This is a genomic window from Pseudomonas sp. SWRI99, assembly GCF_014270125.1.
GTDB lineage: Bacteria > Pseudomonadota > Gammaproteobacteria > Pseudomonadales > Pseudomonadaceae > Aquipseudomonas > Aquipseudomonas hamedanensis.
The window spans coordinates 1-57221 of the sequence record NZ_JABWQR010000006.1 but is presented as its reverse complement, the minus strand read 5'-3'; the positions used below and the strand labels follow the sequence as shown (position 1 = coordinate 57221).

General features: G+C 60.2%; 53 protein-coding genes (1 of these 53 running past the window's edge). 18 read left to right on the top strand and 35 right to left on the bottom strand.

Annotation, left to right across the window (positions count from 1 at the left end; genetic code table 11):
* From mupP to HU743_RS06695, 3 genes are all read left to right on the top strand, one after another.
* Nucleotides 1-379 carry the 3' portion of an N-acetylmuramic acid 6-phosphate phosphatase MupP gene (gene mupP / locus HU743_RS06705; RefSeq protein ID WP_186647724.1) on the top strand. It extends 293 nt beyond the left edge of the window, so only the last 379 of its 672 coding nucleotides appear in the window; the start codon falls outside the window, past its left edge; its stop codon occupies nucleotides 377-379.
* A gap of 176 nt (nucleotides 380-555) precedes the next feature.
* Nucleotides 556-1296: a YciK family oxidoreductase gene (locus HU743_RS06700; protein WP_186647723.1), complete on the top strand. Its 741-nt coding sequence runs from the start codon at nucleotides 556-558 to the stop codon at nucleotides 1294-1296.
* A 361-nt stretch (nucleotides 1297-1657) separates the two neighbouring features.
* On the top strand, nucleotides 1658-2584 hold the full coding sequence (locus HU743_RS06695) for a GGDEF domain-containing protein (RefSeq protein WP_186547032.1): 927 nt from the start codon (nucleotides 1658-1660) through the stop codon (nucleotides 2582-2584).
* A gap of 137 nt (nucleotides 2585-2721) precedes the next feature.
* Here HU743_RS06695 and HU743_RS06690 read toward each other — a convergent pair whose 3' ends face one another.
* The 7 genes from HU743_RS06690 to HU743_RS06660 form a co-directional block, all read right to left on the bottom strand.
* A complete protein-coding gene (locus tag HU743_RS06690; RefSeq protein ID WP_186647722.1) occupies nucleotides 2722-3516 on the bottom strand; it encodes an iron-containing redox enzyme family protein in 795 nt (264 codons plus the stop codon).
* Between the two features lie 46 nt (nucleotides 3517-3562).
* Complete coding sequence (locus HU743_RS06685) at nucleotides 3563-6022, bottom strand: EAL domain-containing protein (RefSeq protein ID WP_186647721.1); 2460 nt, start codon at nucleotides 6020-6022, stop codon at nucleotides 3563-3565.
* Between the two features lie 137 nt (nucleotides 6023-6159).
* Nucleotides 6160-7977, bottom strand: coding sequence for an ATP-binding cassette domain-containing protein (locus HU743_RS06680; RefSeq protein ID WP_186647719.1), 1818 nt, complete (start codon nucleotides 7975-7977; stop codon nucleotides 6160-6162).
* Nucleotides 7970-8572, bottom strand: coding sequence for a DsbA family protein (locus HU743_RS06675; protein ID WP_186647897.1), 603 nt, complete (start codon nucleotides 8570-8572; stop codon nucleotides 7970-7972). The genes HU743_RS06680 and HU743_RS06675 overlap by 8 nt, the downstream gene beginning before the upstream one ends.
* 35 nt (nucleotides 8573-8607) lie before the next feature.
* Nucleotides 8608-9549 (bottom strand): rhodanese-related sulfurtransferase, encoded by a 942-nt coding sequence (locus HU743_RS06670; protein ID WP_186621624.1) that lies wholly within the window; start codon nucleotides 9547-9549, stop codon nucleotides 8608-8610.
* A gap of 176 nt (nucleotides 9550-9725) precedes the next feature.
* Nucleotides 9726-10025 carry a BolA family protein gene (locus HU743_RS06665; RefSeq protein ID WP_186647717.1) on the bottom strand — a complete coding sequence of 100 codons (300 nt, stop codon included), beginning with the start codon at nucleotides 10023-10025 and terminating at the stop codon, nucleotides 9726-9728.
* A 12-nt stretch (nucleotides 10026-10037) separates the two neighbouring features.
* Entirely contained in the window at nucleotides 10038-10553 is a 516-nt protein-coding gene (locus HU743_RS06660; RefSeq protein WP_186547026.1) for a DUF2059 domain-containing protein, read from the bottom strand.
* A gap of 192 nt (nucleotides 10554-10745) precedes the next feature.
* Between HU743_RS06660 and HU743_RS06655 the strand changes: the two genes are divergently transcribed.
* Nucleotides 10746-12140, top strand: coding sequence for a class II fumarate hydratase (locus HU743_RS06655; RefSeq protein ID WP_186547025.1), 1395 nt, complete (start codon nucleotides 10746-10748; stop codon nucleotides 12138-12140).
* 104 nt (nucleotides 12141-12244) lie between these two features.
* On the opposite strand, the gene HU743_RS06650 is transcribed toward HU743_RS06655, so the two are convergent.
* Complete coding sequence (locus HU743_RS06650) at nucleotides 12245-13204, bottom strand: DMT family transporter (RefSeq protein ID WP_186547024.1); 960 nt, start codon at nucleotides 13202-13204, stop codon at nucleotides 12245-12247.
* A gap of 209 nt (nucleotides 13205-13413) precedes the next feature.
* Here HU743_RS06650 and HU743_RS06645 point away from each other — a divergent pair, with 209 nt between their 5' ends.
* Nucleotides 13414-13605: a DUF6316 family protein gene (locus tag HU743_RS06645; RefSeq protein WP_186647715.1), complete on the top strand. Its 192-nt coding sequence runs from the start codon at nucleotides 13414-13416 to the stop codon at nucleotides 13603-13605.
* A gap of 130 nt (nucleotides 13606-13735) precedes the next feature.
* On the opposite strand, the gene HU743_RS06640 is transcribed toward HU743_RS06645, so the two are convergent.
* Both HU743_RS06640 and pap read right to left on the bottom strand, forming a co-directional pair.
* Nucleotides 13736-14920, bottom strand: a complete 1185-nt coding sequence (locus HU743_RS06640; RefSeq protein WP_186647713.1) for a thiolase family protein — start codon at nucleotides 14918-14920, stop codon at nucleotides 13736-13738.
* 105 nt (nucleotides 14921-15025) lie between these two features.
* Nucleotides 15026-16540, bottom strand: a complete 1515-nt coding sequence (gene pap, locus HU743_RS06635; protein ID WP_186547021.1) for a polyphosphate:AMP phosphotransferase — start codon at nucleotides 16538-16540, stop codon at nucleotides 15026-15028.
* A 276-nt stretch (nucleotides 16541-16816) separates the two neighbouring features.
* On the opposite strand from pap, the gene mnmC reads away from it, so the two are divergent.
* Complete coding sequence (mnmC, locus tag HU743_RS06630; protein WP_186647711.1) at nucleotides 16817-18796, top strand: bifunctional tRNA (5-methylaminomethyl-2-thiouridine)(34)-methyltransferase MnmD/FAD-dependent 5-carboxymethylaminomethyl-2-thiouridine(34) oxidoreductase MnmC; 1980 nt, start codon at nucleotides 16817-16819, stop codon at nucleotides 18794-18796.
* Nucleotides 18797-18800: 4 nt separating this feature from the next.
* Here the strand turns inward: mnmC and HU743_RS06625 are convergent, their stop codons facing one another.
* Complete coding sequence (locus HU743_RS06625; protein WP_186647709.1) at nucleotides 18801-23618, bottom strand: NEL-type E3 ubiquitin ligase domain-containing protein; 4818 nt, start codon at nucleotides 23616-23618, stop codon at nucleotides 18801-18803.
* Between the two features lie 325 nt (nucleotides 23619-23943).
* Between HU743_RS06625 and HU743_RS06620 the strand changes: the two genes are divergently transcribed.
* The 4 genes from HU743_RS06620 (at nucleotide 23944) to HU743_RS06605 (ending at nucleotide 29205) form a co-directional block, all read left to right on the top strand.
* The gene (locus tag HU743_RS06620; RefSeq protein WP_186647707.1) at nucleotides 23944-25716 is read left to right on the top strand and encodes an N-acetylglutaminylglutamine amidotransferase; all 1773 of its coding nucleotides are present in this window, start codon (nucleotides 23944-23946) and stop codon (nucleotides 25714-25716) included.
* Between the two features lie 3 nt (nucleotides 25717-25719).
* On the top strand, nucleotides 25720-27468 hold the full coding sequence (gene ngg / locus HU743_RS06615) for an N-acetylglutaminylglutamine synthetase (RefSeq protein ID WP_186647705.1): 1749 nt from the start codon (nucleotides 25720-25722) through the stop codon (nucleotides 27466-27468).
* Between the two features lie 161 nt (nucleotides 27469-27629).
* Nucleotides 27630-28820, top strand: coding sequence for an osmoprotectant NAGGN system M42 family peptidase (locus tag HU743_RS06610; protein WP_186647703.1), 1191 nt, complete (start codon nucleotides 27630-27632; stop codon nucleotides 28818-28820).
* A 157-nt stretch (nucleotides 28821-28977) separates the two neighbouring features.
* Complete coding sequence (locus HU743_RS06605) at nucleotides 28978-29205, top strand: YheU family protein (protein WP_003192759.1); 228 nt, start codon at nucleotides 28978-28980, stop codon at nucleotides 29203-29205.
* Between the two features lie 5 nt (nucleotides 29206-29210).
* Here the strand turns inward: HU743_RS06605 and csrA are convergent, their stop codons facing one another.
* The 3 genes from csrA to HU743_RS06590 form a co-directional block, all read right to left on the bottom strand.
* Nucleotides 29211-29396 carry a carbon storage regulator CsrA gene (gene csrA / locus HU743_RS06600; RefSeq protein ID WP_186547016.1) on the bottom strand — a complete coding sequence of 62 codons (186 nt, stop codon included), beginning with the start codon at nucleotides 29394-29396 and terminating at the stop codon, nucleotides 29211-29213.
* 133 nt (nucleotides 29397-29529) lie between these two features.
* A complete protein-coding gene (locus HU743_RS06595; protein WP_186621640.1) occupies nucleotides 29530-29862 on the bottom strand; it encodes a YnfA family protein in 333 nt (110 codons plus the stop codon).
* A 63-nt stretch (nucleotides 29863-29925) separates the two neighbouring features.
* Nucleotides 29926-30741: an SDR family oxidoreductase gene (locus tag HU743_RS06590; RefSeq protein ID WP_186621641.1), complete on the bottom strand. Its 816-nt coding sequence runs from the start codon at nucleotides 30739-30741 to the stop codon at nucleotides 29926-29928.
* A 330-nt stretch (nucleotides 30742-31071) separates the two neighbouring features.
* Here HU743_RS06590 and HU743_RS06585 point away from each other — a divergent pair, with 330 nt between their 5' ends.
* Nucleotides 31072-31224, top strand: coding sequence for a DUF3309 family protein (locus HU743_RS06585; protein ID WP_003183939.1), 153 nt, complete (start codon nucleotides 31072-31074; stop codon nucleotides 31222-31224).
* 72 nt (nucleotides 31225-31296) lie between these two features.
* Here the strand turns inward: HU743_RS06585 and HU743_RS06580 are convergent, their stop codons facing one another.
* The 10 genes from HU743_RS06580 to HU743_RS06535 form a co-directional block, all read right to left on the bottom strand.
* Entirely contained in the window at nucleotides 31297-33390 is a 2094-nt protein-coding gene (locus tag HU743_RS06580) for an LTA synthase family protein (protein ID WP_186647701.1), read from the bottom strand.
* Nucleotides 33391-33703: 313 nt separating this feature from the next.
* Nucleotides 33704-34309, bottom strand: a complete 606-nt coding sequence (locus HU743_RS06575) for an START domain-containing protein (RefSeq protein WP_186647699.1) — start codon at nucleotides 34307-34309, stop codon at nucleotides 33704-33706.
* A gap of 41 nt (nucleotides 34310-34350) precedes the next feature.
* Nucleotides 34351-34605 carry a YkgJ family cysteine cluster protein gene (locus HU743_RS06570; RefSeq protein ID WP_186547011.1) on the bottom strand — a complete coding sequence of 85 codons (255 nt, stop codon included), beginning with the start codon at nucleotides 34603-34605 and terminating at the stop codon, nucleotides 34351-34353.
* 166 nt (nucleotides 34606-34771) lie between these two features.
* Complete coding sequence (locus tag HU743_RS06565; RefSeq protein ID WP_186633193.1) at nucleotides 34772-35242, bottom strand: translation initiation factor 2; 471 nt, start codon at nucleotides 35240-35242, stop codon at nucleotides 34772-34774.
* Between the two features lie 78 nt (nucleotides 35243-35320).
* Nucleotides 35321-36760: a PLP-dependent aminotransferase family protein gene (locus tag HU743_RS06560; RefSeq protein WP_024013893.1), complete on the bottom strand. Its 1440-nt coding sequence runs from the start codon at nucleotides 36758-36760 to the stop codon at nucleotides 35321-35323.
* A gap of 201 nt (nucleotides 36761-36961) precedes the next feature.
* Nucleotides 36962-37774: an OmpA family protein gene (locus tag HU743_RS06555; protein ID WP_186547009.1), complete on the bottom strand. Its 813-nt coding sequence runs from the start codon at nucleotides 37772-37774 to the stop codon at nucleotides 36962-36964.
* Nucleotides 37771-38133: a DUF4398 domain-containing protein gene (locus HU743_RS06550; RefSeq protein ID WP_186621645.1), complete on the bottom strand. Its 363-nt coding sequence runs from the start codon at nucleotides 38131-38133 to the stop codon at nucleotides 37771-37773. The genes HU743_RS06555 and HU743_RS06550 overlap by 4 nt, the downstream gene beginning before the upstream one ends.
* A 9-nt stretch (nucleotides 38134-38142) precedes the next feature.
* The gene (locus HU743_RS06545; protein WP_186647697.1) at nucleotides 38143-38964 is read right to left on the bottom strand and encodes a transporter substrate-binding domain-containing protein; all 822 of its coding nucleotides are present in this window, start codon (nucleotides 38962-38964) and stop codon (nucleotides 38143-38145) included.
* Nucleotides 38965-39044: 80 nt separating this feature from the next.
* A complete protein-coding gene (locus HU743_RS06540; protein WP_186647695.1) occupies nucleotides 39045-39974 on the bottom strand; it encodes an FAD-binding protein in 930 nt (309 codons plus the stop codon).
* Nucleotide 39975: 1 nt separating this feature from the next.
* The gene (locus HU743_RS06535; RefSeq protein ID WP_186647693.1) at nucleotides 39976-40725 is read right to left on the bottom strand and encodes an electron transfer flavoprotein subunit beta/FixA family protein; all 750 of its coding nucleotides are present in this window, start codon (nucleotides 40723-40725) and stop codon (nucleotides 39976-39978) included.
* A gap of 550 nt (nucleotides 40726-41275) precedes the next feature.
* On the opposite strand from HU743_RS06535, the gene HU743_RS06530 reads away from it, so the two are divergent.
* A complete protein-coding gene (locus HU743_RS06530) occupies nucleotides 41276-42940 on the top strand; it encodes an electron transfer flavoprotein-ubiquinone oxidoreductase (protein WP_186547005.1) in 1665 nt (554 codons plus the stop codon).
* Nucleotides 42941-43123: 183 nt separating this feature from the next.
* On the opposite strand, the gene HU743_RS06525 is transcribed toward HU743_RS06530, so the two are convergent.
* The gene (locus HU743_RS06525; RefSeq protein ID WP_186623901.1) at nucleotides 43124-44014 is read right to left on the bottom strand and encodes an AraC family transcriptional regulator; all 891 of its coding nucleotides are present in this window, start codon (nucleotides 44012-44014) and stop codon (nucleotides 43124-43126) included.
* Between the two features lie 191 nt (nucleotides 44015-44205).
* Between HU743_RS06525 and HU743_RS06520 the strand changes: the two genes are divergently transcribed.
* Complete coding sequence (locus HU743_RS06520; protein WP_186547003.1) at nucleotides 44206-45258, top strand: NAD(P)-dependent alcohol dehydrogenase; 1053 nt, start codon at nucleotides 44206-44208, stop codon at nucleotides 45256-45258.
* A gap of 11 nt (nucleotides 45259-45269) precedes the next feature.
* On the opposite strand, the gene HU743_RS06515 is transcribed toward HU743_RS06520, so the two are convergent.
* From HU743_RS06515 to HU743_RS06470, 10 genes are all read right to left on the bottom strand, one after another.
* A complete protein-coding gene (locus HU743_RS06515; protein WP_186547002.1) occupies nucleotides 45270-46073 on the bottom strand; it encodes an IclR family transcriptional regulator in 804 nt (267 codons plus the stop codon).
* A 60-nt stretch (nucleotides 46074-46133) separates the two neighbouring features.
* Nucleotides 46134-47444 carry an MFS transporter gene (locus HU743_RS06510; RefSeq protein ID WP_186647691.1) on the bottom strand — a complete coding sequence of 437 codons (1311 nt, stop codon included), beginning with the start codon at nucleotides 47442-47444 and terminating at the stop codon, nucleotides 46134-46136.
* A 194-nt stretch (nucleotides 47445-47638) separates the two neighbouring features.
* Nucleotides 47639-48787 carry a galactonate dehydratase gene (dgoD, locus tag HU743_RS06505; protein WP_007908327.1) on the bottom strand — a complete coding sequence of 383 codons (1149 nt, stop codon included), beginning with the start codon at nucleotides 48785-48787 and terminating at the stop codon, nucleotides 47639-47641.
* A gap of 46 nt (nucleotides 48788-48833) precedes the next feature.
* A complete protein-coding gene (locus HU743_RS06500) occupies nucleotides 48834-49454 on the bottom strand; it encodes a 2-dehydro-3-deoxy-6-phosphogalactonate aldolase (RefSeq protein WP_186647689.1) in 621 nt (206 codons plus the stop codon).
* A 19-nt stretch (nucleotides 49455-49473) separates the two neighbouring features.
* Nucleotides 49474-50463 carry a 2-dehydro-3-deoxygalactonokinase gene (locus tag HU743_RS06495; protein WP_186647687.1) on the bottom strand — a complete coding sequence of 330 codons (990 nt, stop codon included), beginning with the start codon at nucleotides 50461-50463 and terminating at the stop codon, nucleotides 49474-49476.
* A 282-nt stretch (nucleotides 50464-50745) separates the two neighbouring features.
* Nucleotides 50746-51240 carry a hypothetical protein gene (locus HU743_RS06490; protein WP_186647685.1) on the bottom strand — a complete coding sequence of 165 codons (495 nt, stop codon included), beginning with the start codon at nucleotides 51238-51240 and terminating at the stop codon, nucleotides 50746-50748.
* Between the two features lie 6 nt (nucleotides 51241-51246).
* Nucleotides 51247-51987 carry an alpha/beta hydrolase gene (locus HU743_RS06485; protein ID WP_186647683.1) on the bottom strand — a complete coding sequence of 247 codons (741 nt, stop codon included), beginning with the start codon at nucleotides 51985-51987 and terminating at the stop codon, nucleotides 51247-51249.
* 6 nt (nucleotides 51988-51993) lie between these two features.
* Entirely contained in the window at nucleotides 51994-52488 is a 495-nt protein-coding gene (locus HU743_RS06480; RefSeq protein WP_186647682.1) for a PAAR domain-containing protein, read from the bottom strand.
* On the bottom strand, nucleotides 52485-53147 hold the full coding sequence (locus tag HU743_RS06475; protein WP_186647681.1) for a hypothetical protein: 663 nt from the start codon (nucleotides 53145-53147) through the stop codon (nucleotides 52485-52487). Before HU743_RS06475 ends, HU743_RS06480 begins: the two co-directional genes overlap by 4 nt.
* 158 nt (nucleotides 53148-53305) lie before the next feature.
* Nucleotides 53306-53785, bottom strand: a complete 480-nt coding sequence (locus HU743_RS06470; protein ID WP_186647680.1) for a GNAT family N-acetyltransferase — start codon at nucleotides 53783-53785, stop codon at nucleotides 53306-53308.
* A gap of 205 nt (nucleotides 53786-53990) precedes the next feature.
* On the opposite strand from HU743_RS06470, the gene HU743_RS06465 reads away from it, so the two are divergent.
* The 5 genes from HU743_RS06465 (at nucleotide 53991) to HU743_RS06445 (ending at nucleotide 57134) form a co-directional block, all read left to right on the top strand.
* The gene (locus HU743_RS06465; protein WP_186647679.1) at nucleotides 53991-54644 is read left to right on the top strand and encodes an HD domain-containing protein; all 654 of its coding nucleotides are present in this window, start codon (nucleotides 53991-53993) and stop codon (nucleotides 54642-54644) included.
* Nucleotides 54645-54753: 109 nt separating this feature from the next.
* A complete protein-coding gene (locus HU743_RS06460) occupies nucleotides 54754-56007 on the top strand; it encodes an MFS transporter (protein ID WP_186633228.1) in 1254 nt (417 codons plus the stop codon).
* 24 nt (nucleotides 56008-56031) lie between these two features.
* Entirely contained in the window at nucleotides 56032-56373 is a 342-nt protein-coding gene (locus HU743_RS06455; protein ID WP_186623887.1) for a hypothetical protein, read from the top strand.
* A 44-nt stretch (nucleotides 56374-56417) separates the two neighbouring features.
* Nucleotides 56418-56672, top strand: coding sequence for a hypothetical protein (locus HU743_RS06450; RefSeq protein WP_186647678.1), 255 nt, complete (start codon nucleotides 56418-56420; stop codon nucleotides 56670-56672).
* A gap of 81 nt (nucleotides 56673-56753) precedes the next feature.
* On the top strand, nucleotides 56754-57134 hold the full coding sequence (locus HU743_RS06445; protein WP_186647677.1) for a Rho termination factor N-terminal domain-containing protein: 381 nt from the start codon (nucleotides 56754-56756) through the stop codon (nucleotides 57132-57134).
* The last annotated feature ends 87 nt before the right edge of the window (nucleotides 57135-57221 follow it).

Sequence of the window (57221 nt, the reverse complement as noted above, 5' to 3'; positions counted from 1 at the left end):
CATCGAAAGCGCCAACCTGATCTGGGGCGTGGTCACCAACAAACCGGTGCGCTTCGCCGAGCCGATCATGCAACGGCTGGGACTGGCCGAGCGCTCGGCGCTATTGATCTGCCCCGACCACGTGAAGAACAGCAAGCCGGATCCGGAGCCGCTGATCCTCGCGTGCAAGATGCTTGATCTGGATCCGTCGACCGTGCTGTTTATCGGCGATGATCTGCGTGATATCGAGTCGGGCCGCGACGCCGGGACCAAAACCGCGGCGGTGACCTATGGCTATATTCACCCGGACGACAACCCGCGGCATTGGGGCGCGGACGTGGTGGTGGATCATCCGCTGGAGTTGCGCAAAGTGTTGGATAGCGCGCTCTGCAGTTGCTGACCTGAATCAGATGCTGTGGCGAGGGAGCTTGCTCCCGCTCGGCTGCGCAGCAGTCGTGATACCGGATGGCCTGGTATCGCTGACTTTATACAGTGAGGGTCGCTGCGCGCCCAGCGGGAGCAAGCTCCCTTGCTACAGGTGAAGCAGGTCTTCACGAAATGGATTGTGAGGTTTTTATGTTTGATTATTCCGCTCGTCCTGAATTGCTCAAGGATCGGGTCATTCTGGTCACCGGCGCCGGGCGTGGCATCGGTGCGGCCGCGGCAAAAACCTACGCCGCCCACGGCGCGACCGTGTTGCTGCTGGGCAAGACCGAAGCCAATCTGACGCAGGTCTACGATGAGATCGAAGCGGCGGGCCATCCGCAACCGGCGGTGATTCCGTTCAATCTCGAGACCGCCCTGCCCCATCAGTACGATGAACTGGCGGCGATGATCGAAACCGAGTTCGGCCATCTCGACGGTCTGCTGCACAACGCCTCGATCATTGGTCCGCGCACGCCCATCGAGCAGTTGTCTGGCGAGAACTTCATGCGCGTCATGCAGGTCAACGTCAACGCCATGTTCATGCTGACCAGCACCTTGCTGCCGTTGCTCAAGCTTTCGCAGGACGCTTCAGTGGTGTTCACCTCAAGCAGCGTCGGACGCAAGGGCCGCGCTTATTGGGGCGCCTACGGCGTGTCGAAGTTTGCCACCGAAGGCTTGATGCAAACCCTGGCCGATGAAGTCGAGGGCGTGGCACCGGTGCGCTCCAACAGCATCAACCCCGGCGGGACTCGCACGAGCATGCGCGCCCAGGCCTATCCGGGGGAAAACCCGCTGAACAACCCGACGCCGGAAGAGATCATGCCGGTGTACCTGTACCTGATGGGGCCTGACAGTACCGGGGTAAACGGCCAGGCTTTCAACGCCCAGTAGTGCCACACGTCGCTTTTGTTGCCGCGGCAGATTCCTGTCGCGGCGAACATTTGCCGGATCCGCGCGTCACAAATCAGTCAATTTCCCACCACCTCTCTTGACACTTCGTTGCCAACTAACTGATTCGAAAGGTTTTAAATAAAAGCGAACCGAATGGCACGACTTTCGCTCTAACTTCCTTCAAAGCATGCCGTGTGAAGGCAGTCGGGCAAGGCCGATTTCGATAGCTGACTCATCGTGATCAGGCAGACTAAACTTACGCCAAACGTCCTATGGGACTGATGGATCAGTATGACGCGCAGCCCACAGCCGCTCTCACCCAGCCTGTAAGACAGATCTACTGCTTAGGGGCTCACGCCATATGAAACCACCCTCCCAGACCCATGCAATTGACTTTGACAGTGCCAAATTGCAGCGCCTGGGCTTTGGTCAGTTGCCCCCTCTGCTGGAGCGCCCGGCCAGTCTTGCGCAACTGCGCCAGCAAATGAGCCTGCAGCTACAAACCAGCCTTGAGCCGCAACGCATCCTTGGCCTGTTTTTCCGCGAAGCCCAACGCCTGGTACCGCTCGATGCCCTGAGTTATGTGCATCAGGCAAGCGACCTGCGCCTTGAGTTCGGCACGCGCGGTCACCACTCGCTCAGCTACAGCCTCAGTCACGAAGGTGAGCAGATGGGCGAACTGGTGTTTCGCCGCAACCAGCGCTTCAACGACAAGGAACAAGGCGACCTCGAATCCCTGCTGTCATCCCTTCTTTATCCGATGCGCAACGCCCTGCTTTATCGCGCCGCCACCCAGAGCGCCCTGCGCGACCCGCTGACCGGTGCCGGTAACCGGATTGCGATGGAGCAGACCTTGCAGCGCGAGATCGATATGTCGCGCCGCCATCAGCAACCGTTGTCGGTGCTGATGCTCGATATCGATCATTTCAAACGGGTCAATGACAGTCACGGCCATAGCGCGGGCGACGATGTGCTCAAGGCGATCGCCGCGACAATCAAGGCGCAACTGCGCAACGTCGACATGGTGTTCCGTTATGGGGGCGAAGAATTTCTGGTCCTGCTGTCGAACACCAGCCGGGAGGCGGCGGCGATGGTCGGCGAGCGTCTGCGCTACGCGACGCAGGCGGCGGAGTACTACGCGGATGGACAATTGATTGAACTGACGGTGAGCCTGGGCTGCTCCACCTTGCTGCCGGGCGAGTCGGCTGACAGCTTGCTGCGTCGCGCCGACAGTGCGCTGTATGTGGCGAAACGCGAAGGGCGTAACCGGTTGGCAATGGCGGGCTAACTCTACCCCAGACGGCGCACAACAATTGTAGGAGTAAGCCTGCTCGCGATTCGGCGTATCAGACAATAAATTTATCGACTGACACACCGCTATCGCGAGCAGGCTCACTCCTACATGGTTATCCATCGCTTTGAAGGTCAGCTCTCGACGACAGTTCTGCGCTCCCGATTGACCAGCAGACGCTCAGAGGTTTCGAGCTGCATGCACCGCTCCAGGAACAGGTACATGTAGTCATAGCTCTTGCAAATCGCCTGGCGCAACTCGGTCTGCAAGGCCTTGCTCGGGTTCATCCCGGCCAGGGTGCAGATGATTTCCAGCGCTTCCCACGGATGAGCATCGTCGTACTGGGCGTGCATCTTCAACCACTTCATCGCCCGCTTGCGCTCCTCTTCGGGGAACGCCGCCGCATAGACGCCGCTTGAGCAGACCAGCGCCGACCACTCGCCCGTCGCGCCCTCGATCGCATAGTTGGTCGCCGCGATGGCCACGATCAGCGAGTCGGCAGCGCTGGTGTGCCAGCACCAATGACTCAAGGCGTGCAGCTCCGGCGGCACCTGTTGCGCCTGGAGATCCTCCAGACTCACACCGTGCGCCCGGCTCCAGTTCAGCCAGTAATCGGCGTGATTGAGTTCGACACGAATGTTGCGCATCAGCCAGCGCCGGGCCATGTCTTCGCCCGGATGTCGGGCGAAGCGGGTCTTGGTCAGGTTCTGCGCCATGTACAGCGCAAACTGCTCGACCACCGGCCAGCCCCCGATCAGGTACTGACGCATGGTTTTAGCGCTGAGTTTGTTGTCACGCATGCGCACATAAAGTTCATGCTCGACAACCCGGCGTTTGCTCTCGCTGCAATCCTGGATCAACTGTTGTGCCCAGGCGGGATAACTGGCGGCTTCCATGAGCGGTCCGGCTCGGTTGAATGTGTCGATCACTGTTCGGCTCCTTTTGAGTTGTGATGGCAAGGATCGGCGAGAGACTTCAACGGAACGTACCAGGCGCTTTGAATAACAGCGGCTGCGGCCTGGCGGGGCGACTGCGCAAACTGTCACAGGTAAACAACTGCGGACGCTCGATGACATAACCCTGAGCGTAATCCACACCGATTTCAAGCAACGCCTGTTCGATCTGGACAGTTTCAACAAACTCGGCAATTGTCCGCTTCCCCATGACATGCCCGATGTGATTGATCACTTCGACCATAGCCCGGTTAATCGGGTCGTCCAGCATATCCTTGACGAAACTCCCGTCGATCTTCAGGAAGTCTACAGGCAAATGTTTCAAGTAAGCGAATGAAGACATTCCGGCACAAAAGTCATCCAGCGAGAAGTAACAACCTAAGCCTTTGAGTTCATTAATAAATCTAATTGCACTGCCTAAATTTGAAATAGCACTGGTTTCAGTAATTTCAAAACAAATCATTTCAGGCGGTATAGCGTAGTTAACAAACTGTTCGCGCAGAAAGTGCAAAAAGGCGTCATCTCCTATAGTAATGCCTGACAGATTAATCGCACACATTGCCAACGGTTCTTGATGTTCCTCGGCAATACATTGAGCAATAACCTTAAATACGTTTTGCACCACCCAACGGTCTAACTGGCTCATCAAGCCATAACGCTCGGCGGCGGGAATAAAACTGTCAGGCAAGATCATTCGCCCGGACTCATCATGCAGGCGCAAGAGAATTTCAATGTGCCCGCGCTCGCCGTCCTGTTGCTTGAGCGGCGCGATTTCCTGGGCGTACAGACAGAAGCGGTTCTCTTCCAGCGCCATGTGCAGGCGCTGCACCCAGGCCATTTCGCCAAAGCGCAGCGACAGTTCGGAATCGTCGGCATGATAGACCTGCACGCGGTTGCGGCCTTTTTCCTTGGCCATGTAGCACGCCATATCGGCCGCCCGCAGTGACGTTTCGAGCGTGGTCGGCGCCTGGGTGATGTGCACCAGGCCGATACTGACAGTGGTCAGGAAGGGCCGCCCTTTCCAGACAAAATGCAGATTCTGTGCTGTCTGGCGCAGGCTTTCGGCGATTTTTTCCGCAGCGTCCGGCGGACAGTTTTCCAGCAGAATGCCGAACTCATCGCCGCCCAGCCGCGCCAGGGTGTCGCCCTCGCGCAAGCCCGACTGCAACAGCGTACAGATGTGGCGCAACAGCTCATCGCCCGCCGCATGGCCGCAGGTGTCGTTGACCAGCTTGAATTGGTCCAGATCGAGGAACATCAACGCGTGCCGCCCCGCCTGGCGCGTAAGGTTGTGCAGCGCTTGCTCCAGGCGATACTCGAATTCCCGGCGGTTGGCCAACCCGGTCAGCGCATCGTGGGTGGCCTGCCAGGACAGGTTGGCAATGTACTGCCGCTCCTGGGTCATGTCGTGCAACACCAGCACCGTGCCGCTGACCTTGCCGGCGTTGCGGATCGGCGCGCCCACCAGCGTGACCGACACAGTGCTGCCATCCAGGCGCTGGATCAGCTTCGAATGTTCGCTGCCGCCGCTGAGCTGACCGCTGAGGATGTGTTCGATCAGCGTCAGGCCTTCGGTCTGGGCGTTGTCATCGAGCAGATTGAACAACGCGGCCAGTGGCAGACCCGCAGCCTGCTCGGCCTTCCAGTGCGTCATGGCTTCGGCAGCGGGGTTCATGTAATCGATCGCACCGCTGACGTCCGTGGTGATGACGCCATCGCCAATTGATTGCAACGTGATGTGCGCGCGATCCTTTTCCAGTTGCAGCGCTTGGGCAAACGCGTGCCGTTGCTTGAGCAACTTGTGCGTGCGCCACAGCGCCAGCACGATCAGCCCCAGCGCAGTGGCCAGGTTGATGAACAAGAGCAAACGCATGATGACCCGCGACCCTTCGCCCAGGGCATCGCTGAACGCCCTGGCGGCCGGCGTCACCGCGTCGTTGATGGAGAAGATCTGCACTTTCCAGCGCTGAACATCGCCGGAGGTCGCTTCATTGCGGGTGATGCGCTGATGCATTTCCTGCGCAACTTCATGCAATCGGTCGAGATAGGCGTCGCCAACGGTCCAGCGATCGATCGCGGTTTCGAGATAACTGAAATGACGGAAATTGAGGTATAGCCAGATCAGGCTGGAGACATCGTCGGGGTGATTGCCGCCCTTGAGAATGCCCTCGCGCGCGGCCGGCAGGTCCGGCGGCTGGCGGTCGAGCGCCAGACGCAACTGGTGCCCGCCTTGAGGCACGGCAATCGCCGTCAGGTACTTGTGGTAAATCGCCTCGTCCCGGCTATCGGCGTAGAGGTTCAGATAATAGATGGCATCTTTCTGGCCCTTGGACCACAGGCTTTCGCCGGCAACATAACCGCGAACGGCCGAGAGCACGTACAGACTCACGCCGCCCAATAACGCCTGAAACACCACGACAGCAATAAAAGGCCAGACGATGCCCAACAACCGTGGTGTTCCCAGAGTCTGCTTTTGCTTCATGAGATTCCTTGCATGAGCACTGCCCGCTCGCCTTCCGGACGAAATCGCTATGACGAGACTAGGTGGGGTTCTCGCGCAAGGCAAGGCGCGGCTTTACACCACGCGTAGAACGTCTGACAGGCCAGCAAGTGTTTCGATCAGTGCTGTTGCAAGTTGCCGTAGAGCTTGGCGTAAAGACCGCCGTCGGCAATCAGTTGGCGATGGTCGCCGTCCTCGGCGATCTGCCCGCCGTCAAACACCAGCACCCGGTCCGCCTGTTTCACCGCCGACAGGCGATGGGCAATGATCAGCGTGGTGCGGCCATTGAGAAACTTCGCCATCGCTTGGTGCAGGTTGTATTCGGTGGCGGCATCAAGAGCCGACGTGGCTTCGTCGAGAATCACCACCCGCGGTTCGGCGAGAATCATCCGCGCAATCGCCAGCCGTTGCCGCTGGCCACCGGACAAACGCACACCGGAACGCCCGACGATGCTGTCGAGGCCATCGGGCAACGCCCGGATAGTCGCGGCCATTTGCGCAATTTCCAGCGCCTGCCAGCAGGCTTCGTCAGTACGGGGCCGGCCCATGGTCAGGTTGGCGCGCACGCTGTCGTTGAACAGCGCCGGATGCTGCAGCACCACCGCGACATTCTCGCGGACCGTCTCCAGGCCGATCTCCTGCTGGGTCGAGCCGCCGAAACGGATGCTCCCGGCCAACGGTGTGTACAGCCCCAGGAGCAGTTGCACCAAGGTACTTTTGCCGCCGCCACTGGCGCCAACGATCGCGACTTTTTCACCGGGCGCAATGGACAGGTTCATCTGATCCAGCACCAATTCGTCGCCATAACCGAAACTCAGGCCCTGCACTTCGATGCCCACGGTGTCGCGTCCCTTGAACGGATCGACACCGCCCGGGTACTGCGGCTCGTCGGCGCGCGCCAGCAGCTCGTTGATCCGCGCCAGCGCCCCGCCCGCCGCGTAATAGGCGTATTGCAGATTGAGCAGTTGTTCCACCGGGCCGATCATGAACCACAGGTAACTGAACACCGCGAGCATCTGCCCGATCGACAGGTCGGAAAACAGCACGGTGAGCATTGCCGCAGCGCGGAAGATGTCGATGCCGAACTGGAACAGCAAGCCACTGGCACGATTGGAGGCGTCGGTTTTCCACTGCGAGTTGACTGCGTAGTTGCGCACCTCCTTTGCACGCAATCCGAGCCTGCCGAGGAAATACCCCTGACGGTTGCCGGCACGCACCTCCTGAATCGCATCGAGGGTTTCGCTCAGCGCCTGAGTGAAGCGCGAGGTGCTGTCGTTCTCAAGCTTCTTCAGGTGCTTGACGCGTTTGCCCAACTGCACCGTGGCGTAGATCACCAGCGGATTGAACAGCAGGATCAACAGCGCCAGCTTCCAGTGCATCCACATCAGAATGCTCGCGGTGCCGACCAGGGTCAGCATCGCCACCAGAAAACGACTGAGTGTTTCGCCCACAAACTTGTCCAGGGTATCCAGGTCGGTGACCAGATGCGTGGTCACCGTCCCGCTGCCCAGGCTTTCGTATTCACCGAGGGAGATGCGCTTGAGCCGCTCGATCAGACGCACGCGAATGCGATAGACGATGTCCTTGGCCAGTCGCGCGAACAGCCGTGATTGCAACACGCCAAAACACAGGGCGCCGCAACGCAAGGTCAGGGTCACCAACAGCATCAGGCCGATATAGCCCGCCGCCTGCTGCCACATATCAGGCAGGAAATGGTTCATGACTTTCAGCGCGGCATCGCCGTGGCCGAGCAAGACTTCGTCGACCAGCAATGGCAGCAGCAAAGGAATCGGCACGCTGCACAGCGTCGCCAGCACGGCCACGCCGTTGGCGATCCACAGGGATTTTTTGTGATGCAGCGCCAGCCGCCGGACTTCCGCCCAGCTCAGCCGGTCGATTTGCGTTACGCCTGGCGTGTCATCGGCCACATCAGACACAGGCCGCACGCTCCAGCCAGCGGCCGAGCAACGGCGACAGCTCGCTGAGCGGTTGATAGCCGTTGGTCAACAGCGCCAGTTGGCCGTTGCGCTCGGCCAGCAGGGTCGGAAACCCGGCGATGCCCAGATCCTGCACCCAGCTGAAATCGGCTTGAGTCGCCTTGTGCTGATCGGCGTGATCAAAATGCTCGGCAAACTCGATGCGCGGCACCCCGGCCTGTTCGGCCAGCTCAACCAGCACGCTGGCCTGGGTGACATCGCGGCCTTCAGCGTAAAACGCCTGCTGGATCAGCCCGACCAGTGTCCATGCGCAATCCGGTGCCAGACTGCGCGCGGTGACGATGGCGCGACAGGCCGGCTCAGTGTCGTAGACAAAACCGTCAGGCAACGCGCCATCGAACTTGAACGGCTGGCCGGTGGCCTCGGTGACCGCTTGCCAGTGCTCCAGAATGTAACGCCGCGTGGTCGGCTCCAGCGCCGAACCACTGCCGGTGCGCAAACCACCGACCACCAGATGCAGCTCGACCCCGGCGGCCTGCGCCTGCTCGACCAGTGCCTTGGCCACCGGAGCGAACCCCCAGCACCAGGAACACATCGGATCCATCACATAGAGCAGGCGCGCGGACATGGTTAAGCCTCGGTGGATGCTTGCTTATAGTTGTAGCCGATCGGGTGCGGCTGGTTGCGCGCCTTGGCCAGTTCGATCTGCTTTTGCCGATCGATGGCGCTGCGCCGGGTTTTCTCGCTGAGCTTGTCCCAGCAGTGCGGGCAGCTGATGCCGGCGACGTAATGTTCGGAGGCGCGATCTTCCACGCTGACCGGTGTGCGGCAGGCATGACATTGATCGTAGTCGCCTTCCGTCAAGTCGTGGCGCACGGTCACGCGGTTGTCGAAGACGAAGCAGTCGCCGCGCCACTTGGTCTCTTCCTGCGGCACTTCTTCCAGATACTTCAGGATGCCGCCCTTGAGGTGATAGACCTCTTCGAAACCTTCGCCGAGCATGTAGCTCGAAGCTTTCTCGCAACGAATGCCGCCGGTGCAGAACATCGCGACCTTCTTGTGCACGGCCGGGTCGAAGTGCTCTTTGATGTAGTCGGGAAATTCGCGAAAACTGGTGGTTTTCGGATCGATGGCGCCTTCGAAGGTGCCGATCGACACTTCGTAATCGTTGCGCGTGTCGATCAGCAGCACTTGCGGATCGCTGATCAGCGCATTCCAGTCTTGCGGCTCAACGTAGGTGCCGACCTTTTTGTTCGGGTCGACGCCTTCGACGCCCAGGGTGACGATTTCTTTCTTCAGCTTGACCTTGGTGCGATAGAACGGCTGCTCGTCGCAGTACGATTCCTTGTGGTCGATGTCGACCATGCGTGGATCGTTCTTCAGCCAGGCGAGCAGGCCGTCAATGCCTTCGCGGGTGCCGGAGACCGTGCCGTTGATGCCTTCTTCGGCGATCAGCAGAGTGCCTTTGATGCCGTTGTCGACCATCGCTTGCAGCAGTGGCTCGCGCAGGTTGACGTAATCTTCGAGGGTGACGAACTTGTACAGTGCCGCCACGACAATCGGTTGTGTCATGGGTATTTCTCCAGGTGGCTACCCTCGCAAAGGGTGAACCGGATTCAAAAAAAACGCGCCGGCTAAGCGGCGCGTCGGGATTCTAGCAAAAAAGCAGCTGCAAGCTTCAAGCTTCAAGCTGATCCGCTTTTAACTTGCAGCTTGCAGCTTGCAGCTTGCAGCTCGAAGCTCGAAGCTTACAGCTTGCTTCCTCCCGCACAGGTCGGCGACGCCGGGGCGGCGCCGGTCTCTGCCCATTCCCGCGGGGTGTAGGTGTGCAGCGCCAACGCATGGAACTCGCCCATCAGCTCGCCGAGCGTGCCGTAGACTTTCTGGTGGCGCTTGACCCGGTTCAGGCCTTCGAACTGCGCACTGACCACCACAGCCTTGAAGTGGGTCTGAAACCCGCGGCTGTGCATGTGGCTTTCGTCCAGCACTTGCAGATGCTCAGGCTGAAGCAGGGACAGCGTCGATTCGATGCGTTGTTGCATGGTCATCACGAACTCCGCTTACTTCTTCTTGGCCGGTGCAGCGGCAGGGGTCAGCTCTTTGGTCATGTCGTCGAGCAGTTTGTTGACCACCGGTACGGCGCTTTCCAGTTTGCCCTGGGTCATCTGCGCCGATTGCTGGGTCAGCTGCGGCATTTTTTCCAGGACTTTCTTGCCCAGTGGCGACTTGTAGAAAGCAACCAGATCCTTGAGCTCGGATTCGCTGAAGTTACTGGTGTAGAGCTTGACCATGTCCGGCTTCAGCTTGTTCCAGCCGATGGCCTGGTCCAGCGCGGCGTTGGCCTTGGCCTGATAGGTTTCCAGTACGGCTTTCTTGGCCTCAGGGGCTTTGGTCTGCTCGAAGCGCTGAGCGAACATTTGCTGCACTTGCATGTACACCGGAGTGCCCAGTTTGTCAGCGTGAGCCAGCGTCAGGAAAGCTTCGGCACTGGCGTTGTGGCTGGCGGTATCGGCAAGCACCTGGCCGCTGGCGCAAACCAGTGCAACCGCGGTACAGATGGCACGAAGACGAGTCATCGAGTTTCCTTTTAAGCAAAGCGAGGTCAAACCCCAAGGGCGACCATTCTGCGCCTAAAAAACGCTATGGCTCAACCCCCGACCCTTGCCGCGCTTGATTGGCCCGGTTTTGCGGTCAACAATCGAGCCGATGGAACCACCCGGGCCGAAGCCGGCCTAAACTGCGCCAACCGACCAACAGGAGTGAGCACGATGAGCCGTATCGAAACCGACAGCCTGGGCCAGATTGAAGTCCCGGACGACGCCTACTGGGGTGCTCAGACGCAACGCTCGCTGATCAACTTTGCCATCGGTCAGGAACGCATGCCGCTACCGGTGCTGCACGCCCTGGCGCTGATCAAGAAAGCCGCCGCACGGGTCAACGACCGCAACGGCGACCTGCCCGCCGACATCGCCCGCCTGATCGAACAGGCCGCCGATGAAGTTCTCGATGGTCAGCACGACGACCAGTTTCCGCTGGTGGTCTGGCAGACCGGCAGCGGCACCCAGAGCAACATGAACGTCAACGAAGTGATCGCCGGCCGTGCCAACGAACTGGCCGGCAATCCGCGCGGCGGCAAGACGCCAGTGCACCCGAACGATCACGTCAACCGCTCGCAAAGCTCCAACGACTGCTTCCCCACGGCCATGAGCATCGCCACCGTCAAAGCGGTGCACGAACAACTGCTGCCGGCGATTGCCGAGTTGTCCGGCGGCCTCGCCGAACTGGCGGCGCGGCACATGAAACTGGTTAAGACCGGCCGCACGCACATGATGGATGCCACCCCCATCACCTTCGGCCAGGAGTTGTCCGGGTTCATTGCGCAACTCGATTACGCCGAGCGTGCCATTCGCGCCGCTCTGCCCGCTGTCTGCGAGCTGGCTCAGGGCGGCACCGCCGTCGGCACCGGGCTGAACTCGCCGCACGGTTTTGGTGAGGCGATTGCCGCCGAGCTGGCCGCGCTGTCCGGCCTGCCGTTTGTCACCGCGCCGAACAAGTTCGCCGCGCTGGCCGGCCACGAGCCGCTGACTAACCTGTCCGGCGCGCTGAAAACCCTCGCCGTAGCCCTGATGAAAATCGCCAACGACCTGCGTCTGCTTGGCTCCGGCCCGCGTGCCGGTTTCGCCGAAGTGAAGTTGCCGGCCAATGAACCAGGCAGTTCGATCATGCCCGGCAAGGTCAATCCGACACAGTGCGAGGCGCTGTCGATGCTCGCCTGTCAGGTATTGGGCAATGACGTGACGATCGGCATCGCCGCCAGCCAGGGTCACTTGCAGTTGAACGTGTTCAAACCGGTGATCATTCACAACCTGCTGCAATCGATCCGCCTGCTGGGCGACGGCTGCAGCAACTTCCAGCAGCACTGCATTGCCGGGCTGGAACCGGATGCCGAGGTCATGGCCCAACACCTGGAACGCGGCTTGATGCTGGTGACAGCGCTGAACCCGCACATCGGTTATGACAAATCGGCGGAAATCGCCAAGAAGGCTTACAGCGAAGGGCTGACCTTGCGCGAGGCGGCGCTGCAACTGGGCTATCTGACCGATGAAGAGTTCGAGGCGTGGGTGCGGCCGGAGAACATGATCGAGGCTGGAGCCAAGGGCTGAGATTTTTAGCGTCTGTCAGTAAGTCATCGCGAGCAGGCTCACTCCTACAGGGGTACGCATTCCAATTGTAGGAGTGAGCCTGCTCGCGATGAAGCTGACGCGGTTTAACTGGCTGCCATTTTCAGACGCCGCGCCCTGAGCCCGGCCATCAACGAAGGCCCCAGCGCCACCAGCGCCGAGCCGAGCACCACCAGCACTGCCCCGCCATAGCCCAGCGCATTGATCTGCTCGGCATGCACGTATTCGGGCCAGACCCTCGCCGCAATCGCCACCGCAGCAAACGTCACCAGCGGCGTAATCGCCAGGGTCGCGCTGACCCGCGACGCCTCCCAGTGCGCCAGCGCTTCGGCGAATGCCCCGTAGGCGATCAGCGTATTCATGCAGCACGCCAGCAGCAGCCAGCCTTGCAGCGGACTCAGGTTCAGCGCTTCAAGCGGATGCACCCACGGCGTCAGCAACAACGCGCAGAACAGGTAGATCACCATCATCACTTGCAGCGAATTCCACACCGTCAGCAGTTGCTTCTGACCCAGCGCGTAAAAGGTCCATACCGTCGAAGCCAGCAGCACCAGCAAAACGCCTGCGGTGTAATCGGACAACGAGGTCAGCAATTCGGCCAGACGCTGATTGAAGAACAATCCGAAACCGATCAGCAGTACCGCCAGCCCGATGCCCTGGCCGATGCTGAAACGCTCCTTGAACACAAACAGGCTGGCGATCAGCAACATGATCGGCCCCATTTGCACCACCAGTTGCGCGGTGCCGGGGCTGAGCAGGTTGAGGCCCATCAGGTACAACACGTAATTGCCGACCAGGCCGAGCACCGCCATCAGCACCAGCCAGCCGCCCTTGGGCCCGAGTACCTTGCGGCTCGGCAGACGCTTCACCGACGCCAGGTAGATGAACAGACAGCCGCCGGACACCATCAGGCGAAACCAGGTCACCGTGACCGGATCCATCACCAGCAATACCTGTTTGAGCTTGATCGGCAAAATGCCCCACAAAAACGCGGTCAGCAGCGCCAGGAACAATCCGTACACCCAGCGCCCCGATGAAATGTGCATGCGAACCCCAAAAGCCTGCTGACAAGAGCAGTCATTCTAGGCGCGCCGCCGCGTGCAACACAGGGACAGTTGAGGACAGGCCGCGAATGAAACTGTGTGGGTCGCAGCAGTAAACCGGCGCGCCGCCGTTGATCGCCTCAACAGGCGCCCCAAGTGCTTCAGGCATAAGCTGATTGCAGACGTTTCAGCGCATTGCTCAGGAGACCGACATGTACGCCAAGCGCGCCGACGACAGCGCCCCCGCTCCCGCTACCCGTTTTCGCAGCGACCGCATCTGCAGGGTCAATGGCGAACTGTTTTTCAGCACCCGGGAAAACACCCTTGAGGGGCCGTTTGACGGCCAGGTGATCAAGAAGGAAATCCAGGCTTATATTGCGCGGATGCAGCGGCAGTCAACGTAGACCCGTGGCGAGGGAGCTTGCTCCCGCTGGGGCGCGAAGCGGCCCTTGCTTCAAGCTGTACCGGCAAATTCAGGTCTGCTTCGCAGCCCAGCGGGAGCAAGCTCCCTCGCCACAAGGATTGTGTTGGCTGTCAGCGCACCGCCTCAAATAACCCGCTCGCCCCCATCCCGCCACCCACGCACATGGTGACAATGCCGTAACGCAGATTACGCCGCTGCAGCTCGCGCACCAGATGCCCGACCTGGCGCGACCCGGTCATGCCAAACGGATGTCCGATCGAGATCGAACCGCCGTTGACGTTGTATTTGTCGTTATCGATCTCCAGCCGATCGCGGCTGTACAGGCACTGCGAAGCGAACGCCTCATTTAATTCCCACAGATCGATATCCGCCACCTGCAAGCCTTTGGCCTTGAGCAGTTTCGGCACCGAGAACACCGGGCCGATGCCCATCTCGTCCGGCTCGCAGCCGGCCACAGTGAAACCGCGGAAAAACGCTTTCGGCTTAAGCCCCAGCGCCAGCGCTTTTTCCAGGCTCATCACCAAGGTCATCGACGCCCCATCAGACAGTTGCGACGAGTTGCCCGCCGTCACCGAACCGTCTTCGGCAAACACCGGTTTTAGCGCCGCGAGGCTTTCGTAAGTGGTGTCGGGACGGTTGCAGTCGTCGCGATCCACGACGCCGTCGAGTACCTGCACCTGGCCGGTGTTTTTGTCCTCGACGCGATACTGCACCGCCATCGGCACGATCTCATCATCGAACAGCCCGGCCGCCTGCGCCTGAGCGGTGCGGATCTGGCTTTGCAGTGCATAGCGATCCTGCGCTTCACGACTGACGTCATAACGCCGTGCGACCACTTCGGCGGTCTGGCCCATGGTGTAGTAAATGCCCGGCGTCTGTTGCTTGAGCAGCGGGTTGATCAAGTTGTCGGTGTTGACGCTTTTCAGGGTCAGGCTGATCGACTCGACGCCGCCGGCAACGATGATGTCACTGCATCCCGAGGCGATCTGGTTGGCGGCGATGGCGATTGCCTGCAAGCCCGACGAGCAGAAACGGTTGAGGGTCATGCCGGCGGTGCCGGTGCCCAGACGCGACAGCACCGCGACGTTGCGACCGATGTTGTAACCTTGCGCGCCCTCGTTGGAGCCGGCACCGACGATGCAATCCTCGACGCTGGCCGGGTCGATGGCGTTGCGCTCAAGCAGTGCATTGACGCAATGGGCCGCCAGGTCATCGGGGCGGGTCTGGTTGAACTTGCCGCGAAAGGATTTGGCCAGGCCGGTCCGCACGCTGTCGACGATCACCACTTCACGCATGGCGCATACCTCATTGTTGTTGTCGGTTGAGAGTGGACCTGAGCATAAGTCCACCTTCTTGCCGACCGCGAGGATCATTCACCCGGCGTATGCGCGCCCATCGCCTCAGTGCTTGTGTTTCCTGGCTTTCTTGTCGGATTGCTCGAAAGCCTCTTCCAATGCCCGGTTGATCGTGCGCAAAACCTTGACCCGCGCCCAGCGCTTGTCATTGGCCTCGACCAGCGTCCACGGCGCGATTTCGGTGCTGGTGCGATCGACCATGTCGCCGACCGCTGCGCGATAGGCGTCCCATTTTTCGCGATTGCGCCAGTCATCTTCGGTGATCTTGAAGCGTTTGAAGGAAATCTCTTCGCGCTCTTGAAAGCGCTCCATTTGCGTGTCTTTGTCGATCGCCAGCCAGAACTTGACGACGATGATCCCGGCATCGGCCAGTTGCTCTTCGAAGTCGTTGATTTCGCCATAGGCGCGCAGCCAGTCGGCCGGGGTGCAAAAGCCCTCGATCCGCTCGACCAGCACCCGTCCGTACCACGAGCGATCGAATACCGTGAACTTGCCTCGCGCCGGAATATGCCGCCAGAACCGCCACAGGTACGGTTGCGCGCGCTCTTCTTCGGTCGGCGCGGCGATCGGCACGATGCTGTACTGGCGCGGATCGAGCGCCGCCGCGACACGGCGAATCGCCCCGCCCTTGCCCGCTGCATCGTTGCCTTCGAACACCGCGACCAGAGCATGGCGGCGCATGCGTTTGTCGCGCATCAAACCCGACAGGCGCGCCTGTTCGGTGATCAGTTGTTCTTCGTAGTCTTTCTTGTCCAGACGCTGACTGAGGTCGAGGCTGTCGAGCAGGTTCAACTGATCGACCGGCGTGCCCAACGGCGCGGCGCTGACATCGTGAGGACTGACGTCGGCACGCTTGAGCGCATTTTGCAGGCCTTCGAGGAGAATCTTGCCGACGGCCAGGCTGCGGTAATTGGCGTCGGCGCCCTCGATGACGTGCCACGGTGCGTAATCGCGGCTGGTGCGGCGCAGCACGCGCTCGCCGTATTTGACGAACTTGTCGTAGGTCTGCGATTGCTGCCAGTCCAGCGGGCTGATACGCCAGCTGTGCAGGGGATCGTCGGCCAGGGTCTTGAGCCGGGCTTTCATTTGTTTTTTCGACAGGTGAAACCAGAACTTGAAGATCAGCGCCCCTTCATCGCAAAGCATTTTTTCCAGACGCTCGGCGCCCGCGATGGCCTGATCCAGACGCGGATCCTTGAACAGCCCATGCACCCGGCCCTGCAACATCTGGCTGTACCAGTTGCCGAAGAAAATACCCATGCGCCCCTTGGCCGGGAGCATCCGCCAATAGCGCCAGGCCGGCGGTCGCGACAGTTCTTCATCGGTCTGCTGATCGAAAGTGCGCACCTCGATCAGGCGCGGGTCCATCCACTCGTTGAGCAGCTTGACCGTCTCGCCCTTGCCTGCACCTTCGATGCCGTTGATCAGGATGATCACCGCAAAGCGCTTCTGCTGCTGCAATTCGAACTGGGCTTCCAGCAACGCCTCGCGCAGCGCCGGGACGGCGGCCTCAAAGGTGTCTTTGTCGATGGCGTGACCGATTTCAGCGGATTCAAACATGGGGGACGGCTCCTTCCAGGGTTCAGCAAGACTAGCGGATTGGGCATGCAGGCGGCGCATAAATTCCCTGTGGCGAGGGAGCTTGCTCCCGCTGGGTTGCGGAGCAGCCCAAAAACCAGTGCACGCGGTCTGCCAAGAAAAAGCGATCGCAGGTCTGCGCCTGCTGCGCAGCCGAGCGGGAGCAAGCTCCCTCGCCACAAGGGTCAACATTGCTGTGGATCAGGCAGCCCGCGCGTGATCGGCTAGAATGGCGGCCTTGTCGTTGCCGAGCCTGCCATGAAAGCCCCATTGCCCCATGCCCAACTCGATTGGGATGACCACGGACGTCCTCGTTCACGAGTGTTCGATGACGTGTATTTTTCCGACCAGTCGGGGCTGGACGAAACCCGTTATGTGTTCCTTGAACAAAACCGCCTGGCCGAGCGTTTTGCTGCGCTGCCGGCGGGCGGACGCCTGGTCATCGGTGAAACCGGCTTTGGCACCGGGCTGAATTTTCTCTGCGCCTGGCAATTGTTCGAGCAGCACGCCATGGCCGGTGCGCGGCTGCACTTTGTCAGCGTCGAAAAATATCCCCTGAGCCCTGCCGACCTGCAGCGGGCGCTGGCGTTATGGCCGGAGCTCAAGCCCCTCGCCGATCAGTTGCTGACCCGTTACGTGGCGATCCACCAAGGTTTTCAGCGCATCACCCTGGCCGACGGGCGAGTGACGCTGACCCTGCTGATCGGCGATGTGCTGGAGCAACTGCCCCAACTCGACGGCCAGATTGACGCCTGGTTTCTCGACGGTTTTGCTCCGGCGAAAAACCCCGACATGTGGACTGCAGAACTTTTCGTCGAACTGGCGCGGCTCGCGGCGCCGGGCGCGACCCTCAGCACATTTACCAGCACCGGCTGGGTGCGGCGTTTGCTCAATGCCGCCGGGTTCAAAATGAAGCGCACGCCGGGCATCGGGCATAAATGGGAGATTCTGCGTGGCGAGTTTCTCGGCTGGCCGCCAGAGGTCGCAGCGCCCGCCCCGGCAAAGCCATGGTTTGCACGCCCTGCCCCGATGAGTGGCGAGCGAAGGGCCTTGGTGATCGGCGCCGGTCTGGCCGGCTGCGCCAGCGCATCGAGTCTCGCCGCACGAGGCTGGCAGGTGACGCTGCTCGAGCGGCACGACGCGGTGGCGCAAGAAGCGTCGGGCAATCCGCAGGGCGTGCTGTACCTGAAACTGTCCGCCCACGGCACGGCGCTGTCGCAACTGATCCTCAGCGGTTTCGGTTACACCCGCCGGCTGCTCGAATCGCTGCAACGCGGCACCGACTGGGACGACTGCGGTGTGCTGCAACTGGCGTTCAATGCCAAGGAAGCCGAGCGTCACGCGCAGTTGGCGGCCGCCTTCCCCGAGGACCTGCTGCACTGGCTCGACCCGCCACAAGCGCAGGCTGTCGCGGGCGTGGGCCTGAACTGCGGGGGTCTGTATTACCCCGAAGGGGGCTGGGTGCATCCGCCGGCGTTGTGTCAGGCGCAAGCGACGCAGCCGAATATTGAGCTGCTCCCCCATCGCGACGTGCTGCAACTGCGCAAGGTCAATGATCAGTGGCAAGCGTTCGACGGCGAGCACCTGCTCGCCAGCGCGCCCGTCGTGGTGCTGGCCGGGGCGGCAGAGATCAAGCGCTTCGAGCAAACTGCCGAGCTGCCCCTCAAACGCATTCGCGGACAGATCACCCGGCTCACGCAGACCGCGCAGAGTCAGGCGCTGACCACGGTGGTCTGTGCCGAAGGCTACGTCGCCCCGGCCCGATTGGACGAACACACTCTCGGCGCCAGTTTCGCTTTCCACAGCGACGACCTGACGCCGACCCTCGCCGAGCACCAGGGCAATCTGGCGATGCTCGAAGAGATTTCCCGCGATCTGGTCGCGCGCCTGAACATCGCCGAGTTGCCGCTCGACAGCCTTCAGGGACGCGCGGCGTTCCGCTGCACCAGCCCGGATTATCTGCCCATCGTCGGCCCGCTCGCTGACCTCGAAGCGTTCAACCATGCCTACGCGGCGCTGAGCAAGGATGCCCGACAAGTACCGGACACGCCTTGCCCATGGCTCGATGGTCTGTACGTCAACAGCGGCCACGGCTCGCGCGGTTTGATTACCGCGCCGCTGTCCGGCGAACTGCTCGCGGCGTGGCTGGACAATGAACCGCTGCCCCTGCCACGCCCAGTGGCCGAAGCCTGTCACCCCAACCGCTTCGCCCTGCGCCGGCTGATTCGCGGCCAATAACCGCTCAGGCCTCGGGCATCATGCAGATGCCCAGATCGGCCAGACGAACGGCGTCGTCGGTCAGGCGCTGGAGTACCGCCTCTTCAGCCTGTTCGCGATCGAGCTTGATGGCGTCCACCTTACTCAGGTAGTCGGCCGATGACAATTTGGTCGCCCCTTCAAACTCCCGCTCGAGTTTCGCCGCGAACTTTTCATCGATAGGCGAGAACTGACGGGGAAATGTGCGTTTGAGGTAATCGCTCCAGAACGGCTGGCGCAGCATGAACTTCAACAGTTCAGGAGAAAGTTCAGCGGCACTGACGCGGCTCTTCGCTGCCTCCAGATCGGCAGCAGTCACCTTCGCCTGTTCACTGAAGAGCATGTGCCGCGGCTGACCGGGCAGGTCCATCGTTTCGGCCAGGCCGATGCGAAAAGCCAGATTCACCTCCAGTGCATCGGCTTTGACTTTGGCGGCATGCTCCTCGGCAATTGCGTTGAGTTGGTCCAGTCTGAAAAGACCGCGCAGCAGCTTCAACAGCGGTTTGGCTGTGATCTCACCGGAGGCTGCGTTGGTCAATCGATTGACCTCCACCGCAACTTCAAGGTGGCTGAAATTGACCGCCGCGCTGTCGGTACAGATCATCCGGTTGGCCGCTATGTCCAGCAGTTGGTCGCACAACCCAGCGTCAGTTTCCGCAGCCTCAAGTACCGTCCAGACACGGCGTTGCAGATCAGCGCTGCCCTTGGTGCCACCGGCGGTATCGCCCAGCACCGCCAGCAAATGGAACAACGCTTCGGCTCGCGGTTCCTCTTTGAATGCCGTCCAGATCCGCTCACGTGTCGCGCCGACCTCGCCTGCGGTCTCGGTAAACCAGAGTGAGCGAGCCTTTTGCTCGTCAAGGCGGGCAATGTCGTCCGCCAGATACCCCATGCCGACGCCGTAATTCTTGCGATACGTCTCAAGGTGCGTCGCGCTGGTTCTGGACAATGGATTGCGGCTCAGATCAACGGACTGACTGAAGCGTCTCGAGGTGCGGAACAGCCAGAGCGGCAATTCCTTGATCTGGTTATCGCTCAGGTTGATCCAGTCAAGATGCGCGGGCAGCTCAAGGCCCTTGGGCAGCTCCGTAAGGCCGGTCTCGCGCAGCAGCAATTGCCGCAGCTTGACCATGCTGCCGATATCCGGCGTGGCCCCCAGTGGATTAGCGTTGAGGTTCAGGTGATGCAGGGTGCGCAACCCGTTGAGTTTTACCAGTGTCTGCTCGGTCAACCGCAGCTGATTGTTCGCCAGACTCAAGCGACCGAGCCTGGGCATATGCGACAGGACTTCCGGCAGGCGCGTGATTTTGTTGTGGTCCAGTTCCAGTGACTCGAGCTGCTTGAACGCTTTGAGGAAGTACACGACGTCATCGCCCTGCTCCATTTCCCGCAGCGACAATCGCTCGATGTGATCGAAGCTCACCCCCGGCGGCAAGGTTGGCAGTTTGCCGACGCGCATCTTGTCGAGGTTGAGCGCACAGACAGATTCACCCTGATCGTTTTCAGCCACAGAAATCCGTCGAAAAGCCTCCTCGATCATCTCGGCGACCGTCTTGCGGCCGTGTCGCATCTCGCCCCAGTCGCCGCCCAGCGCGCGCATGGCGGCTTCATCCTCACTCCACGCAAACAACGCATCACGCAGTTTGAGCAAATCCTGACGCAAGGCGCGGACACGGGTCGCGCGGCTCAGCGGATCATCACCCAGCTCATCGAGCAATTGTCCGGCCTCGATTTCACTCAGCCGCGGATACAACTTGCGCACTTTGCGCAACAAGGCTCGGGGATGATTGATCGCAGGTGGCTGATCGCCCTGGATGCACGCGGGTTCGACGAGCCGCTCGGTAAACTTGCCGCTGACCAATGTCTGCGCGCTGGCCTCGCGCTCGGCCAGCGCGGCATCGAGCAACTGGCTGCGCAACCGTGCAGCCTCGGCGGGTGACGGGTCGGCAAATCCGACGGCGATTCGCTGGCGCGCGGGCAATGCCTTGAGGACAGCGGTATAGAGCGCGTCGGGGCCCGCTGCCACTTTGCCCAGCGATTTGCCGTCGCCGCCGAATGCTTCGTAGCCTGCGCCGGACTTCACTAGCGAACAGGTGTCGGCGGCGGTCGCTGTTTCGGCGCCGATGGCTTCCAGCACCGGTCCGGTGAGCGTTTTGTCCCGCATCACCAGACGCAGCCCGGCCTCCCAGCCACGCAAGCGTGACAGCAATTGAATCGCCAGTTTGTCGGTATCGGCCGTGGCGATCCACGGCCAGTGCAATCCCGTCAGGGCACGATCGAGCCGTACCCTGGCGAGCTGCTCGCTGGCCTGCTGTCCCAGGCGCAGCGGTACGCGATCGGCCGAGCGCAGGGACAACCGCTCAACACTGGGCGCGCGGTCGATCAGCGTTTGCGCAACGCGCTGCGGGAGGCCGGCATAGACCGCGCGCAGTGTCAGCACATCCGCTGCTTCACTCTGGTCATAACGCCGGTACATGTGCTCGAACACCGCGCGATGGTCCGCCTCCAGCGCCGTACCGAGTTTTTTCGCCAACGCTGACTCTTGAGCGCCTTGCGCAACCTTGCTGCCGAGCAAAGTGTCGACTTCGTGCGGGTACAGACCGTCGATGACCGTTTGCAGCAACTGCCCCTGGGCCAACTGGTCTTCGTCGACTTCGACGCAAAGTTGATCGTCGGCCACCCTGGTCGGCGGATAGGCCGCTTTGACTGAACCTTCGGCACGCATCACTTCAATGTAGCGGTCAGTTGGCCAGCCCGGCAGTTTCGGCAAGGCATGCAACTGCTCCTCGACGGACTGCCCCGAATGAATCTCGCCGCTCTGCAGCTCGCGCGCCAACTCACTTAACTGGCGGCCGATGCGCACGCGTTCCACGGTATCGCGCAATCGCACCGGCAGGCTCAGGTTGTCGCTGAAGACGCGGTGCAAGGTTTCGTACGAGGTGTCGCTGAGCCGGCGCATCATGTCCAGGTCGGTGTCGACGAATTCACTCAAGTGCGGATCGATGCGCTTGAGCGGGTAGGCGCTGCCGGCCCATTCTTCAGTCCTTTCATCGGGAAGCTGCCAGCCGCCTTCGACGTGCCGCGTCAGTTCAGGGGAATACGCCTGCGCACGGCTGGCGTGCTCAAGGCGCCAGACGTTCGTCTCGGAGTCATGGCTGCCGGCAAGGAAGCGATGATCGACACGGCCAAGGGTCTTGTCACCGATCCGGTAAAACTCCGTGGAGCCATCCGCCACGGTCAGCCCTGCCGGAAGGCTACGTTCATAGACGCTCAAATCGGGTTTCCACAGGCGCGGCTTGCCGGCCCGGTTGAGGATGGCGGTGAACTGGCCGAAAAATTCCGGGTGTGAACGCACGAGCTTTCTGCCCAATGCCCCCAGCGCTTTTTGCCCGCCAGCAAACGCAGCCATCAGCGCGATGTTCTCGGCCACGCTGAGCAGGTGAGACAGGGCTTGCTGATGATCGCCGCGACGCCAGTCTTCGACGCCTTCGTACACCTCGCCAAGCAGTTGCCCGACCGCAACGCCCATCATCAGTTGCCCAAGCACCGGCACAAACAAGCCCGCCACCGATGCCACGGTTACGCCCATCTGGAGAAAATCGAGCAAGCGTTTTTGCCGAACATCTTCATCGATATCAGCGGTCGGCACTGCCAGTTTGCGGGCGTCGAGCTGCAACTTGCCGACGTGGCTCTGCACCATGAATTCAAACAGTGGTGTGGTGATCGACAGCTGCCGGACGGTGCCCAGCTTTTGGGTGTCGCTAAAGCTTTTGAAAAAATCCGCCTTGGCATCTTCGTCCAGACTTTGCGCGAAATACTCCTGAAACGGCTTGAGCTGCAACTGCTGAGTCAGGTATCGCTTGAAGGCGCTGAAACTGGAGTATTCGTAAAGCGGCCGGTCGGGTTCGCCGGCCATATACACCAGGCACCATTCATCCGGGTATTGCTCCACCGACCGCGCGGAAAACACCACGACGCCCCACACGCAAGCGTCCATGACCTCAAGGCCTTGCATGATCATCGTGCGCCCGCCGTAGCGCAGGCTCTTCGCCGATACCACGCCTTCGGCCTTGATCAAGTCCTGCAGCATGCGCAAGCCGGCTGGCGTGATGTGGCCCTTGAGCGAAGCCAGATGGGTATCGAACTGCAACAGCAGCTTCTTCATGCTCGCGATATCGCGGGTCATCGAGCTGGTTGCCACGACCTTGCCATCTTCGTCCCGAAGGCCAAAGACCTGCTGAAAATGCTCCTGGTATTGTCTGCCAAGATCCAGCTCGCGGCAGAAGGCGGCGAACGCCGCGGGGGTCAAGTCTTTCACCCCGCCAGGCGCCGCTTTGACGCGCACCACACTGCCATCGGGAAACGCATCAGCGCCCTCCTCGTCTTCGCTGAAATTCTGCATTGCCCCCTGCAACAGGGATTGCGTGGAGTGTTTGATGGTTTCGATACCATCCTTGACAGACGACGGCGGACAGCCGCACGGATCGCCCGGCATGCTCAGCAAATCCTGCTCGACGTCGTACTTCGCCGGCCATTTGCGCTGCAACGCTTCGTTCAGTGCGTTGATGCAAAAGCTGTGTAACGGTTTGAGCCCGGCCAGATCCTTGTCGACTTTGAGCTGAATGTCGTGCAAATCCCGCGCGGTCTGATCGATATCGGCCAGCGTCGCGGTGGAGGCTTTGAGCAAAGACGCCGGCAGGCACTTTTGCAGGGCCTCGGCGGTATCGAGGTCGCCCGTGGCGTCCAGTAGGGTGTTGAGTATCGACCCTTGAGGCAGGTCCTGTTTCTTCTCCGTGGCAGGCATCGGCAATAGTCCTTTATTGATTGCGGGTTTCGGCCTTTGACCTTAGCGAGATTACTGCCCCATTAATAATTCAAAAAACCGGGTCTGCCCGGCCGCAAACCAACAGCATTTGTCATCAATAAAATACCCCGCTACCACCACCCGGCGACAAATCTCTGAGCCAAACGGTGTCGCCCCCGTGACGGCCGGGCGCACGCCTGCCAAGCCTGCTTATAACTTATCGATCTAAAACTCCACATACCGAGGCGGGTCAGTTTCTGAGTACCCGCTCTTTTTGCGCGGTACGGCTTGACCCCTCCCCAACGGAAAAACCGGTAAGGACTTTATGTGTGGATTAGCTGGCGAGTTACGTTTTGATCAACAACCTGCAGACCTTGCAGCCATCGAGCGAATCACCCATCACCTGGCGCCTCGCGGCCCTGACGCGTGGGGCTTTCATGCCCAAGGGCCGATTGCCCTGGGCCATCGACGCCTGAAAATCATGGACCTGTCGGACGGCTCGGCGCAGCCGATGATCGACAGTCAGTTGGGCCTGTCACTGGCCTTCAACGGGGCAATTTACAACTTCCCCGAATTGCGCGCTGAACTCGAAGCGCTGGGTTACGCCTTCTATTCCGGCGGTGACACCGAGGTGTTGCTCAAGGGCTATCACGCCTGGGGCGAAGCGCTGCTGCCCAAGCTTAACGGTATGTTTGCCTTTGCCATTTGGGAGCGTGACAACCAGCGTCTGTTCATCGCCCGCGACCGTCTCGGCGTCAAGCCGTTGTACCTGTCGCGGACCGGGCAACGCCTGCGGTTTGCCTCGGCATTGCCGGCACTGCTCAAGGGCGGCGACATCAACCCGATCCTCGATCCGGTAGCGCTCAACCATTACCTGAATTTCCACGCGGTGGTACCGGCACCGCGCACCCTGCTGGCGGGTATCGAAAAACTGCCGCCAGCCACCTGGATGCGCGTCGAGGCCGATGGCCGCACCGAACAGAAAACCTGGTGGACCCTGCCCTACGGCCCGCGCGAGGACGAGAAAAACCTCAACCTCGAAGACTGGGTCGATCGTGTGCTCGACAGCACCCGCGAAGCGGTGGCGATTCGGCAGCGTGCAGCGGTCGACGTCGGTGTGCTGCTGTCCGGCGGTGTCGATTCGAGCATGCTCGTCGGTCTGCTGCGCGAAGTCGGCGTTGAGAACCTGTCGACCTTCTCCATCGGCTTCCAGGACGCCGGTGGCGAACGCGGCGATGAGTTCCAGTATTCGGACCTGATCGCCAGGCACTACGGCACCCGCCACCATCAGTTGCGAATCGACGAGAAGGAAATCATCGAGCAACTGCCCGCCGCGTTCCGCGCGATGAGCGAGCCGATGGTCAGCCACGACTGCATCGCTTTCTATCTGTTGTCCCGGGAAGTGGCCAAGCACTGCAAAGTGGTACAGAGCGGCCAAGGCGCGGATGAGTTGTTCGCCGGTTACCACTGGTACCCGCAAGTCGACGGCGCGGCGAATCCTTACGCCGCCTATCGCGATGCGTTCTTCGATCGCAGCTACGACGACTACGCGGCGACCGTGCAGCCGAAATGGCTGGTCGGCCACGATGCGGCCGGCGACTTCGTCAAAGAGCACTTTGCCCAGCCTGGCGCCGATGCCGCGGTGGACAAAGCCTTACGCCTGGACAGCACGGTGATGCTGGTCGATGACCCGGTCAAACGCGTCGACAACATGACCATGGCCTGGGGTCTGGAAGCGCGTACGCCGTTTCTGGATTATCGACTGGTCGAACTGTCGGCCCGCGTTCCGGGCAAATTCAAGCTGCCCGATGGCGGCAAGCAAGTGCTGAAGGAAGCTGCGCGTCGAGTCATTCCAAGCGAAGTGATCGATCGCAAGAAAGGCTACTTCCCGGTACCGGGCCTCAAGCACTTGCAGGGCGACACGCTCAATTGGGTACGCGACCTGTTGCTTGATCCCAGCCAGGATCGCGGCCTGTTCAACCCGACCATGCTCGACAAGCTTTTGACTGATCCGCAAGGCCAGTTGACCCCGTTGCGCGGTTCGAAACTGTGGCAACTGGCGGCCCTGAACCTGTGGCTCAGTGAACAAGGAATCTGATCGATGAAACCCCACCCCACGTCCATCAACCAACGCCTGCTACGTGGTCAGTCGCCCTCGTATGAACGTTTGCAGGCGCGCCTGGCCGAAGACGGCAGCGAACCGGCCACCGCGCCGATTGCCGTGCATTGCGGCTGGGGCCGGCTGCTGATCGGCCACACGTTTCCCGATCCGGCCTCGCTGGCGCAGGAGTTGCTCAACGAGCAACCAGGCGAGCGCGACATCGCGCTCTACGTCGCCGCGCCGCAACAGATTCTGGGCCTGGAACCGACGCAATTGTTTCTCGATCCGTCCGACACCTTGCGTCTGTGGTTCAGCGATTACCGCCAGGCGACCCGGGTGTTTCGCGGTTTCCGCATCCGCCGCGCGCAGAGCGAGGCGGACTGGCAAGGCATCAATCGTTTGTATCAGGCGCGCGGCATGCTGCCGATCGATCCCGAGTTACTCACCCCGCATCATCAGGGCGGCCCGGTGTATTGGCTGGCCGAGGATGAAGACAGCGGCGCAGTGATTGGCAGCGTCATGGGGCTAAACCATCAGAATGCCTTCAACGACCCGGAACACGGCAGCAGCCTGTGGTGCCTGGCGGTCGATCCGCATTGCACGCGTCCCGGCGTGGGCGAAGTGTTGGTACGGCATCTGGTCGAGCACTTCATGAGTCGCGGTCTGGCCTATCTGGATTTGTCGGTGCTGCATGACAATCGCCTGGCGAAAAACCTCTATGCCAAATTGGGTTTCCGCAACCTGCCGACCTTCGCGATCAAGCGCAAGAATGGCATCAACCAATCGCTGTTTCTCGGCCCGGGGCCGGAAGCCAACTTCAACCCGTATGCGCGGATCATTGTCGAAGAAGCCCATCGGCGCGGCATCGATGTGCAGGTCGATGACGCCGACGCCGGGCTGTTCACCCTCAGCCACGGCGGGCGCCGGGTGCGTTGCCGTGAGTCGTTGAGCGACCTGACCAGTGCCATCAGCATGACCCTGTGCCAGGACAAAAGCCTGACCCACAAAGTACTCAAAGGCGCCGGATTGAACTTGCCCGCGCAGCAGCTGGCAGGCAATGCCGACGACAACCTGGCGTTTCTCGATGAGCATCAGCGGGTGGTGGTCAAACCTCTCGACGGTGAACAGGGTCAGGGCGTGGCGGTGGATTTGCGCAGCATCGAAGAGGTGCAGCAAGCCATCGAAACCGCCAGGCAATTTGACGCTCGCGTGTTGCTGGAGAGCTTTCATGAGGGGCTCGACCTGCGCATTCTGGTGATTGGTTTTGAGGTCGTTGCGGCGGCGATTCGCAAACCTGCGCAAGTGGTCGGCGACGGCCAGCATTCGATTCGCGCGCTGATCGAGGCGCAGAGCCGGCGCCGTCAGGCCGCCACGGGTGGCGAGAGCAAAATCCCGATGGATCAGGAAACCGAGCGCACGCTACAGGCGGCCGGCTATGGGTACGACAGCGTTCTGCCGGCGGGCGAGCATTTGTTCGTGCGGCGCACCGCCAATCTGCACACCGGTGGCACGCTGGAGGATGTCACGGCGATTCTGCATCCCACGCTGGTGGATGCTGCGGTGCGCGCAGCGCGGGCGCTGGATATTCCAATGGTCGGTCTCGACCTGTTGGTGCCGGCGGCGGATCAGCCGGACTACGTGTTTATCGAAGCCAACGAACGCGCCGGGTTGGCCAACCATGAACCGCAGCCGACGGCGGAGCGGTTTGTCGATCTGTTGTTTCCGCACAGTCAGCCGGCGATCTCGTGAATCTTCATTGTTCGGGCTGACGCCTTCGCGAGCAGGCTCGCTCCCACAAGGGAATGCCTTCCAAATGTGGGAGCGAGCTTGCTCGCGAAAGGGCCCCTCAGGCGCCACAAATTTCCCCCCTCATCGAAACCATCGGTGTGCTCAACCCATCAGGAGTTTCCATGACCACACACATCCCTGAACCGGATCTGAATTACCTGCAGAAAGTCCTCCTGGAAATGCTCGCCATTCCCAGCCCTACAGGGTTCACCGACACCATCGTGCGCTATGTCGCCGAACGGCTGGAGGAGCTTGGCATTCCTTTTGAAATGACCCGCCGCGGGACCATTCGCGCCACGCTCAAGGGCAAAAAAAGCAGTCCTGACCGCGCCGTTTCGGCCCACCTGGACACCATCGGCGCTGCCGTGCGCGCGGTTAAGGACAATGGCCGCCTGACCCTCGCCCCGGTCGGCTGCTGGTCGAGCCGTTTTGCTGAGGGCAGTCGCGTGAGCCTGTTCACCGACAACGGCGTGATTCGCGGCAGTGTCCTGCCCTTGCTGGCCTCCGGACACGCCTTCAATACCCAGGTCGATGAGATGCCGATCAGTTGGGATCACGTCGAACTGCGCCTGGACGCCTATTGCGCAACCAAGGCCGATTGCGAGTCCCTGGGCATCAGCATCGGTGACGTCGTCGCCTTCGACCCGCTGCCGGAATTCACCGAAAGCGGCCACATCAGTGCGCGCCACCTGGATGACAAGGCGGGGGTCGCGGCGCTGCTCGCCGCACTCAAAGCCATCGTCGACAGCGGGCAGGAACTGATGATCGACTGCCATCCGCTGTTCACCATCACCGAGGAAACCGGCAGTGGCGCGGCGGCGGCCCTGCCGTGGGACGTGAGCGAATTCGTCGGCATCGACATTGCGCCGGTCGCGCCGGGCCAGCACTCCAGCGAACATGCCGTCAGTGTGGCGATGCAGGACTCCGGCGGGCCTTACGACTATCACTTGTCCCGGCATCTGCTGCGCCTGGCCGGTGAGCATGAACTGCCGGTGCGCCGGGATCTGTTCCGCTACTACTTCAGTGACGCGCACTCGGCGGTGACAGCCGGCCACGACATCCGCACCGCCCTGCTCGCCTTCGGCTGCGATGCGACCCACGGCTATGAACGCACGCACATCGACAGTCTGGCGGCGCTGAGCCGTTTGCTCGGGGCCTACATTCTCAGCCCGCCGGTGTTTGCCAGCGATGCGGCGCCAGCCAATGCGTCGCTCGACCGCTTCAGCCACCAGATCGAACATGAAACGCAGATGGAAAGCGACACCCGGGTGCCTTCGGTGGACAGTCTGGTGGGGCAGCGTTCCGACAGTTGATCCTTGTTGACGCTTTCGCGAGCAGGCTCGCTCCCACAGGAGACCGTACTTCCATGTGGGAGCGAGCCTGCTCGCGAACGGGCCGGCACAGGCTAGAAAACTGGCAGACAAAACCCAATCGCCGTAGCATCGCGCCATTGATCCAGCCGAGGTGCCCATGCTCATTCCCTACGACGCTCTTGAAGTCGACACCCTCACCCGCCTGATCGAGGATTTCGTCACCCGCGACGGCACCGACAATGGCGACGACACGCCGCTGGAAACCCGCGTATTGCGCGTGCGGCAGGCGCTGACCAAAGGCCAGGCGCTGATCGTCTTCGACCCGGAAAGCGAGCAGTGTCAACTGATGCTAAAGCACGACGTGCCCAAACATCTTTTCGACTGAGGCCCTCAGCGGGCCTTTTCGACGGCGCGTTTGCGCTGGATGCGCTGGTAAACTTCCGCGCGGTGCACATTGACCTCCTGCGGTGCCTCGACACCAAAGCGCACACTGCCACCGTTCACCGACAGCACGCGCAAGGTAATGTCGTCTCCGATTGAAATCAGCTCACCGACAACACGGCTGAGTACAAGCATGGGATTCGTCCTTCAGGATTAACAAACCCTGAAGATGCGCGGCTTGGCGGCGCTGCACAATCCGTAGCCGACAAATCAGTTTTGCCCTACACACCAGACAGAACCAAGCCTTCAGACGCTTCCCACAAACACCTCAAGCGGCGGAAAATCGCGGCCCGAACAGAATCACACTGGCGCCGATGACGCACAGCGCCATACCGATCCAGTCCGATCCCAAAGGACGCACGCGCTCCACCACCGCCAGCCAGCCGATCGAGGCGACGATATAAATCCCGCCATAAGCGGCATAGGCACGACCGGCGTAAGCGGCTTCGACGCGGGTGAGTAACAGCGCAAATACAGTCAGACTGAGCACTGCGGGAATCACCCATAAAGCGCTTTTGCCCTGACGCAACCACAGATAAAAAGCGAAACAACCGGCGATTTCAAACAACGCCGCAAGGAAGAACCACAGGTAATTGAGCATTGATGCGTCTCGACAGGGTGACCATGGCGGTCACCCTAACGACGCGGCGTGCAGGGAACAAGATCAAGCGTTGTTTTGTTTGGCCTTGGCACGCATTTTATCGGCCATGGTGGTCATTTCGTTGTAGAGCAGTTGCGGGTTTTTCTGTTTGATGGCCCAGGCCATGCGCCCTTGTTCGTGGGGCAGAATCATGAATTCGCCAGCGGCAACTTGCTGATAAATGTAGTCGGCAATGTCGGCGGCGCTGATTGGTGAACTTTCCAGCAGTTTACCGACCTGCGCTTTCATGGCTGGGGTCGGACCGCGGAAAGAGTCAAGCAAGTTGGTCTGGAAGAACGATGGACAGACCACGTGCACGGCCACTTCCTGCTGTGCCAGTTCAATCAACAGACTTTCCGACAACGCCACCACGCCGGCCTTGGCCACGTTGTAGTTACTCATGGCCGGGCCTTGCATCAAGGCGGCCATGGACGCGATGTTGATGATCTTGCCCTTGCTTTGCTCCAGCAGCGGCAAGAACGCTTTGCAGCCTTTGACCACCCCCATCAGGTTGATCGCGATCTGCCAGTCCCAGTCTTCCAGCGACAGTTCACTGAAGAAACCACCTGAGGCCACACCGGCGTTATTAACGATGATGTCGATGCCGCCAAGCTTCTCTTCGCAGGCTTGGGCGAACGCGGTGAGCTGGCTGTAATCGCGCACGTCGCAGCGCTGGATAAAACCGTCGCCCCCCGCCTCGCGGACCATTTTCAGGGTTTCCTGCAGGCCGGGCTCGCTGACGTCGGACAAGGCCAGGTGCCAGCCTTCGCGCGCCCAGCGCAGTGCGATTTCGCGACCCAGGCCTGAGCCTGCGCCAGTGATCATCATGCGATTTTGCATAACAGACAGCCTTGTTGTTCCGGGGAAGATGCGCGGAGTGTAGCGAAGGAAGCGTGCGCGCCCACGCTCCATCAGATTGCTGAATGCAGGATCAAAAGATCAGCGCCTGCGCTAATTTTCGATGAATCCCTGTAGGCGCTGTCGCGTGCAGCGAGGCTGCGATCTTTTCGCTCAAAACGAAATAACCGAGCAATCCAAATACATTAAAAAAACATTGAATCTTTTTTCATTGGAACACGTCGGAACATGTAAGCCGGCTGGAATTTAGTTGCTCTCCAGCTGCCCACTGAGCATCAAGACTCTTCCAGACTCTGAACAAGGAAATCACCCATGGGCACAATTCTAATCATCATCCTGATCCTGTTGCTGATCGGTGGTCTGCCGGTCTTCCCGCACTCCAGAAGTTGGGGTTATGGCCCGTCGGGCATTATCGGCGTGGTGTTGGTCGTGCTGCTGGTGCTGTTGTTACTCGGCAAGATATGACGATTTGAAGCGGTAAAAAAAGAGGCCCTTTTTCAAGGGCCTCTTTTTTATTGCATGGACTTTACCGAGTCATCAGTCCGGTTTGCCGTGGATCACACCGGCGGTGTTATCCATCAGACTCTTGGTCGCCGTTTGCAGGAACGACTCCAGCTTGAGTTTGAGTTCAGCGGTACGCGGTGCATTGGGCACCACTTCGGCGTGCGGGTTGGCACCGAGCTGGTATTGCCAGATCTTCGGCCTCATGTCCTTGTCACGCGGCAGCACAAGAATCTGATCGGCCGTGACGATGGCGGTGGTCTGCTCGCTGCCCGACGGTTTGATCACGCCGAAACCGGTATCGCCTTGCGGCAGGTTGAGCAGATCGCGGCCCCAGCACTGGTGACGCACTTCGCCACCGAGACGACCCATGATGGTCGGCACGATATCGATCTGCGTGCCTACGGTGTGGTCACGGGTGCCGAATTTTTCCTGGATGCCCGGCGCAATCATCAGCATCGGTACGTTGAAGCGGCCCAGGTCCATCTCGGTGATCTGGCGCTCGTTGCCGAAGCCGTGGTCGCCGACGATGACGAACAGGGTTTCGTTGAAGTACTTCTCTTTGCGCGCCTTCTCGAAGAACTGCCCCAGCGCCCAGTCGGAGTAGCGCATGGCAGTCAGGTGTTCGTTGAGGCTGCCACGGTCAGTGACGCGCTCGACCGGCAATGGCGTCGGCAAGGCGTATGGCGTGTGGTTGGACAGCGTCTGCAACAGCGCATAGAACGGCTTGCCGTTTTCCCGCGCCTTGAGCTCCTGCAGGCCACGATCGAACATGTCCTGGTCGGACACGCCCCAGGTCGGATCGGAGAACACCGGGTTGACGAAGTCGTTACGGCCAACGAAGTTGGTCATGCCCTGGTTGCTGAAGAAACCCGACTGGTTGTCCCAGGCGAAGTCGCCGTTGTAGACATAGACGTCGTCGTAGTCACGGGCGCTGAGCAACTGCGGCAGGCCCGACAGCTTGTGGCTGCCTTCCGGCGTCTGCATCAGGTATTCGAAACCTGGCAGATTGGGGAAGCAGGCCATGGTCGCGAACATGCCCTGGTGAGTGTGGGTGCCGTTGGAGAAGAAACGGTCGAACAGCAGACCCTCTTTCGACAGCTTGTCCAGGTACGGGGTGATATTGCCCGGCGCACCCAGCGCACCCACCGAGTGACCGGCCATGCTTTCCATCAGAATCACGACGACGTTCTTGATCGGCAGGGTCTTGTCGGCCGGTGGCGTGTAATCGCGGCGCACCGCGGCGATGTCGGCATCGACCAGTTTCTCGTCGGCCATCACCAGCATGTCGCGCACCACTTGCTGCGCCTGTTCTTGCGGCAGCGTGGCTTTCCAGATGTTGTCACGGTCTTCGCCCATGCGCGATTTGGCGGCGGCGATCAGTGACAGCGTGCCGTTGAGGCCGAGCTGGTTGGCGAAGTTCGAATCGGTGGTGTAGACATCGCCCCAACGCATGGGCGGGCCCTGACGCAGGGTGCCACGCGCGGCAACCACGCAGATCAGCAGGCAAACCACGAACACCGCCAGACGGGTGTACCACGGCGCCACCTGACGGCTGCTGACACTGCCGCCGCTGAATGGCCCGCGCGGACGTGTGGCGCGGTCGGCGCCCTTGAACGCCAGGGTCAGAATGACCGTGCCGATGACCCACGCCAGCAGATAGCGCACCACCGGGAAACCGTACCAGAGCATGCTCATCACGGTTTTCGGGTCTTCTTTCACGTACTGGAACACCAGGCCGTTGAGGCGCTGGTGGAACTCGCGGTAGAAGTCCATCTCCATCAGGCCGAGGAACAGCGCGATGCTCGAAGCGACCGTCAGCCACAGACGGAAGAAGCCGCGTGCCGCCATGGCGCGGGCGCTGAACAGCGACAGCACCAGCGGAATGCACAGGTAGACCACCAGGCGCAGGTCAAAACGCAGGCCATTGGCGAAGGCTTCGAGGAACGTCGAAGCCGGAGTGTCGAGGATCATCTCGCGGTTGTAGACCAGCAGCGCGAGGCGCAGCACGGAAAACATCACCATCATGACCAGCGCACAAAGCAGCGTGTAGGCCAGATGCGATTTGACGGTCGGTTGCAGCAGGCGAGCAGAAGATCGCTGCTGATTCAGGGCGTCCGGGTTTGCCATGTCGTTTTAGGACCCATTGGAAGTTGAAGTTGCAAAAATACAGCGGCGCCATGCCCTCTATTGGTCATTCCAGACCCCGGGGCGTGCGCAGTGCGCAAATGTTGCACGATCATCCACACCATTGCCATTGATTACTGCCCTGCCCGCTGACACTTTCATTTAAAGCAGCACAGGCGAGACAACGTGCAAAAGTGCGGGCGAATTGTCTTGGACACTTTGTGAAAATTTCGTGCAACGCATATCTGGAAACACAATATAAAGACCAAACAAAACGCCCCGAACCGGTCGGGGCGTTTTGCAGTCGGTGCGGCAATTATTTCTCGGCGCGTTCTTTCAGCGCTTTGAGCGTGTTGAACGGCGCGTCGACAACGAACTTGTTAGCCACCATCGCCGGCACACTGCCGCCAGGATTGGTGTGCACCTGATAGGTCACTTCGACCTGATCGCCCTTGGGCACGAATTTCCAGAAGCCTTTGACTTCGGTGACACGCACAAAGCCTTTCTCTTCCGGCAGATAGGTCGGCACGCCTTCAAGGTTGCGGGTCAGGCTGCCGTCAGCGCCTTCAAGGGTGGTGATCTTCAACACCGAGTCACGCGGGGTCACCGGCCATGGCGTATTGAACTGAGAATAGGTCCAGCTCTGATCGCCCTCATGCTTGAGCAGCTTCTGGGACTTGCACTCGTGAATCCAGGCGCATGCACCTGCGACATCTTCCTGCAAGGCGCGCAGTTTGGCGACGGTGGTCTTCATCAGCGCAACGCCCTGATAGGCCTTGTAATCCGAACCTGGCACTTCGCTCAGGGAAACCTTGATGCCCTGTTCGTTCTTGGCGACTTTCCAGTCCTCAGCCTGAGCAATCGAGGTGGCGAGCACAGCGGTCAAGCCACACAACACGGCGATACGATGCAGCGAACCCATAGTCTTATTCCTTATTGTTGAAGTTCCGTTCGTTTGACACATCACGCCGCGGTCATTCGCTCCCACCAGCCGATCAACCTGATCGCCTCTTCCGAACTGGCGCCACAGACTTCAACATCCGCAGCGAACCCGGAACAGACCGGCGGGCGCTCCGGGCGACCGAAAATATTGCACAGGTTATCGACCGAGAGTTGCACGCAACGTTCACCGGCAGGTTTGCCATCGGGCATGCCGGGGATCGGCGAACTGATGGAGGGGGCAATGCAGCAAGCGCCACAGCCTTCACGGCATTTCATGACGAACCAATCCTCGCGACGGACGATGTGTTAAAGGAGACGGGGCACAGAGTAACCGCTAAAACGGCTGTTTCAAATTGCCTGCGCCGTGTTTTGCGCGATAACTGAAAGTGACTGCGCAGTCACAGGAAAAGCGTCTGTTCTGCCGGTCAGAGGTGGCTGATAGTCACTGTTTGAATTCGAAATCCAGGGCAGCGCCTTCGACTTCGCGGCGTTCTTCACGCAGTTGCAATTGCATTTCGTTGCTGAGCAAACGGCCGTTGAGCTGGAAGCCGCTGTCTTTTTCGCCAAACATCTGCGGCAGGATTGCCTCGCGCTTGGGCAATTCCACTGCGCCCTTGGGCTTCAATTCTTCAACCATGTCTTTGGGTAGGCTGAGATCGAGCTTTGCCGGCGGCAATTTGGTTTTCGCCACTTCGCTGGCAGATTTCGACTTGGAAGCTACCGGGCGTCGCTTCTTTGCCGGGGTGGCTTTTTTGGACTGGGCTTTCTTCACCGGTGCCGCGGTCTTGACGGCCTTGTTGGTCGTATGGGTCGCTGCCGGTTTTTCTTGGGGAGCAGCCGCCATGACACTGGGTGCCTGACCCATCACCAGTAAACCCAGCAATACCCACGCGGCAGGAACAATCGCTTTCATGGACCCAACAAGACTAACGGCAGAGGGCCACATGCTCGCCTGTTGTGCGCGACAAGACAAGCCTGACCTGCCGCTCGTTCAGAATCCGCCAGCCGTTTCCTGACACAGTTGGGTCGCCAGCAACCCGAGTGTCATCAACGCCCTCTCCGCCTCGCGGTTCCATGGGATCCCGCAGTTCAGGCGGATGCAGTGGTTGAACTGCTCGGTATTACTGAAGATCAGGCCCGGTGCGATGCTGATGCCCTGCTGCAACGCGCGGACATGCAATTCCTGCGTGTTGACCCGCCCCGGCAAGCTCACCCACAGGATGAAACCGCCCGTGGGCCGGGACATTTGCGTGCCTTCGGGGAAGTGTTGCTGCACCGCCAACTGGAAAGCACTGAGATTTTTTCGGTATTCCTGACGGATGTACCGTAAATGCCGGTCATAGCCGCCGTTCTCAAGGTAGGCGGCGATGGCCATCTGCGTCACGCTGCAGGCCGAATGGGTACTGAAAGTCTGCAAGCGCTGGATTTCCTGCTGATACTTGCCGGCGATCATCCAGCCGATGCGCACGCCGGGCGACAACGTCTTGGAGAAGCTCGAACAGTAAATCACTCGATCAAGCCGGTCGTAGGCCTTGAGGGCCTTGGTACGGCCCTGCTCGAACATCAATTCACCGTAGATGTCGTCTTCGACAATCTGGATATCGAAATCCGAGGCCAGGCGCAGCAGTTGTTTCTGCCGCTCTTCGGGCATGGTGCCGCCCAGCGGATTGCTCAGCCTTGTGGTCAGCACCAGTGCCTTGATCGACCATTGGTTGGCGGCCAGTTGCAACGCTTCAAGGCTCATGCCGGTGGCCGGATCGCTGGGAATCTCGATGACTTTCAGGCCCAGCAGATCAGCCAGTTGCAGCAGCCCGTAGTAGGTCGGCGATTCGGCCGCGATCAGATCGCCCGGCCGGGTCAGTACGCGCAATGACATTTGCAGGGCATCGACGCAGCCATGGGTGATCACCACTTCCGAGGGGTCGACCACTACGCCGGCGTCACGCATGCGAATCGCAACTTGCCGCCGCAGCGGCTCGAATCCCGGGCTGAACATATAGCTGAACGCCCGCGGACTATGAAAACGTGTGACCTTGGCCAGTTGCTGATGCAGCGCACGGACCGGCAAATAATCGACACTGGGCACCGCGGCGCCCAACGGGAACACGCCCTCGCGGCGAGACTCGACCAGGACCTGCTGAATGATGCTGCTGCGGGTGACCAGTCCTGGCCGTTCGACCCGCGCGATGTCCGGGGTCGGCGCCGTCAGTGCGGGCGTCTGGTGGACGTAGTAACCGGACTGTGGACGGGCGCGGATCAGCCCTTGATCTTCAAGGTTGGCATACGCCTGCAACACCGTCGCATGACTGACATTGAGCTGCGAACTCATCTTGCGCACCGAAGGCACGCGCTCTCCCGGTTGATAGACACCGCGGCGGATGTCTTCGGCCAGTTGCTGAGCAATACGCTGGTAAAGCAAGAGATTGGTCATGACGCAGCACTCGATTTCACGGGCATTTTATTCTTGTGTGAAACAATACCGGAACAGTTGGGAAGTGTACTGGGACAGTTGCCACTTTAGTCGACCATACAGTGCGGTGTCAGCCCCTGTCTGTACTGTTTTGCGCGCCAGTCGACAGACGAAAAAAAGCCCGGCTCTGCATGACAGGCCGGGCTTCCCAATGACGCCGCCTCAGCGGGCGGCGCCGAGCTGGCCTTTCTCGTCGGAGAAAACAATCTCCACGCGCCGATTCTGCGCCCGTCCGCGTTCGGACGCGTTGGCATCCACCGGATATTCGTCGCCGTAACCTTCGACCTGGATGCGTTTTTCGTCGATACCCAAATCGATCAGCACATCGGCCACCGATTGTGCGCGGTCGCGGGACAGCTTGAGGTTTTCCTGCTTGCCGCCCGTGCTGTCGGTGTAGCCCTCGATGCGCACCACGCGTTTCGGATTCAGCTGCAAAAACTGCACGATCTTCAGCACCACGCGGTTGGCGGAGTTCTTCAGCTCGGCCTGGCCGGTGTCGAACAACACGTCGCCCAGGGTCATTACCAGACCACGATCGGTTTGCGTGGTAGCGAGCGCAACGATCTGTTCTTCGAGCCACTTGCCCTGCTGTTGCACGCTCAGCAGTTTCGACTCGCGCAGGGCCAGTTGCAGGCGCTGGCGTTCCAGTTCGAGCTTGGCTGCACGCTCTTCGTTGAGCACCTGATTGGTATGCTCACGGGCGATTTCGCTGTAGCGCTGGCTCAGGTAGGCGTAATGCACCACGTCCGAACCACTGCCCCAATAGGTCGACAAGCGATCGGCACGCGCCAGCGATTCTCCGGCGCGGATCACGTCTTTCGGCGCGATGCGCAGCACGTTGGAGTCTTCTTTGACTTTCTGGAAGTCGGCACCGGCCTGTTGCAGGGCCGCTTCGCTGTGCTGGCCGGCGCAGCCGTAGAGGCTCGCGCAACCGGCGAGGAGCAAGGCGCCGAATACACTGGATTTGAGGCTCATTGGGCCTCCCCGAGTTGCAGTTGCTTGCGCAGGCGGACGATGCGGGTATTGAGCACGTTCAGTTGTTCTTCGCTTTTTTGCGTCAGCACCTTGGCTTCGGCCAGACGGGCATCCAGTTCGGCCTGTTCGGCGCGCATGCGCGCATTGCGATAGGACTCGTCTGCCATGTTGCCTTTGGCCCGGTTGTACTTGGTTTCGGCCAGTTGCATTTGCGGGACTTCGTCGGCCGTTGCACCGACAGCCTTGGCCTGGGCGATGGCCTGTTCGGTCAAACGCATTTGTTCGTTAGGTGCCGGATCGGTTGCGCAGCCGGCCAAGGCCAGCACGGCCACCGCCGCGAAAAGAGGTCGAATACTCACTAAGAATCCCTACTGTTTTTGGGCACTGACAGGTTGTGGCGGCTGTTGCTGCTGCGCCTTCCAGCGCTCGATGTTGCGTTGCAGCGCGGCTTCCGTCAGTCCGGACGCGGGCAATTCTGTCATCTTTTTTGCCAGCTGTCCGCGCAACCACGGATCGTTGCAGGCCGAGTTATGGGAAACCGCGAGGAACAGGCCCGGTCGATCGATAGGTTGTTCGAAGGCCAGCAGGTCCTCGGTCATGCCCAGTGCCTGCGCGGCGGCCATGCCTGAGTAACGTCCGGCGAGTACATATTCAACTTCACCCAGCAGCAATTTCTGAAAGGCCTGGGTGAGGTTGGCTGTCCGGGTAAGGGTCAGATTCTGCTCGGCGAAAGTGCTGAATGCCTGGGTCATTCGAGACTTTTCCGACACACCGCCGGTGTGCCCGCGCAAGTCCATGGCTTCGCCGTACAGCAACGTCGAGCCTTTGCGCGTCCACACCAGGTAGTCATTTTCCAGCAACGGCGGATGGGTGTAGTCGAGGTTTTCCAGTTCGTTGACGACCAGCGGCGCGTCGGCCAGCAGGTCCATGCGCCCGCTGCGCACTTCATCGAGGGCTTGCGCGCGTTTGCCGGCGTAGAGCAACTCAACCTTGATGCCGAGGTCCTTGGCGACGTGCTGCAACAGATCGGCGCTGGCACCGATCAACTGCTTCGGATTCTGCGGATCCTGCCACAGGTACGGCGGCGCGTCCGGGCTGCCGGTGACGACGAGGCGCTCGCACTTGCCGGCGGCCGCGGCCACGCCCGGTAACAGGACCAATCCCAATAACAACCTGCGACGCAGATCCATGGCGAAACGCTCCCAGTCAAATCCGAAACAAAAAAAAGCCCGACCATCAGGCCGGGCTCTTTATAAGTGAAGCCGCCGGATTAGACCAGCTTCTCCAGCTCAGGGATTGCTTCGAACAGATCCGCCACCAGGCCGTAGTCGGCCACCTGGAAGATCGGCGCTTCTTCGTCCTTGTTGATCGCCACGATCACTTTGGAGTCTTTCATGCCGGCCAGGTGCTGGATCGCGCCGGAGATACCGACGGCGATGTACAGCTGAGGCGCAACGATCTTGCCGGTCTGACCGACCTGCATGTCGTTCGGTACGAAACCTGCGTCGACCGCAGCGCGCGAAGCACCGACGGCAGCGCCCAGCTTGTCGGCCAGGGCGTACAGGTGTTTGAAGTTGTCGCCGTTCTGCATGCCGCGGCCGCCGGAAACGACGATCTTGGCAGCGGTCAGTTCCGGACGATCGGACTTGGCCAGCTCTTCGCTGACGAAGCTCGAAGTACCGGCGTCGTGCGCAGCACCAACGGCTTCAACGGCCGCCGAACCACCTTCAGCGGCAACCGGGTCGAAACCGGTGGCACGCACGGTGATGACTTTGATCGCAGCGGTCGATTGCACGGTAGCGATGGCGTTACCGGCATAGATCGGACGCTTGAAGGTGTCAGCGCTTTCGACCGAGATGATCTCGGAGATCTGATCGACGTCCAGCGCAGCAGCAACGCGCGGCAGGATGTTTTTACCGTTGGAGGTGGCGGCGGCCAGGATGTGGCTGTAACCCTTGCCCAGTTCAGCAACCAGCGGAGCAATGTTTTCCGGCAGTTGGTGCGCGTAAGCGGCGTTGTCAGCGTTGAGGACTTTGCTCACGCCAGCGATTTTCGCCGCGGCTTCGGCCACCGGGCCTGCGCCCTGACCTGCCACCAGAACGTGGATGTCGCCGCCGATTTTGGCCGCGGCAGCCACGGTGTTCAGCGTGGCCGGGGCCAGCACTTTGTTGTCGTGTTCAGCGATTACCAAGATAGTCATGTCAGATTACCTTCGCTTCGTTTTTCAGTTTCTCGACCAGTTCAGCCACCGACTTGACCTTGATGCCTGCGCTGCGTGCAGCCGGCGCTTCGACTTTGAGGGTCTTGTTGGTGGAGGCGGTGGAAACGCCCAAAGCGTCCGGAGTCAGCACTTCGAGAGGCTTCTTCTTGGCTTTCATGATGTTTGGCAGGGACGCGTAGCGCGGCTCGTTCAAACGCAGGTCGGTGGTGACGATGGCTGGCAGTTTCAGCGAAACGGTCTGCGCGCCGCCGTCGATTTCGCGGGTCACGGCAACGCTGTCGCCGGAGACTTCGACTTTCGAGGCGAACGTGCCCTGACCGTAGCCGCTCAGTGCAGCAAGCATCTGGCCAGTCTGGTTGTTGTCGCTGTCGATGGCCTGTTTGCCGAGGATCACCAGTTGAGGCTGTTCCTTGTCGACCACAGCCTTGAGCAGCCTGGCCACGGCGAGCGAGGTCAGGTCTTCAGCGGATTCGACGAGGATGGCGCGGTCGGCGCCCAGAGCCAGTGCGGTACGCAGCTGTTCCTGAGCGGTGGACGGGCCGATGGAGACGACGACGATTTCAGTCGCAACACCTTTTTCTTTCAGGCGTACGGCTTCTTCCACTGCGATTTCGCAGAACGGGTTCATCGACATCTTGACGTTGGCGAGGTCTACGCCGGAATTGTCCGCTTTGACGCGAACCTTGACGTTGTAATCCACAACGCGTTTGACAGCTACAAGAACCTTCATGGATTCCTCGTTACTCTCCGGTGAAAAGAAAGTCGCCTAGGCGAACCTGGCGGTTGATGCTCATCAGGCTAAAAGGGCACCTCTAAAAACGCCGACGGGTCTGCCGGGTGATTGCACGTTACAAAGGCTGATAACCGTTCGTCAGGGGTGACTGAGCAGTCATCGATCTTCACGCGGTGTAAACTGCGCGCCCAAGCTGCGCTGTGCCTCACCTGCCACTGCGTGCGCCCTGTCTTTAGAGGTGCTCTTGAAACCGCCAGTCTGCTTACGACTAGCGCAAAACCGCCCGTATCTTGACCGGAACACCTATTCCGGTCAATACAGCAAAATGACCATTCATAAGCCGCGCTTCTTTGATTTCTCTGGGCTGGAGCCGATTCAAACAAACGTTTGTATTGGACGCTGAGAGTGGTGTAGATATAATGCGCCGCCTAGAGAGAAAGGTGGATTCGCCAATATTCCCTTTGACGTTAACGTAAAGGCAATACGGATGCGACATCAACCTCCAAATTAGAAAAAAAACTGTTGAGCCTTGAGTAGGAGATAGCCTGTGGAACGCGAATACATGGAATTCGACGTCGTCATCGTCGGTGCCGGCCCCGCTGGTCTGTCCGCCGCCTGCCGCTTGAAGCAGAAGGCCGCTGATGCCGGTAAGGAAATCAGCGTCTGCGTGGTCGAAAAAGGCTCCGAAGTCGGCGCACACATCCTCTCCGGTGCGGTGTTTGAACCGCGCGCTCTGAACGAATTGTTCCCGGACTGGAAAGAACTTGGCGCGCCGCTGAACACGCCGGTCGCTCGCGATGACATTTTCGTGCTGAAAAACGCCGAAAGCGCACAGAAAATTCCAGACTTCTTTGTGCCCAAGACCATGCACAACGAAGGCAACTACATCATTTCCCTGGGCAACCTGTGCCGCTGGCTGGCCCAGCAGGCCGAAAACCTCGGGGTGGAAATCTATCCCGGTTTCGCCGCCCAGGAAGCGCTGATCGACGAAAACGGCGTAGTGCGCGGGATCATCACCGGTGATCTGGGCGTCGACCGCGAAGGCAACCCGAAAGAAGGCCTGTACACCCCGGGCATGGAACTACGCGGCAAGTACACACTGTTCGCTGAAGGCTGCCGTGGCCACATCGGCAAGCAACTGATCAAGCGCTACAACCTCGACAGCGATGCCGACGTTCAGCATTACGGTATCGGCCTGAAGGAAATCTGGGAGATCGACCCGGCGAAACACCAGCCAGGCCTGGTGGTGCACACCGCCGGCTGGCCGCTGGACATCATGGGCACCGAGAACACCGGCGGCTCGTTCCTCTACCACCTGGAAAACAACCAGGTGGTCGTCGGCCTGATCGTTGACCTGTCCTACAGCAACACCTACCTGTCGCCGTTCGACGAATTCCAGCGCCTCAAGCATCACCCGGTGCTCGCGCAGTATCTGGAAGGCGGCAAGCGCATCAGCTACGGTGCCCGCGCCATTGCCAAGGGCGGCCTGAACTCGCTGCCGAAAATGGTCTTCAAGGGCGGCGCGCTGATCGGTTGCGACCTCGGTACGCTGAACTTCGCCAAGATCAAAGGCAGCCACACCGCAATGAAGTCCGGCATGCTCGCCGCTGAATCGGTCGCTGATGCGCTGTTCGCCGAGCAAGACTGCACAGTCGAATTGACCACTTACGTCGACGCATTCAAGAACAGCTGGCTGCACGAAGAACTGTTTGCCAGCCGCAACTTCGGCGCGGCGATTCACAAATACGGCGCGATCATCGGCGGTGGTTTCAACTGGCTCGACCAGAACATCTTCGGCGGCAAACTGCCGTTCACCCTGCGCGACACCAAGCCGGACTACGCCTGCCTCAAGCTGGCGGCTGACTGCAAGAAGATCGATTACCCGAAACCCGACGGCAAGCTGAGCTTCGACAAACTGAGTTCGGTGTTCATCTCCGGCACCAACCATGAAGAAGAGCAGCCCTGCCACCTGAAGCTGACCGATCCGAGCATTCCGATCAGCAAAAACCTGCCGCTCTACGACGAACCGGCACAGCGCTACTGCCCGGCCGGCGTATACGAAGTGATCACCAAGGAAGACGGCGAAAAGCGCTTCCAGATCAACGCCCAGAACTGCGTGCACTGCAAGACCTGTGACATCAAGGACCCTGCGCAGAACATCACCTGGGTCACGCCGGAAGGTGCTGGTGGACCAACTTACCCGAACATGTAAGTCGATGCGCTGAACGAAGAGGCTCCCGACATGGGGGCCTTTTTGTTGCCCAGAATTCCTCTGACACCACAAAACAACTGTAGGAGTGAGCCTGCTCGCGATAACGGTGTGTCAGCCAGCATCATTGGCACAGACATACCGCTATCGCGAGCAGGCTCACTCCTACAGGGGATCTTCGTCGACTTAGGCAGCGCGCTCATCCCCCGGGCTACGCTCAAAATAACGTTTGTACTCGCGGCTGAATTGCGACGTGCTCTGATACCCCACCCGATGCGCCACCTGCGCCACGCCCAGACCCTCGGCCACCAGCAAGGTCTGCGCCTTGAGCAACCTCAGCCGCTTCAGATACTGCACCGGCGACAATAACGTGCTGCGTTTGAAATGCTCATGAAACGTCGACACGCTCATGTTCGCGCAACCGGCCAGGGTCTCGACGTTCAACGGCTCGGTGTAATGCGCGTGCAAATGGCTGATCGAAGCCGCCACCCGCGCGAACTGCCCCTGCTGTTCCACCAGCGCGCGCAAGACATCCGCCTGCGGCCCGCGTAGCGCGACGAACAACAACTCGCGCACCCGCGCCGGACCGAGAATCTGGCATTCCAGCGGATCGTGCAGGCAACTGAGCAGCCGCTCGACACAGCCACGCATGTCATCGTCGAGCACCACCGAGGTCATCGATTCCGGCGTCTGCGCCGGGATATGCCGCCCCGGCGCCAGGCCCATCGCCAGCACCAACTCACCGAGCTGCACCCGATCAATTGCCACCGAGACACCGAGCAAGGGTGCGTCGGGCAAGGCAAAGGTTTCGCACTCGAAGGGCACCGGCAGTGCCTGAATCAGGTAATGCCCGGCGCCATATTCCATGGTCCGCGGGCCGAGGAACGCCAGTTTGCTGCCCTGGGCGATGATCATCAGGCTCGGTTCGTAAATGTGCGGGCCACGGGCGACATCGCAACTGGCGCGCAGCACTTGCACGCCGGGCAAGCCGGTCTGGCTGTAACCATCACGCAGCGCCAGCGGTTCGATCAGCGAAACCAGCCGGGCGTTGGCATCAAGATGACGAGTTAACTGCATCGAAAAAGTCTTCGCAAAAATCAGGGAAAAAAGGGATGAAAACATCATCGCAGATCCATTGCCCCCTGCGACCGTCAAAACCTGCATGCCGGAGAATTAGGCATGAGACCCGGAGGAATCGCCATGGCCGCACGCTCAGTCGGCGCCCAGAATGCACCGCCTCACTTGTCACTGCTTTTGCGAGGTCACTCATGTACACCGCCATCGGCTATGCCGCCCAATCGGCCACCACGCCCCTCGCCCCAATGAAATTCGAACGCCGCAGCCCACGGGCCGACGACGTGGCGATCGAAATTCTCTACTGCGGCGTCTGCCATTCCGACATCCATCAGGCGCGCAATGAATGGGGAATCGCCGTTTATCCGCTGATGCCCGGCCACGAGATCGTCGGAAAAGTCACCGCTGTCGGTGCGAATGTCACCCGGCATAAAGTAGGCGATCTGGTCGGTGTCGGCTGCATGGTCGACTCTTGCCGCACCTGCGAAGCCTGCCAGTCAAATCTGGAGCAATATTGCCTCGAAGGCCCGACCATGACCTACGCCACGCCAGACCGGGTGGACGGCAGCAACACCATGGGCGGTTATTCGGACAGCATCGTCGTCAGCGAACACTTTGTGGTGCGCATTCCGGAAAAACTGGCACTGGCCAGCGCCGCGCCGATTCTCTGCGCCGGCATCACCACCTACTCGCCGCTCAAGCACTACGGTGTCAAAGCGGGCGACAAGGTCGGGATTCTTGGCATGGGTGGCCTGGGCCACATGGGCATCAAGTTTGCCAAAGCCATGGGCGCGGAAGTGACCCTGTTCACCCGCTCGGCGAGCAAAGCCGAAGAAGGCCGTCGTCAGGGCGCCGATCACGTGATCGTCTCCACCGACGCCGAGCAGATGAAAGCCGCCGCCGGGTATTTCGATTTCCTGCTTGACACCATTCCAGTGCAGCACGATCTCAATCCGTACCTCGACACCCTGCGGTTTGACGGCGTGCACATTCTGGTCGGTCTGATCGAGCCAGTTAACCCACCGGTCCACGCCGGCAAACTGGTGATGAGCCGTCGTGTGCTGGCCGGTTCCCTGATCGGCGGTGTCGCCGAAACCCAGGAAGTGCTGGATTTCTGCGCCGAGCACAACATCACCTGCGACATCGAAATGCTCGACATCCGCCAGATCAACGAAGCCTACGCGCGGATGATCGCCGGTGACGTGAAATACCGCTTCGTCATCGACATGGCGACGTTGAAGGCTTAAACCTTCAAGGCTTATACCTTCAAGCCTAGCTCCGCCGACAGCCGGGTTGTGACCCCTTTAAGCAGGGGAATCAACTCGGCCATCTTTTCCAGCGGCATGTACGGCACGGTGCTGGCGATACTGATCGCCGCGACAATACCCTTGCTCGCATCGCGAATCGGCGCCGCCACGCAGCGGATCGACGGTTCGTTGTCTTCCAGATCGAACGCGTAGCCGCCCGCCACGTATTCGGTCATGCGCTGCTCAAGCTGCTCCCACGACTGCTGGGGATGCTGCGGCCAGAACTGACTTTTCCCACCCGCCGGCAGGCTGATGTCGTACAGCCGTTGCCAATCCTGCGGCGAGTCATCAAGCATCAACGCCTTGCCGATCCCGGTGCGCACCAGCGGCATGCGATGGCCGACCCGCGAACGCATCTCCGGACCATTGCGTCCAGGATTCTTCAACAGATACAGCACTTCGTCGCCTTCGCGGATGCCCAGATGCACGGTGTCACCGGTCAGCGCCGATAACTCATCCAGGTACGGTCCGGCCAACGTCACCAACGGCAACTCTTCGCGTGCCTGAAAGCCCAGTTCGATCAGCTTCGGCCCGAGCAGATAACCGATCTGCGGCACCACACGCAGATAGCGTTCGTCGACCAGGCAACTGGCCAGGCGATGGGTGGTGCTGCGCGTGGTACCGATCAGCCGGGCAATTTCCTTGAGATCACGGGCGCCGCTGGCGACGGCCTGCACCACACCGAGGCCGCGCAGCAGTGTCTGGGTGCCGGTGGGCGCGGCCTCCCTGGTTTTTTCCGGAGCGTCTTCCTGCATATCCAGCCTTTACCGTTGAGCGAGGGAACGGGCGGCATTATGGTCGCCCGATGCTGAGCACTACAACTCGATACGCTCGACCTTGCCCACCAGCAGCACGTAGGACAAAGCGCCGACCAGCGCGAGCACAGCGATGTAGGTGATCGCCGGGGCGAATGAATCACCGCTGGCAAGGAAGCCGATAACGATCGGCGTGGCAATCGCCGACAAGTTGCCGATGAAGTTGAACACGCCACCGGTCAGGCCAAGCAGACGGGCCGGGGCCAGTGTCGAGACCAGCGACCACGTGATCGACGCCAGACCGTTACCGAAAAACGCCAGCGCAAGAAAGGCAATCACCAGCGGCGTCGACTCAACGAAGTTGGCGCCGATGATCGAGGTCGAAATCAGCAGGCCCCCAATGATCGGCAATTTACGTGCGAAGCCCACGCTGTAGCCACGGCGGATCAGGAAGTCGGAGAAGAATCCCGAACACAGCACACCCACGAACGCGGCGAGAAACGGCAGCGACGCCAGCAGGCCGGACTTGATGAAATCCATGCCGCGGTATTTCACCAGATAGGTCGGAAACCACGTGAGGAAAAACCACAGCGTCGAATTCAGGCAGAACTGGCCGAGGTAGATGCCCCACAACTTGCGCTTGCTGAGGACGACGCCGAGATCGGTCCAGCTGAATTTGGCTTTGACCCTGGCCGTCTCGGCCTGGATATCGACCAGCCCGCCACTCTCGCGGATCAGATCGATTTCTGCTTCGTTGGCGCCCTTGAAGTCGCGCGGCTCGCGATACACGGCGTACCAGATCACCGCCCAGAGGATGCCGACTGCGCCAGTCGCAACGAAAACCATGTGCCAGCCGAATGTATGTTGCAGCCAAGCCAGTACTGGCGTCAGGAAGGCCAGACCGACGAACTGCCCGGACGTGTAAAAACCAATTGCCGTGGCGCGTTCACGCTCGGGGAACCAGGTCGTCACCACGCGGCTGTTGATCGGATACGCCGGCGCTTCCAGCGCTCCGACGGCCATGCGCAGCACGAACAGCGCGATGAAACTGCTGACGAAACCGAGCATCACCGTGGCCACTGACCACAGCAGCAGCGCCACGCTGTAGAGGATCCGCGGCGGCACGCGATCGACCAGCCAGCCGCCGGGGATCTGCATGGCGGCGTAGGTCCAGCCGAAGGCGGAGAAGATCAGACCGACGTGAACCGGATCGATGCCCAGCTCACTGGTCAGCGCCGGCGCGGCGATCGACAGGTTGCTGCGGTCCAGGTAGTTGATGACCACGGTGATAAACAGCAACACCATGATGAAAAAACGCTTGCGGCTAGGCGTGACTAAAGACGCCTGCCCGGTGAGGGTGTGCGTTTGCATGAGAGATGCCTCTTTTTATGTTTGTTGAGGTCATGACGCAGATCTCCTCTCCCTGAAGATCTGATCACTTCCACGCTCCGCGTGGGAGTGCAGCCCGGGACGCTCCGCGTCCCTCGAGAGCCGAACGCGGAGCGTCCGTTGAGGCATTCCCACGCAGAGCGTGGGAACGATCAGGGCGGTGGATCAGTGATGACTCACCACTCGGCAAAGCTGCCGTCGGCGTGGCGCCAGATCGGGTTGCGCCAGCGGTGGCCGACGGCCGCGCGCTCGATCACATATTCCTCGTTGATCTCGATGCCCAGCCCCGGGCCGTTCGGGATCTTCACGAAGCCCTTGTCGTAATCGAACACGCGCGGGTCCTTCACGTAGTCGAGCAAATCGTTGCTCTCGTTGTAATGGATGCCCAGGCTCTGCTCCTGGATAAACGCGTTGTAACAAGCCGCGTCCAATTGCAAACAGGCCGCCAGCGCAATCGGCCCCAGCGGGCAATGCAGCGCCAGCGCTACGTCGTAGGCTTCGGCCATGTTGGCGATCTTGCGGGTTTCGGTGATGCCGCCGGCGTGCGACGCGTCCGGCTGGATGATGTCGACGTAGCCTTCACTCAACACCCGTTTAAAGTCCCAGCGCGAGAACAGCCGCTCGCCAAGGGCAATCGGCGTGCTGGTCAGGGGAGCAAGTTCTTTCAACGCTTCGTAGTTTTCGCTGAGCACCGGCTCTTCGATAAACATCAGTTTGTAGGGGTCGAGCTCCTTCATCAGCACCTTGGCCATCGGCTTGTGCACACGACCATGGAAATCGACGCCGATGCCGACGTTCGGCCCGACGGCATCACGCACGGCGGCGACGTTGGCCAAGGCGAGGTCGACTTTCTCAAAGGTGTCGAGGAACTGCAGTTCTTCGGTGCCGTTCATTTTCACCGCGGTGAAACCCCGGCTCACCGCCTCTTTCGCCGCACGCGCGGTGTCGGCCGGGCGATCGCCGCCGATCCACGAATAGACACGAATCTTGTCGCGCACCTGACCACCGAGCAGGTCACTGACCGAAACCCCGAGGGCCTTGCCCTTGATGTCCCACAGCGCCTGATCGATACCGGCCAGCGCGCTCATGTGAATCGCGCCGCCGCGGTAGAAGCCGCCGCGATAGAGCACGGTCCAGATGTCTTCGATATTGCGTGGGTCTTTGCCGATCAGGTAGTCGGACAATTCTTCCACGGCAGCGGCGACGGTGTGCGCACGCCCTTCCACCACGGGTTCGCCCCAACCGGTCACGCCTTCGTCGGTTTCGACCTTGAGGAAGCACCAGCGCGGCGGAACGATGAAGGTCGTGAGTTTGGTGATTTTCATCTTTTTGTCTCTCTTATTGATGCAGCGCACGCGGCGCCAAAAAGTCTTAGCGAAGCGCTTTCCACGCGGCCACGTAGGCCTTGGCGTTGACCGCCACCTGCTCGGCCGTCATGCCTGGCTTGAAGAGGCCGGAACCGAGGCCGAAACCTTTTACCCCGGCATCGATAAACACCTGCATGTTGTCCGGTGTGATGCCGCCGACCGGTGCCAGTACCGTGCCCGCTGGCAACACCGCGAGCCAGGCTTTGACGACCGCCGGGCCCATCTGCTCGGCCGGGAACAGCTTGAGAATGTCCGCGCCCTCCGCCAGCGCCGCGAACGCTTCAGTCGGCGTGGCCACACCCGGCGACAGGTACAGCCCCGCCGCTTTCGCCGCGCGCAACACCTTGGCATCGCTGTGCGGCATGACGATTACCTGGCCGCCGGCCTCTTTTACTTGTGCGACCTGCTCGGATGTCAGAACGGTGCCGGCACCGATCAGGCAATCGGCGGGCAACGTCTGGCGCAGGATGCGGATACTTTCGTACGGCGATGGGGAATTGAGCGGTACTTCGATGACGCGAAATCCAGCGGCATACAGGACTTCTCCGATCGCGGCAGCTTCCTGCGGTTGCAGGCCGCGCAGGATCGCGATCAGACCGTTTTGCGCCAATGCTTGCTTGAGCATGTCAGGCCTCCAGTCAGGGTTAACGGGATGAGGATTCGATCAGTCCGGCGGCCAGCGCCAGTTGCCACAAACCACGCTCGGTGGCTTGCTCGGCCAGGGCCACCGTGGCGAAACCGCAGGCGTCGAGGGCACGGCGGTAGCGGGTGCACAATTGCGCATTGCCAATGAGCACGATCGCAGGAAGATTCGGGTTGTTGCGCCGACGCCGTTGGACGTTGGCGAGCGCGGCCAGCTCATGGCCGATCATCAGGCCGGACAGATAGTCCGGCTGAGCGGTCGGGCTCAGTTCACCGGTCAGGCCGAGGGTGCGGGCGCTGAACAACGTCGACAACACGCCCAGCTCAGCATCTGTCGACAGGGCAATTTGTACGCCGCGGTCAAACGCCTGCGCATCGAAGGTCGCGCTCGGCTGCTGGGTACGCCCGAGAATGCTGTGCTCGCTGAGGACGGCGAAAACTTCGCCGGTCATGAATGTGTCGAAATGGGTGATACGCCCATCGACCACTTCCACCCACTTCGAATGGCTGCCCGGCAGGCCGATCAGCAAGTCGTTACCAGACTCGGCCGGCAGGCTTTGCAGGACCCCGAGTACTTGGGTCTCTTCGCCGCGCATCACATTCGGCAGACGCGAACGCTGAATCACACCCGGCACGATGTGCACGGACGTACCGCGAAAACTGACAACGGTTTGTAGGGAGTTTCCGAGATGGGCGACGTCGGCCGGCGTCTCGCAGTAGGCCGCTTCGCGCCAGCCCTGCGCACTGCCGACCATGCCGCAAGCGATCACCGGCAGATTCGGCTGCGCGTCGAGCCAGTCACCGCAGGCCTCGTCAAAGGCCAGTTCAAAGCCGTCGACGCATTCGCGCCCGTGGATGATTCGTGGGGTCTTGGGCAACTGCATGATCCCGGACGACAGCGCACGCTGCTCCAGCACCACACCGTCCGCCGCGAGTTTGTAAGCACGTAATGAGGTCGTCCCCCAATCGAGCGCGATCAATTGCGCCTGCATCGCTTCACCTGTTTTGTTTTTGGCAGTGAGTGCGATGGACTATAAACCTAGGGGACAATAAATCTCAATATATAAATACTAATCCCATATTATGGGATTAACAGGTCAAACGGTTCCGCCCGCTCAGAACGGAACCCCAGCTGCAATGATGCATGCGATCGAATGCCGGGAAGGGCCGCGTTAGATTTCCACGAACAAAAAGTAAGGGTCGCCATTGCAGCTGCGGTTGGGAGTTCCTCAGGGAGAGCGGCCTTGAAACAGGCAAGGCCGAATGGGATAGCTTTATTTTGCAGTTTCAGTTGTCAGCAAATCGGCGCTCGGTACCCGCATAATCTTGGAGAAATACGTCTTGTAGGTAGTGGAATGGAGTCTATACACACATGAAAAAGAATCTCTGGCTTTCAAAAAGGGATCCAGTGTTTCTCCTTTCAGACGCCTTTCTCCCCCCTGATCGTCTACCGACTCGTCAAAAATGACATCTGCCCTATAGAGCAGCGAGTCCGGCGAAACCCTCTCGATAAACCCGAAACCGGATTGTTTAATTCGGTGCGACTGTGAAAAATCAAGATCATTTGTCAATGAGCAGACTAGCCCACGCCCAATAGCCGATTTGAACAGACCGAGAAGTTCGACATCGGACTTGAAATAAACTTGATAAATGCCGGTAGTACGAAGCCGCTCTGTCTTTTCGTATTTAAGATTGGCAATAGGCCGACCATGATTCAAAGAGCAAGCCGATAGTACCAACATAGATATTATCAAAAACAACACTTTCACAGGCTGTTACCCCTTAATCCATTTAAATATTGATTCCGCTACAATCTGTCGCGCTGACTTTCCGCCGGGTAAGGCGTGAGCATACATAAAGTTGGCATCTGCGTGATTGATATCGAGCCGCCCCATGACATTCGGCCCATCGGAGATCTCCCACTGCTCACCGAAATCTGCAACAAGATCTGACAGATTCCAATCGACCGCAGCTGCCCTGACATTTACCCAATACTGCGCTTTAGGCTTAGGGACTTGACGATATATTTTCGAAATACCATATACGATTTTACCGTGCCCGACGGGATCCAGTGTCACCAAAACTTTAATCTTGAAACCGCGCTCAGTTAAAACGGCCGACAAATGAGCACCGTTCCACCCACCCAAACTGTGGCCAATGATATAAATCGCAGTATTGCAACTTGGAATTTTCCGAATAACGTTACGCTCCAGATCCTCCTCGCTCATAAACGAGTTATAACCAAGGGGCAACGTCGTACAAAATTTTTGTATCTCCAGCGCTTCGAGGTCCGCATCGACCATGTCTCGCACATAGTCGACATTGTGATTGGGACCGTCAACGTAATACCGTTCCTGATCGCCAGCCCCACCAACAAGAAAAACCATGACGTCACGGATACTTACTGTTACTTGCTTGACTGAGTTATCTGTCTTGCAAGTAAGTGTGTGACTCACGGGATCCCTTTTCGCCATTGGCGGTGTTGGAGCCTCTGCTAAAGCACTTCCATTTGCCATTTCTAATTACCCCACAAATAATTTAATCGTCTCAGCCAAGTGCGAACTGACGGTATGGGTAAACCCCGACGCATCCGTTACGCCAGACTCTTCACTGCCATCACCGCGCTGAATGATGTAAGGGTGATAAGAGGCCGGCTCTCCAGTGTCCTGATTGACGACCTGCAACCTGTCAGTGAAATGCACCGGCATCGGCAACAGCCCACTAAACGCTGCCCCTCCGCCGCTCTGGCCGATGATCACCGTGCCCGAGCCACCGATCACGACGTTGCCATGCCCGCCAGTACTGTCGAGCATCGCGGCGTTGAGGCCGTTAATGAAGACGGTGCCGGAGACCGCTCCGGTAATCGGGCTGCCACACGCTGATTTATCGGTCATGCGTGCAGCAGCGAGGCCATCGAAAAATACGTCCGGCGAGCCGGAGACGATCGGGTTGGTGCCGTGTCCTGGCAGTGGGCAAGCGGTCGGGTCGGTGACGCGTGCTGCGGGTTTACCACTCAATTCAAAGCTCCTTGCTTAAGGGGTGCCGGGGATGGCTGATAGATGTCGATGTCGGTCGCGGCCAAGCGCCAGCGATTGTCGACCGGGTCGAACAGAGCGTGACAATGCTCACGGCTTTCAGGTGATGTTGCGGTTTGCACGGCACGCCAGGCTTCGTCGGCTTGCCACTTCAAATCGGCAGGCGTTGCATCATCCAGTTCGTTGAGCCAGGCGTTGTAGTTACGCAGGTGATTGCGCTCATAAGTCGATTGCAGCAAGTCGCCCATTTGCGCACCAAGGTCCAGATGATGCCCGGACGTCCACCGGCCAATATCGGAATAGACATGCCAGCCCATCGGGATCAACGCACCGTTCTCCAACAGAGAATGGCCGGCGATAGCGACGAAGCAGCAACAGATGTGCAGCATCAGCCAGCCTTGATGGGCGTCGATAATCGCCGTTGGATCGAAGGTTCTCAGCGCTACCACGCGGTAATCGCCAAGTCCGGCACTGCGCGTCATCAGCTCGGCGTCAAGCCGCGACACGAAAGCCCGAATAGCCATGCCGCCAGTGCGCTGGGCCATGCAGAGAATTTCGACAGTCTGTCGTTTCGGGTCGTCAGTAGACCCGGTATTTTTCACCAGGCCATACAGGCGCATTGAGGCCTGTAGACCGCTCATTGCTGGTCACTCATTGACGCAGCGAGCGCTCCGCAGGCGCGGAGAAATTTTGCCAGAGGCATTGCAGGTGTCGTCCGTGAGCGCGCAAAAATGGCGCACAGGATGCCGGACTAGAGCGGTGGCGACAACCGAATCAGCACTGGACTGCCATCATTTGTTCAACCCTCGGCAAACTCGCGCAACACCTTGCCATCCATGCGATACCTCACCCATTCTTCCTGCGGTTGCGCGCCGAGGGATTTGTAGAATTCGATGGCTGGGGTGTTCCATTCCAGCACGCTCCATTCGAAGCGGCCGCAGTCGTTGTCGCAGGCAATCCTGGCCAAGTGGCGCAGCAAGGTTTTGCCGGCGCCGCCGCCGCGTTGTTCGGGGGTGATGTAAAGGTCTTCGAGGTACAGGCAGTTGCTGCCCAGCCAGGTCGAATAACTGAAGAAGAACACCGCGAAACCGATCGGCAAGCCATCACGCAGGCAGATCAGGCCATGGGCGGTGGCGCCTTCGCCAAACAGGCTGCGCTCGATGTCGGCGACGCTGGCGATGACTTCGTGGCGAGCCTTTTCAAAATCGGCCAGTTCGGTGATGAAGGCGAGGATCTGCGGTGCATCGCTGGGGGTCGCCGGGCGGATTTCGATCGTCATGGACGGGCCTTGTGGGGAAATTAAAGCGCCATACTAAGTCCGCAGCGCTTTTGTGGCGAGGGAGCTTGCTCCCGCTTGGCTGCGAAGCAGTCATAATTCAAGCTTGCTGCCTGCCTGGTTCACCGCATCGGGGGGCTGCTGCGCAACCCGGCGGGAGCAAGCTCCCTCGCCACAATATTTAACTGAGCCCATGAACACGATGTCTATGCCTGCTACAGCATTTGCGCCTTTGATCGACCTCGCCGCCGAATTGCTGCCTCACGCTCTGGAGCCCTGCGACGACGGAGCCCATGACCTCGCCCATTTGCAACGCGTCTGGCACAACGCGCGCACGCTGCACGAAACAGAAGAAGGCGATCTCGACATCTTGCTCGCCGCCGTGCTGCTGCATGACTGCGTCGCCGTCGAAAAAAACTCTCCGCTACGCTCGCAGGCTTCACGTCTGGCAGCGGACAAAGCGTCATCCGTGCTGAAGGAAATGAACTGGCCCGGCGAGAAAATCGCCAGCGTCGCCCACGCCATCGAAGCCCACAGTTTCTCCGCCAACATCACCCCGTTGACGCTTGAGGCAAAAATCGTCCAGGACGCCGACCGTCTCGATTCGCTGGGCATGCTTGGCGTTGCGCGTACCTTCTACGTTGCCGGGCGCATGGGCGCGGCGTTGTATGACCCGCAGGATCCGCTAGCGCGTGAACGTGATTACGACGACACGCGTTTTTGCCTAGATCATTTCCAGACCAAACTGCTGCACCTCGCCGACGGCTTTCAGACCGCGGCCGGCCAGCGTCTGGCACAGATTCGCCATCACCGCCTGAAGGGTTTCATGGAGCAATTCAAGGAGGAGATCGGCATCGTTTGAACCTTTACTCCGGCAAACGGCGATCCTGACTTTATCAACCTCGCACCTGACGCGCACGCCCGACGTGTTAAACAGATGACGTTAACTCGCCGCTCAAGGAAAGCGCGTCATGCCGCATTCAACACCTCAAGTGTCGGGCAAATTGTTCGGCATGTTCTGCCTCGCCAGTTATCTGTTGTCATTGTCGTATGGCTCGACGTTTTTGCTGTCGCTGTTGATCGGTGCGCGTGGCGGCAATGAACACGACGCAGGCCGTGTCATTTCGGCGGCGATGCTTAGCACCTTTATCGCGGTGCTGGGATCCGGACATTTGTCGGATCTGTTAGGGGCGGCGCGTTCGATCGCCCTCTTGGGGCTGTTGCTGGTAGCGGCGAGTCTGGGCTTTGCGATGACGCCGGGCTTCGGTCATCTGCTGCTGTTTTTTGGCCTTCTGCTGGGACTGGGTTGGGGGGTGTTCTACACCTTGGGACCGATCATCGTCGCCAGTCTGGTGACACCGACGCAACGGGCAAAATATTTCGCTTTGCTGTCCGGCAGCATGATGACGGGGATCGGCAGCGGCCCCTTGCTCGGACGTGCTGCCGGTGCTCTGAACTGGCCGGTGACTTCGGCGTTTTACCTGGCGGCGCTGGCGAGCCTTATCGGTGTCCTGTTGTTCTGGCGACTCGGTGCCAGACTGAACAGCACACAAGCCCCTTCGGCAGCGAAAATCACTTGGCGAGCGACCACACAAGTCCTCGGCTCGCGCGCACTGTTCCCCATCGTCATGGTCGGTCTGGGCGGTTGCGTGTTCGGCGGTCTGTCCAGTTTCCAGACAAGCTATGCCGCCGACCGTTCGCTGGATTATTCGCTGTTCTTTTTCGGCTTCATGACTGCGGCGATCGGCAGTCGGATGTTGATCGCAGGGTTTGTGGTCAAACGTGATCCGCTGCGCGCGTCGTGCCTGTTATCGGGGCTGATGCTCGGTTCGATTGTTTTGTTTGCGTTCGGTGTGCACAGCGCATTGAGTTACCTGCTGGCAGCGGTGATGCTTGGCGTCGGTTACGGCCTGACGTATTCGGTGATCAATGCACTGGCCGCCAACGAGGCACCGGCCGGCACGACCTCGCAGGCGTTGCTGCTGTTCAGCCTTTGCTACTTCGTCGGCGTGTTCGGCTTCCCCTTTCTCGCCGGCCAAATCATTGTTGAACACGGCGTGACGACATTGCTGCTCGCGCTATTGGCGGTGGCGTCGGCAAACTGGCTGATCACGCTGGGCCGTCTCTCATGGCGGCGGTTTGAGGTCAAGGCCGCAACGCTGAGCCAGACCGTTCGTCGATCCTCAGGCACCAATCCGCCATCAGGGCTGACCAAAAAAGGGTAAGGATTCCAATTACTGGAGAAGCCTATGATCCCGTCAAGGTTGACTGCTTTCGTCTTCAGCGCCCTGCTCTGCCCCGCGGTGTTCGCCGCCTCGTCCACGGCAGCGGGCACTGGCCCTACCGATCCGACGCCACCGCGAGCCCCGGCCATCAACAGCGCCCCCGGTATAAACACCGATGGCTCTGGCGTGCCGCTGATCAATCAGCCGCCGGCCACCGGCACTGACCCGCGCACCCAAGGCAGCGACCCCGGACGCCAGGGCGGCATGAACACGCCTGACGCGCCGGCTGCGCCCGATAACGCCGGGCCGGGCACCGGCTCGAAAACCACCACCGGTGGCTCGGGTTCCGAAGGTGCCGGTCAATAGTTCGCCGACGCGAGCGTCCTGTTCACTCCCCTGAAGAGGTAACCATGAACGTCGACAAAGACCTCGAAAAAGAAGTCCTCACCCGCCTGCTGCATGCGCATCCCGACGGTTTGGGCAAAGAAGTCCTGGACAATTATCGCGGCGAGAAAGTCGTCGCCGATACCCTCGCGGCGCTACAGGAGCGCGGGCTGATTCACCACGGCCATGTGACCTGCGGCGAGGCCGGCGAACAGTCGTTGAACCTGCCGATCAAGCTCAGCGCCGCCGGGGTTGTAGCAGCGCGCAAACTCGACAGCTGAGCCATGTGACCGTGCCGGTGCTTGCGCGACCTGCGTCAGTGCCGGCAGTGAACTTCACCTACCGATGCAAGGAGAAATCCCATGCCTCGTGGCAGCAAAGATAAATACACCGCCGAGCAAAAGCGCAAGGCCGAGCACATCGAAGACAGCTACGAGAAAAAAGGCGTGTCCACAGATGAGGCCGAAGCGCGGGCCTGGGCGACCGTCAACAAGCAATCGGGCGGCGGCGAGAAATCCGGCGGCTCGGGACGCAAGAAGCCGGCGAGCGCCAAGTCTGAAGATCGCAAGGAGTCATCGCGGCGCGCGGTGGCCAGTCGCAAGGGGCACTCGCGCAACAGCGAGACTTCGAAGGATGCGCAGACCGTTGACAGTTTGAAGAAGGAAGCCCGGGCGAAGAACATTCCGGGGCGGTCTTCGATGCGTAAGCAGGAGTTGATCGAGGCGTTGCGCAAGGCTGGCTAGGTCCGGGTACTTCAGCGTATTTGATGGCCCTATCGCGAGCAGGCTCACTCCTACAGTTGGAAAGCGTTCCCCCTGTAGGAGTGAGCC

Excerpts from the sequence above, each read along its gene's own strand:
- HU743_RS06470 (WP_186647680.1), bottom strand. The coding sequence starts at position 53,785 with ATGACGATCGAAATCCGCCCGGCGACCCCCAGCGATGCACCGCAGATC.
- HU743_RS06570 (WP_186547011.1), bottom strand. The coding sequence starts at position 34,605 with ATGAAATGCCGTGAAGGCTGTGGCGCTTGCTGCATTGCCCCCTCCATC.
- HU743_RS06650 (WP_186547024.1), bottom strand. The coding sequence starts at position 13,204 with ATGCACATTTCATCGGGGCGCTGGGTGTACGGATTGTTCCTGGCGCTG.
- HU743_RS06610 (WP_186647703.1), top strand. The coding sequence starts at position 27,630 with ATGACCACACACATCCCTGAACCGGATCTGAATTACCTGCAGAAAGTC.
- HU743_RS06495 (WP_186647687.1), bottom strand. The coding sequence starts at position 50,463 with ATGCAGGCGCAATTGATCGCGCTCGATTGGGGGACGACCTCATTACGT.
- HU743_RS06625 (WP_186647709.1), bottom strand. The coding sequence starts at position 23,618 with ATGCCTGCCACGGAGAAGAAACAGGACCTGCCTCAAGGGTCGATACTC.
- HU743_RS06575 (WP_186647699.1), bottom strand. The coding sequence starts at position 34,309 with ATGGGTTCGCTGCATCGTATCGCCGTGTTGTGTGGCTTGACCGCTGTG.
- HU743_RS06520 (WP_186547003.1), top strand. The coding sequence starts at position 44,206 with ATGTACACCGCCATCGGCTATGCCGCCCAATCGGCCACCACGCCCCTC.
- HU743_RS06525 (WP_186623901.1), bottom strand. The coding sequence starts at position 44,014 with ATGCAGTTAACTCGTCATCTTGATGCCAACGCCCGGCTGGTTTCGCTG.
- HU743_RS06685 (WP_186647721.1), bottom strand. The coding sequence starts at position 6,022 with ATGAAGCAAAAGCAGACTCTGGGAACACCACGGTTGTTGGGCATCGTC.
- HU743_RS06595 (WP_186621640.1), bottom strand. The coding sequence starts at position 29,862 with ATGCTCAATTACCTGTGGTTCTTCCTTGCGGCGTTGTTTGAAATCGCC.
- HU743_RS06515 (WP_186547002.1), bottom strand. The coding sequence starts at position 46,073 with ATGCAGGAAGACGCTCCGGAAAAAACCAGGGAGGCCGCGCCCACCGGC.
- HU743_RS06605 (WP_003192759.1), top strand. The coding sequence starts at position 28,978 with ATGCTCATTCCCTACGACGCTCTTGAAGTCGACACCCTCACCCGCCTG.
- HU743_RS06590 (WP_186621641.1), bottom strand. The coding sequence starts at position 30,741 with ATGCAAAATCGCATGATGATCACTGGCGCAGGCTCAGGCCTGGGTCGC.
- HU743_RS06445 (WP_186647677.1), top strand. The coding sequence starts at position 56,754 with ATGCCTCGTGGCAGCAAAGATAAATACACCGCCGAGCAAAAGCGCAAG.
- HU743_RS06655 (WP_186547025.1), top strand. The coding sequence starts at position 10,746 with ATGAGCCGTATCGAAACCGACAGCCTGGGCCAGATTGAAGTCCCGGAC.
- HU743_RS06660 (WP_186547026.1), bottom strand. The coding sequence starts at position 10,553 with ATGACTCGTCTTCGTGCCATCTGTACCGCGGTTGCACTGGTTTGCGCC.
- HU743_RS06665 (WP_186647717.1), bottom strand. The coding sequence starts at position 10,025 with ATGACCATGCAACAACGCATCGAATCGACGCTGTCCCTGCTTCAGCCT.
- csrA (WP_186547016.1), bottom strand. The coding sequence starts at position 29,396 with ATGCTTGTACTCAGCCGTGTTGTCGGTGAGCTGATTTCAATCGGAGAC.
- HU743_RS06460 (WP_186633228.1), top strand. The coding sequence starts at position 54,754 with ATGCCGCATTCAACACCTCAAGTGTCGGGCAAATTGTTCGGCATGTTC.
- HU743_RS06695 (WP_186547032.1), top strand. The coding sequence starts at position 1,658 with ATGAAACCACCCTCCCAGACCCATGCAATTGACTTTGACAGTGCCAAA.
- HU743_RS06675 (WP_186647897.1), bottom strand. The coding sequence starts at position 8,572 with ATGTGTTCCTGGTGCTGGGGGTTCGCTCCGGTGGCCAAGGCACTGGTC.
- HU743_RS06620 (WP_186647707.1), top strand. The coding sequence starts at position 23,944 with ATGTGTGGATTAGCTGGCGAGTTACGTTTTGATCAACAACCTGCAGAC.
- ngg (WP_186647705.1), top strand. The coding sequence starts at position 25,720 with ATGAAACCCCACCCCACGTCCATCAACCAACGCCTGCTACGTGGTCAG.
- HU743_RS06450 (WP_186647678.1), top strand. The coding sequence starts at position 56,418 with ATGAACGTCGACAAAGACCTCGAAAAAGAAGTCCTCACCCGCCTGCTG.
- HU743_RS06535 (WP_186647693.1), bottom strand. The coding sequence starts at position 40,725 with ATGAAGGTTCTTGTAGCTGTCAAACGCGTTGTGGATTACAACGTCAAG.
- HU743_RS06670 (WP_186621624.1), bottom strand. The coding sequence starts at position 9,549 with ATGACACAACCGATTGTCGTGGCGGCACTGTACAAGTTCGTCACCCTC.
- pap (WP_186547021.1), bottom strand. The coding sequence starts at position 16,540 with ATGTTTGAATCCGCTGAAATCGGTCACGCCATCGACAAAGACACCTTT.
- HU743_RS06555 (WP_186547009.1), bottom strand. The coding sequence starts at position 37,774 with ATGAGCCTCAAATCCAGTGTATTCGGCGCCTTGCTCCTCGCCGGTTGC.
- HU743_RS06585 (WP_003183939.1), top strand. The coding sequence starts at position 31,072 with ATGGGCACAATTCTAATCATCATCCTGATCCTGTTGCTGATCGGTGGT.
- HU743_RS06545 (WP_186647697.1), bottom strand. The coding sequence starts at position 38,964 with ATGGATCTGCGTCGCAGGTTGTTATTGGGATTGGTCCTGTTACCGGGC.
- HU743_RS06475 (WP_186647681.1), bottom strand. The coding sequence starts at position 53,147 with ATGAGCGGTCTACAGGCCTCAATGCGCCTGTATGGCCTGGTGAAAAAT.
- HU743_RS06510 (WP_186647691.1), bottom strand. The coding sequence starts at position 47,444 with ATGCAAACGCACACCCTCACCGGGCAGGCGTCTTTAGTCACGCCTAGC.
- HU743_RS06700 (WP_186647723.1), top strand. The coding sequence starts at position 556 with ATGTTTGATTATTCCGCTCGTCCTGAATTGCTCAAGGATCGGGTCATT.
- HU743_RS06645 (WP_186647715.1), top strand. The coding sequence starts at position 13,414 with ATGTACGCCAAGCGCGCCGACGACAGCGCCCCCGCTCCCGCTACCCGT.
- HU743_RS06565 (WP_186633193.1), bottom strand. The coding sequence starts at position 35,242 with ATGAAAGCGATTGTTCCTGCCGCGTGGGTATTGCTGGGTTTACTGGTG.
- mnmC (WP_186647711.1), top strand. The coding sequence starts at position 16,817 with ATGAAAGCCCCATTGCCCCATGCCCAACTCGATTGGGATGACCACGGA.
- HU743_RS06640 (WP_186647713.1), bottom strand. The coding sequence starts at position 14,920 with ATGCGTGAAGTGGTGATCGTCGACAGCGTGCGGACCGGCCTGGCCAAA.
- HU743_RS06465 (WP_186647679.1), top strand. The coding sequence starts at position 53,991 with ATGCCTGCTACAGCATTTGCGCCTTTGATCGACCTCGCCGCCGAATTG.
- HU743_RS06560 (WP_024013893.1), bottom strand. The coding sequence starts at position 36,760 with ATGACCAATCTCTTGCTTTACCAGCGTATTGCTCAGCAACTGGCCGAA.
- HU743_RS06580 (WP_186647701.1), bottom strand. The coding sequence starts at position 33,390 with ATGGCAAACCCGGACGCCCTGAATCAGCAGCGATCTTCTGCTCGCCTG.
- HU743_RS06540 (WP_186647695.1), bottom strand. The coding sequence starts at position 39,974 with ATGACTATCTTGGTAATCGCTGAACACGACAACAAAGTGCTGGCCCCG.
- HU743_RS06485 (WP_186647683.1), bottom strand. The coding sequence starts at position 51,987 with ATGGCAAATGGAAGTGCTTTAGCAGAGGCTCCAACACCGCCAATGGCG.
- HU743_RS06500 (WP_186647689.1), bottom strand. The coding sequence starts at position 49,454 with ATGCTCAAGCAAGCATTGGCGCAAAACGGTCTGATCGCGATCCTGCGC.
- dgoD (WP_007908327.1), bottom strand. The coding sequence starts at position 48,787 with ATGAAAATCACCAAACTCACGACCTTCATCGTTCCGCCGCGCTGGTGC.
- HU743_RS06455 (WP_186623887.1), top strand. The coding sequence starts at position 56,032 with ATGATCCCGTCAAGGTTGACTGCTTTCGTCTTCAGCGCCCTGCTCTGC.